The sequence below is a fragment of the Endomicrobiales bacterium genome (assembly GCA_023228045.1).
Classification (GTDB): domain Bacteria; phylum Elusimicrobiota; class Endomicrobiia; order Endomicrobiales; family JALOBY01; genus JALOBY01.
In genome coordinates this window covers 1-42463 of the sequence record JALOBY010000013.1, presented here as the reverse complement: position 1 = coordinate 42463, position 42463 = coordinate 1, and the positions used below count along the sequence as shown (strand labels likewise).

Sequence of the window (42463 nt, the reverse complement as noted above, 5' to 3'; positions counted from 1 at the left end):
CACCGACTCTTCAATCAAAATTTCATTTATCGGACTTGCATCTATTCCGGTTGCTGCCGCCTCTAAAAATTCATCGCTTGAGTAAACAGTGCCCGAACCAATGCCTCCAAGCGTAAATGATGGCCTGATAATTAATGGGAAACCAATTTTATCTGCCACTTTTAGAGCATCTTCTATATTGTAGGCATAGCCGCTTGCAGGAACCTCAAGGCCAATATCTTGCATTGTTTTTCTAAAAAGGCGCCTGTCTTCCGCTTTTTTTATTGCCGGAAGTTTTGCGCCAATTAGCTCAACTTTGTATTTTTCAAGTATACCGCGTTCGCTAAGAGCTACGGCAAGGTTCAACGCTGTTTGGCCGCCAAGAGTTGGCAATAGAGCTTCAGGCCTTTCTTTTTGAATTATTTTTTCTATGACTTCTGGAACAAGGGGTTCAATGTATGTGGCGTCGGCAAACTCCGGGTCGGTCATAATAGTTGCTGGGTTTGAGTTTACAAGTACCAGGCGATAGCCCTCTTTTTTCAGCGCTTTGATTGCCTGTGTGCCGGAGTAATCAAACTCGCATGCCTGGCCGATTACAATAGGGCCTGAACCGATAATAAGGATTGTTTTAATGTCTGTGCGTTTAGGCATTTTTATTAACTCTGTTATTTTTCATTAAATCTATAAATCTTTGAAAAAGGTATTTTGATTCGTGCGGGCCGGGGCTTGCCTCAGGATGATACTGCACCGCAAATATTGGCAAACTATTGTGTGCAAAACCCTCGGATGTTTTATCGTAAAGGTTAATGTGCGTAAAGCTGACATCTTTATCTTTTAAGCTCTCGGGCAACACACCAAAGCCATGGTTTTGCGAAGTTATTTCTATTTTGCCGGTGACAAGGTCTTTTACCGGATGGTTTGCGCCGCGATGGCCAAACTTTAACTTAAATGTTTTGCCGCCAAGCGCAAGGCAAAGCATTTGGTATCCAAGGCAAATGCCAAAAAGTGGAATTTTCGCATTGTTTTTTTCGTTATACGCAATTATCTGCCGAACAGTTTCTATTACAGAAGTTACAGCCGCTGGGTCACCCGGGCCATTTGAAAGAAATATGCCGTCGGGCTTTGAATCAATAATTTCATTTGCGCTTGTGCCTGACGGGTAAATAGTTACCTCGCATCCAAGAGCCACAAGTTCATAAATAATGTTAAGCTTGCATCCACAATCAATTACAGCAACCCGGTAGCTGCTTACCGCCGGTTTTTTGAAGAAAGGATATTTTTCTTTGCAGGTTACTTCTTTAACGAGGTCGCGGCCAACAAGCCCGCGTGATTTTTTTGCTTTTTCAACAAGTTTTTTTGGGTCAGTTTCTATGGTTGAAATAATTGCCTTTAGGGCACCTGCCTGCCTAATGTGTTTTGTAAGTGCTCTGGTATCTATGCCATCCATTGCAACAATGCCGTTTCTTACAAGAAAATTTTTAAGTGTTTCACTTGAGCGCCAGTTGGAAACTATCGGGCTTTCTTCACGAATTACAAAACCGCTAACCCACGGCTTTTCCGACTCCATATCTTGCAAATTTATTCCATAGTTACCAATGTGTGGGTATGTCATACAAACAATTTGTCCGCAGTAGGAAGGGTCCGTAAGTATCTCTTGGTAGCCAGACATACTTGTGTTAAAAACGGCCTCGCCTTCGCGCTCGCCGTCTGCACCAAAAGACCTGCCTACAAAGTATTTGCCCGACTCAAGAGCAAGTATTGCTTTTTTCATTTACCAACCCATTTATTAAAAAGAATGTTGTTTTTATCTATAACTATTGTCTCTTCGCGCTTTCTGCCAAGGGAAATTAAACTAATTTTTGTGCCGATAAGCGCTTCAAGGCGTTTTACATACTTACGCGCGTTTAACGGAAGATTTTTAAATTCGGTTACGCCTCGCACTTTTCCGCCAAAACACGGAAGCTCTTCGTACACCGGCTTGCATCCGGCTTGCAAAACCCTTGATGCTGGAAAATCATTTATAATTTTGCCTTTGTATTTATATGCCACGCAAATTTTTACCTTTTTGAGGTCTTCCATGCAATCAAGTTTTGTAAGTATAAGTTCATCTACACCGTTTAAGCGCATGCTGTGCCTTGCAAGAACCGCATCAAACCAACCGCAGCGCCTTGGCCTGCCGGTTGTAGCGCCAAATTCCTGCCCTTTCTCGCGCAAGTGCTCGCCGACAGAATCTTTTAACTCTGTAGGAAATGGGCCTTCCCCCACCCTTGTGGTGTAGGCCTTTATAACTCCTAAAACATTGTCTATTTTTGTTGGAGAAATACCCGAGCCGGCGCAGCAACCGCCTGAAATCGGGTTTGAAGATGTAACAAAAGGATAGGTACCAAAGTCAAGGTCTAAAAGTGTGCCCTGCGCGCTTTCAAATAAAATGTTTTTATTTTCTTTGAATGCTTTATCAAGTATAAGCGAAGTATCGGCAACAAAGTTCTTTAAAAATGCTCTTAGGCGAGGGTAATCGGCAAGAATTTTTTTTCTAAGTTCGTCTATTGAAATAAGCTTCCTTAGCAAAGGGGCTTTTTCTTTCAGGTTTTTTTCAAGCAGGTCAAGGAAAACATCTTTTTCAATATAATCAATAACCCTTATTCCAATGCGCGTAACTTTATCGGCGTATGCCGGCCCAATGCCCCTGCGGGTGGTGCCAATTCTTATTTTACCCTGCTCGCGTATTTCGTCTAAGTAACGGTGATAGGGCAAAATAATATGCGCTCTGTCGCTAATGAACAGCCGCCCTTTAATTTCAAGTTTTTTACTTTTTAGGAGTTTTGCTTCTTTTAAAAGATTTTCAGGGTCAACTACAACACCGTTGGTAATAAGGCAGATTTTATTTGGAAATAAAACACCGGAAGGAACTAAATGTAAAACAAAAGGCTTATTTTCAAAAATTATTGTATGGCCGGCATTGTTGCCGCCTTGGTATCGGACAATTATATCGGCTTTTTGGGAAAGATAGTGAACAACTTTGCCCTTGCCTTCATCGCCCCACTGTGTACCTACAACTACTAATGTTGACATTGCGTGCCTCGCCGAACCGGCCGCTACTGCTCAGTTCTATATAGGATAATAAATCTGAAAAAGTACCCCCAAGGGGAGTCGAACCCCTGCCGCATCCTTGAAAAGGATGTGTCCTAACCACTAGACGATGGGGGCATTAAACCCGGATTTTTATTTCAAGAAACAATTCTATCACTTATCAATGTGGCGTAGAAAATGAGCCCGGCGTGACTTGAACACGCGACACCCTCATTAAAAGTGAGGTGCTCTACCAACTGAGCTACGGGCCCAAACGAACCACTTATATCAATGACGCTTGCGCGCCGCATTATGACACAAAAAAAACACTGGCCGATGTTTAAAACTTCGGCCGGGCGAGTTTAGCAAATATTAAAACTTTTCGTCAACTTATTTATTATTATGCTTTGCCAACAATTTTAAAAACTTTTGTTGAACATTCGCCACAAACACCCGAAAGAGCTTTCATACCATTTTTCATAATAACTTCTTTTGAATCTTTAATCTCAACTTGCTTCTTACATTTCATACATCTGCCTTCTGCCATATTGAGCCCCCTTAATGTCGCGTACCCGCCGTTAGCGGGGTCAGACTTGGACTGACTAAACTATCAAAACCTTTTTAATCTATACGAGGATTGTAGCACTACCGTCAGCATTTGTCAATAAGCTTAGTATTTTCAATATGTCCCTTAACTGCATTTTTTATGCCCTCTTCAATGCTTACTGTTGGTTCCCAGACAAGTAATCTTTTTGCATTTGAACCAATAAATCCTGCCCCGCCTGCAACTATAATGTTATTCATAACTCCGGTTTTTTATGCTGAGGAAGGTTAAATGCAAATGGCCCACATGCTTTATAACATGTGGGCCATTTATTAAAACACAGCTTATTTTGTTACTGGTGCTACTGGAGCTTCTTGAACAACTTTTTTTTCTACTTTAACCTTTGCTGCTTTGACTTTTTTGACTTTTTTTACCTTTGCAGCTTTTGCTGGTGTAACTACAGTTGTAGTTGCAACTTTCACCGATGGAACAGTTGCAATTGGCTCCGCCGCATACATTATGCCAACTGAAGCGACAAAAGATACTAGGAATGACAACGCAATAAGTTTTTTCATGTTGATTCACCTCCTTTTTATACAGATTTATTTACATAAGATGAAAGGAAGAATGTTATAGAACTAGCGAGTCGCGGGATAGAGGAATGATTTTAGGCCTTGGAATACTTTCTGGTATGAAGAGATTGAGGGTGTAGAAGTTTGGAATTAATAAAAATCTTAAAATTTCTTTTGGGCTCAAATAAAAATATAATGATTCAGCATTTTGTCTTTTAAATTCGCTATAGTCATCTGTTAAATCATTCGCAATCTCGTCTATTATGGCAAGTGGAGGAAATTGATTTCCAGGGCAATACGATACATCCAAAGCGTCACCAGAGAACCCTGTCGCACAAAAGGTCACGCCGGAAAAAAGCGAAGTAAAAATTAAAATAATAAATGTAATGCGAATAAAAATTTTCATTTGAGTGTTTAACGTTGCGAGCATTCTAATAACTTTCATACTAAAAGTCAACAATATATATCATATTCTTAATTAAAAGTGATGATGCAAGACTTTATTTGAATGGTTTGTCATAAACCTTTACTTCGGGCAAAGTAAACTTATAAAATAGTAAAATGCCAGGTATGAATACTCAAAAACTTATACTCACTTGCCCGCTATGCCATAGCCAAAACTCCTTCAAAATTCAGGGGCTTGATAAAAGAACATTTTATAAATGCAACACTTGCTACCTCATATATGTTGACCCACTTCATCACCCAACCAAAGAGGTTGAAAAAAACCGCTACCTTGCGCATGAAAATGGGGTAGAATTCCCGGGGTATGTTGCATTTTTAAATAAGGCAATAGAACCCGCAATGCAATTTTTACGCCCTGATATGTTAGGCCTTGACTATGGTTGCGGCTCAAATCCAACTCTTTCAAAACTATTAAGTAAACGTGGGATAAAATGTGAAAATTACGACCCAATATTCTTTCCTAACACAAAAACAAAGCAACACTACAGTTTTATTTTTGCCACAGAGTGCTTTGAGCACTTTTTCTTTCCGTCAAAAGACATTGAACAGATAATTTCGCACATGCAAAAAGATAGTTATTTGATTGTAATGACAAATTTATGGAACAACATTGAAAATTTCAAAGGTTGGAGCTATGCGAAAGATTTTACACACGCTTCTTTTTATAACAAAAACACCATCAATTGGATTGCTACGCATTTTGGATTAAAAAAGGTTTACGATGATGAACAAAGAGTGATAATTTTTCGGCTTCAATTATAGTTTTAGTTTTTATCTGCCGCACAATTTACTTCATTAATTTCCAAGCTAAAAAATTTCTTTCTAAGCCAAAGGGCAACATTTACAAGACCAACTAAAACCGGAACCTCTACCATTGGGCCTATTACCGCGGCAAACGCGGCACCAGAGTTTATTCCAAACACAGATACCGCCACGGCAATTGACAGCTCAAAGTTGTTGCTTGCAGCGGTAAATGAAAGTGTTGCTGTTTTTGCATACCCTGCGCCGGCCTTCCAACTCATATAAAACGATACAAAAAACATTACAACAAAATAGATTAATAATGGTATTGCAATTCTTACAACATCAAGCGGTATTTTTACAATATACTCACCTTTTAGTGAGAACATTACGACAATTGTAAATAAAAGCGCTATAAGAGTTATCGGGCTAATTTTTGGTATAAATTTGGTGTTGTACCATAGCTTCCCTTTAACCTTAATAAGCGTAAACCTTGTGATAAAACCTGCTATTAGCGGTATACCCAAATAAATAAAAACACTTTTTGCAATTTCAACTATTGTTATATTTACAGCAAAACCCTGCAACCCGAAAAAACCTGGGAGAACTGTAATAAATACCCATGCGTATGCAGAATAAAATAACACCTGAAAAAGTGAGTTAAACGCAACAAGCCCCGCGCAGTACTCGCTGCAACCAAAAGCAAGCTCGTTCCATACGATAACCATTGCAATACAACGCGCAAGCCCTATCATAATCAAACCAATCATATATTGCGGATAATTATGTAAAAATACTATTGCCAAAACAAACATAAGTATTGGGCCAACTATCCAATTTTGAACTAACGATAATACAAGAATTTTTTTATCTGCAAATACATCTTTTAGCTCTTCATACTTAACCTTTGCTAATGGCGGATACATCATAAGTATTAAACCAATAGCAATTGGAATATTTGTTGTGCCTCTTTGAAATTTGCCCCAAAATACTGACACAAACGGGAATAGGTAGCCGATGCCTACACCAATAGCCATAGCTAAAAATATCCAAATGGTTAAGTACCTATCTAAAAACGAGAGTTTTTTTGTTACTTTTTCAGACATATTTATTCCCCAATATATTTATATGTTTTACCAATCAAAATGCCAAAAATATTACTTCTTAAACTCACTTATAAACTGCACTACTTTTTCTTTAATCATATCGCGAATTTTACGAATGTCTTGCAGTTTTTCTTCATAAGTTCCATTTAGCGCAGATGGGTCTGCAAAACTCCAGTGCAGTTTCTTGCTTACACCCGGGAAAATTGGGCAACTTTGGCCGCTGGTTTCATCACAGACAGTAACAACATAGCTAAACAACTCTCCCGTCTTAAAAAAATCAAACACGCTTTTTGTTTGATTGCCAGAAATATCTATTCCAACTTCTTTCATTGCCATAACAACAATCGGGTTTAGCTTGCCGGGTTCAAGACCAGCACTTTTTACATCAAACATTTCACCGCCAAACACTTTCAAAAATGCTTCTGCCATTTGGCTGCGAGCGCTGTTGTGAATACAAACAAACAAAACTTTTATTTTTTCCATAACATTTCCATTAAATTTATTTTATGAATAAATATAAGCCGCCAAACAGTACTAAAATTCCGCATATTTTTTTGAGCACAACAGCTCCTTTAGATCTCTCGCTCCAATTTAAATATTTCTGCACTATCTCTGTAAATGTTCCGGCTATTACAATAACTGAAATATGGCCAAGTGCATAGGCAACAATTAGCGCGATAGAAAAAACAATATTTGTTGAGGCAACCGAGAAAGACACCCCAAGAATAGGCGCCATATATGCAAATGTACATGGCCCAAGCGCAACACCAAACACAAGCCCCAAAATAAAAGCTGCAAATAATCCTTTTTCCCGATATGCTACTTGCCCCGATTTACCTATAAAAGGCAATGTAATTATTTCAAGCAAGTGAAACCCAACCAAAATAAATATAACAGCAACAAAATAATTGCTCCAATTGCCAATATCACCCATCATTCTTCCAAGCATTCCAGTAATTATGCCAATACCAGTTATGGTTATTAAAATTCCAAAAGCGAACAAAAATGAAAGCAAAAACGCGCGTTTAGTTGAAATGCGCCCTTGATCATCAATAAACCCAATAATTAAAGGTATGCTCGCCAAGTGACATGGGCTTAGCAATATGCTAAGTATGCCCCATATAAACGAACCCATTAGCGCAAATGTCGCTGATGCGTAAAGCGTTCCGTAAAGCCAGTTAAACAAAGTTAATATCATTCTTTCTCCAAAAGATTAAACACAATATTCTTATTTGCAAATTTCTCCTGATTGCATATTTGTTTCACTTGCGCTGTTTTTAGAAGAATTTTTATTTCCCGTTCTGATTTTCTTTATCCCCTGGCTATATAACACTTTAGCAATCTCTTCTTTCGGAAAAAATCCTAAATGACGGAAAAACTCACTCCCATTTTTATCTAAAAATACTTGTGTAGGAATTGCCTGTATTTTATACTCTGCGGCATAAGGTTTGCCTGCTTGAGACCAAACATCATAAAAAATAACCTTTACACTATCACCGTACTCTTTTTCAATATCTGCCATCACCGGTTGCATCATTTTACAAGGCATACAATTAATAGACCCAAGTTCAACAAATGTAACTTGAGTAGAATTCTTTAACTTATCCTTGCAAAAACCCGCAGAAGATAAAATAAATAACAACATTGCTACTACTAATTTAATTTTCATAAGTTTTCCTTTGTTTAGCTATTAGCAATCCATTTTTTTATTTCATCTTTTGATGGGATTCTTCCAGAAACTACAACTTTACCATCTACAGCAAGGGCTGGTGTGATCATCACTCCATAGTTTAAAATATCGTTAATTTGGTCTACTTTTGATATTTCTGCAACAATTCCGGTTTCATTTGTAACTTGCTCAACTAAGTCTGTTAATTTTTTACATTTTGCACAACCTGTGCCAAGCACTTCAAGCTTCATATATTCCTCCATTATTTTATTAACATGTTAAACAGATATCCTGTAAAAATTATCCCTGTTCCAACAATTGCGGCAAACAATACAATTAACCGTGTTTTCATAACAGTTTTTAATATCATAAATTCGGGCAATGAAAGGGCAGTTACCGCCATCATAAACGCAAGCGTAGTCCCAATAGATACACCTTTTTCACTCAACGCACTTACTAATGGGATTATACCTGCGGCATTTGAGTAAAGAGGAATACCTATTATGGTAGCAAGTGGCACGGCGTACCATTTATCGGCACCAGCATATTTAGCAAGGAAATCAGTTGGGGCATAACCATGTATCCACGCGCCAACACCTACCCCAATTAATATATAAGGCCATACTTTGTTCAGTATTTCAATTGTATATGACACTGCATAATTAATTCTATCTTTCCAACTCATATCTAAAGAAAACTGCTCAGTAGCGCCCTTGCCTTCAAACACAAAATCTTTTACCAATTTTTCAACTTTAAGTTTTCCTATAACAAGACCAGATAGTACGGCGATAATAAGACCTGAGATTACATATAATAATGCTATTTTCCAGCCAAACAAACCAAACAACAAAACCAAGGCTACTTCATTTATCATTGGCGATGAAACAAGAAAAGAAAATGTTACACCCAAAGGCACGCCTACCCTTAAAAACCCAAGAAACAACGGCACAGCACTGCAGGAGCAAAAAGGAGTGATGATACCCAAAAGTGCTGCAAGGATATTGCCGATAAACTTTTTTTTGTGTGATAATATATTTCTAATTCTTTCTGCAGGAAGAAATGACCTTATGATAGATATAACAAAAATTATTCCTATAAGAAGAAGGAATATTTTAATTGTGTCATAAATAAAGAAATTAACAACATTCGCCAATAGCGTTTTGGGTGCAATTAAAAAAATACTATAAGTTAACCAATCTGCAAAAGCTTTCAGCATAGAATCCTCTTTGTTTACTTACTCATACCAACAATACACTTACCCTCTTTTCTTATTGCAAGCCGTTTTTTTAACCTTATGGCATCTTCAGTAATAACTTTATCTTTTATGGTTTTAAGCAACTTAATTATATGTTTGCCAAAATCACTATCAGCTTTAGTAATTGAGTAAAAAACAAATTTTCCAGCTCTTTTTTCTAAAACAAGCCCTGCGGTTTTTAACTCTTTTACATGTCGCGATATGTTGTACTGCTTTAGTTTAAGTGTATCCATAAGCTCGCAAATACAAAGTGAGTCGTTTGCACAAATAAGCGCGCACATTATCCTTAACCTGGTTTTATCACTAAGAGCGCTAAAAACATTTGTGTAATTTGTGGGTTTGTTCATAAAAACTCCTTTTTTTGCATTTTTTATTATGTACATATGCGCTTTTGTGCATATGTTACAACTAAACTTTTTATTTGTCAATATAAAACAAAAAAGACCTCATTGGAAAATGAGATCTCTTTAAAAAAGTTGCGGGCGTTGATTTGAATCCCGCAAATTGCGGGATTATGAGCCATTAAGCAATTTTTTAAATGCCAAACCACCTTTATATGATTTTATTTCCCTCTCTTTTCTAACTGCTTGACTACGGGTGTCGTATTCTTGGCTGTATATCAATTCCCAACCACTATACTTTCTGCTCCACTTAGACAAACCATTTTTATGCTGTAACAAACGACGAACTAAATTGTTCGTTTGCCCAATGTAATATTTACCGCCCACAGAAACTAAAATGTATACCGTATATTTCATTGTAAATAAAAAAACGATAAGGTATTAAGCCTTATCGCCTATCAAAATATTATAGGGTGAAATCTAAATTCCACCTTTGTTTCAAGTCATTACTTGAACCGGATTTGAATCCCGCAACTTGCGGGATTATGAGCCACCCTCTTGCTACCAAATATCTATCACAGAAAAAAGTTGCGGGGGCAGGATTTGAACCTGCGACCTTCAGGTTATGAGCCTGACGAGCTACCGGGCTGCTCCACCCCGCGATTATGTATCACTTGTACGGTGATTTTATCTTATATCATCGATTGATGTCAAACAAATCCGTCGTATATGACACTTCTACTTTGCCGCCATCTATTTTAATAAATTTATGCCCATAAGTATTAAGCACTGTCGTGCTGCCCGAATGTGCAATTTGATTTTGGTACATATCTTGCAGGTGAATATGCCCATGAAGCCAAAGCGTTGGTGAAACATATTTCATAAAATCGTTAAAACATTTAAACCCTATGTGGGCCGGATCGCTTTGATCATTAATGCCAAATGGTGCGGCGTGAGAAATTACAACTACACCTTTAACTTTTTTTCTTAATAAAGCCATCTTAAATTGCTCTAAGCGCACCTTTATAATTGCTCTTGAGACAATTTTCTCCATTTCTTTTTCGCTAAACTGGTTTTTGCCGCCGTTATACAAAATTGAGCCGCCAAAGCCGACGAATATATAACCATTACGCTCTTCCACTCTTGCGTGCAAATCTGTCGCGCCGGCAATCCGTTTTACTGTTGCCACCTTTTTTTCAGATATTTCGGATTGTTTTTCATAACCAAAATAATCTTCTCTGTCCCAGCGATATTCGTGATTGCCAAAAACAAACAAAATATCTCTATCTATCCCGTCAACTAAAAACTCCAGGTACTCCTTTTCTAAATCTCCACAGGATATAATCAGGTCTATTTTTTTAAGTTCTTCCGGTGAGCGCAAAACAAGCGCTTCAAGAGCTCTGCTTGGAATGTCGGAAACCGATAGGATATTCATTTTAGAAAATTGCACTGCAACATATTAAACCTTGTTTTTTATTCCCTCAATTATGTCTTTTACTACATTGGGCAAAAGATCGAAAAATTTTGGTTTTTTAAAGCGGCTTACAAAATCTTCTTTTGTAAAATCAAAACCTACATCGTGGCCGGCTTTTTGGCTAAGGAAGTATTTATGCTGTTGTATCCACAAATACAAATCTGCAAAAGTTCTATTTGGGAAACCGTCAAGAATGCGTTCTTGTTCTATAATTTTTATCGCAGGCAAAAAGCGTTTTTCATACCAAAGAAAACTTGAATAAATAATGCCTCTTTTGGCAAGCTCTCCGGCACTATAGTTTTTTCTAAAATCTTTTATTTCTTCAAACAACTTGCCATAACTGGTAAGGTCGGTAACTTTTATTGGATAGGAGAGAATTTCATTTACAAGGAAAGTTTCTTTTTCAAACATTTCCTCTTCAAGTATTATTAAGAAATCCTTTGCCTGCTCTGTGTTATAGCTGTATTTTTTATCTACAGAGAGTTCCAAATCAAACTCTATTTTTATAACTTCCGCATCTATATCAATGGCTTTAAGCTCATTTTTTGCAACCGTAACGCGGTGATGCCCGTCTATAACAAAGTAGTTGTCAAGAATCTGGTACACCTTAATTGGCGGTAAAATTTTACCTTCCAGCATTACTTTTTTAACATATTCATATTTTGTGCTTATTTTTTCTTTATGAAAAAGGAAGCCCTCGTTAAAATCGGCATATCTGCCCAAACTGCCAACTATTTTATCTATTGGAATTTGCAGAACACCAAGGTTTACCTGATGAACATGCTGTAGATTCTTTTCTATTGAAGTAAAATCAATTAGTGTGTCTTTTTCTTCTGTCATTACAATCCCTCTCTTCATTTTTGCATATTATCTGCACTTCATAGCTTATTTCAATTATTACAAAAAATAAAATGGGCAGGGTGGGAATTTTGCTCCTTCGCCTGCTTTCGCACGCTCACCCGCAACCTGCCACCCTCGCTTTTTCGTCCTCTGGACGCGCTTCGGGTTGGCTTCAATTCCCAGTTTTGTTTTTACTTACATCTAACTTACTATCAAAAACAGTTTTCTCTATAAAAATAAAATGGGCAGGGTGGGAATTGAACCCACACGGCCCTTGCGGGCCTCAGGATTTTAAGTCCTGTGCGTCTGCCAGTTCCGCCACCTGCCCAAATTATACAACTATGAATGTACCATTGGTGTTGCAACTGCAAATACAACGCGTATATTATACATTTTTTTAGCACACAAATAAATTGAAATTTGCTTTTATTGTTCTTGTTCAATGTGAAATTTATGAAGCAGGCGGTGAATTATAGGGGCAAATATAATAGCCGCTATGGTAATAAGCGCAAGACCGCTATAAATTGCGTAAAAACCGGCAAATATTTTACCGTTTTGCGTATGCATTTGAGCAAGAGGCCCCATACCGGAAAGAATCATGGCTGCGTTTACAAAAGAATCAACCAATGAAAGATTTTCGTAATAATGATAACCGAACATTCCTATTAACAAAGATATGGCTATTAACACTATCCCTACTAAACCGCTAAAAAGCATGCGCATTACAAACTTTCTTTGCGAAACAAGCGGGTGATGGCGAGATTCAAACATAATTACACTCCATATCTTTACAAAATATCATATCCGGACAGAATCACTATTTAGCTGCGATTTATTCAAATATATAACTTTATAAAGTTTGTCAAAATTGGCATATGTTTATAAAGTTACTGTTTGGAAAATCTGTGGTTTTTAAAGCTTCTTTCAAAAAATTATTTAAAGCGAGGTCTTGCGCCACGGGGTGCAGGCCAAGATGGTCTGCCACTGTTGCCTTTTGCAAATTTGCTAAATGGTTTACTACCTCTTTCGCCAGAACTATGGGTGCCTGAAGGTTTTTCACCGCGAGGACTGTATTCTTTTCTTGCTGTATCTGATGACGGAAACCGCGAAGGTGCACCATCTCTTCTTTTCGGGTCAAATGGTTTACTAAAAGTTTTATAGGCTGGTCTTTCTCCGCGAGGCGCTGGCCAGGCAGGTCTGCTGCTATTATCGCGTTTTGCAAATTGACCATATGGTTTACTACTTCTCTCCCCAGAACTATGCTGACCAAAAGGTCTTTCACTGCGGGGTTTAAATTCCTGCCTACCTGCATCTCGTGACGGGAACTGTGAAGGAGCACTGTCTCTTCTTTTTGAATCGTATGATTTTCTTGCACCAACATTATGCGCTGATCTTTCCCCTAAAGGAGCTGGCCAAGCAGTCCTGCTGCTGCTATTATTACGATTTGTAAATTGTCCGTATGGTTTACTACTTCTTCTGGCTGAACTATGCTGGCCAGAAGGTCTTTCGCCGCGGGGACTGTATTCTTTTCTTGCCGAATCCTTTGGCGGGAACTTGGAATTAGCATTTGCACTTATTTGCCTACTGTGATGTTTAATATACCCGGGCTTAAACATCGGCCTTACTGCTTGTGTTGGCTGAGATGTTCCAGATTCTTGACGAATTGTGGGCTGTGCAGTTGTGGTTTGCGGTTTGTTATATTCCGGTGAATCGCCAGACCTAAGTTTTGCATTTGTTTTCTTTACCTTAATTTTATCTTTTAATATTCGTGTGCGATCCAGTGCCCTTATTGCAGCCTCTGCTTCGTGTTGGCCTGGCATCTCAACAAACCCAAATCCTTTTGATAGCCCTGTTAAATTATCCATTACAATTGTAACCGAAGTAACTACACCAAATGGGCGAAACTTCTCCATCAATTCTTCTTCAGTAACAATTTTTGATAAATTACGAACTAATATATTCATTTAAACATTTCCCCTATCCTATATTCATTTCAATTACTATTTTATTATTGTTTTAAAAACTAAATGTTGCTCCTAAAGCTATGTAGTGCAATAGTGCAAAATTATAAACAACATCATTATCTGCACCGCCCTCTAACACACGATACCCTAATTTAAATGCAAGAGTAGCATCGTACTTGTACTGCAAAGCCACTAAAACATCTTCTGCCCTGCCTTGAGGTGCGGCTAATGCATCACCTTGGCAAAGTACAGAAAAATCATTATCAAACGCATCCCATTGCACTTTAAAAGCTATTAACGGAACCAAACCAGTATTTTGTTTTTCAGTAATAGTTGCACCATCTGAAAGCTTTATTGAGGCATCTCGTATTTTTGCTGTCAAACCAAGCCAAGTTTTAACTTTTTTGCTTTCTTGCACAAGATACAAATAACGCAACCGATACGAATCAAACCTATATGTTCCATTTATTTGTGACCCAGTTGCAAATGTTTTATCTGTAAAGGTAATTGGAGTTTTGAGTGTGCCTTCGGTTTTTAGTGTTAATGGAGCAATAAGCAATTCAAATGAGCTTTTTGGTGATATTTCATCTATTATTGTTGTGCGCCAAAAAAAATCACTTTTAATAGAAAGGTCTTGGGTTGATAAAGAAAACCTTGTACCTGTGTTGCCAGGAATTTGAACATCATTATAACCGCTTTGCACTAAACCTGCTTCGTAATCTACCTTAAGGCCTGCATAAAGACACTGCGAAAAAAGTGCAACAATAAGTAAAGCTAAAATATTTTTCATTTGTGTAATCTCCTATGCTTTACAAGTCGGATGTTTTAACTTGTTAGCATTAACCATTACTGCTTGATTATACACCATCCCAAGGAACACTTCAACCTGGACTTTGCAATTTTGTATAATGACCATCACGGCAAATAAAATATCCTACTTGATACTGCCCGGAAGCAACCATATCAATTTGTAAATAAACGGAAAATAAACAAACATGTCATTAATTAGTTTACGCAATATTCGTGTGGCCTTTGACGGCCCATTAGTTTTAGAAGACCTTTCCATAGATATACATAAAGGTCAACGCATTTGTATTCTTGGGCGTAACGGCTCGGGCAAGTCCACCTTAATGCGTATAATAAATGGTGATTTAAAGCCCGATGCTGGTGAGATCATTATTTCACCTGGGCTAAAGGTAAGCTACCTCACGCAAGATGTACCAGATAATCCCGAACTTTGTAATAGGTTTGTGAACCGAGGCGAAAGAGACGGAGGCAGTTTTGACGCAAAAACTGCAGATAATGGTAATTCCATTAGCAAGGGTTTTGCGGATAAAAATGTCCCGTATCTTGCGACGAATTCCAAATCCTATTGCAAAATTCGGGATAGTATTACAGGCAGTGCGTTTGATATTGTCGCGCAAGGTGCAGGTAAAATTGGCGAAAGCTTGGCAGAGTATCACCGCCAGCTGGCTAATCCAACAGATGACGATTTGTTTCACAAACTTCAGCACGATTTAACCGAGCATAACGGGTGGCAAATAGAAGCAGTTATAAACCGCGTGCTTGACCAAGTACAGGTAAACCCCGATGTTGAATTTGCATCACTCTCTGGCGGAATTCGCAGGCGTGTATTTCTCGCCCGTGCGCTTGTAAACGAACCTGACATTTTATTGCTTGATGAGCCAACCAACCATTTAGATTTAGAGTCAATTAAATGGCTTGAAAATTTTTTATTAACCGCAAGGCTTACGGTACTTTTTGTAACCCATGACAGACGACTTTTAAAAAAATTGGCTACCCGAATTGTTGAAATAGATAGAGGAAAGATAATTGATTGGAGCTGTGACTACCTAACATTTTTAGTTAGAAAAGAGGCAGTACTAGAAAACGAAGAAAGAGCGAACTCTGAATTTGACAAAAAACTTGCTCAAGAAGAAATTTGGATACGCAAAGGCGTAAAAGCACGGAGCACACGAGCCGAGGGCCGTGTTAACGCGCTTAAAAAAATGCGCGAAGAACGCAAAAAGCGCCGAGAACGCACCGGCAATGTTGCTATGACTATTAGTGAAGGAGAACGCTCTGGCAACAAAGTGCTTGAAGCTAAAAATATTTCATTTGCTTATAACGATAAATTAATTATAAATAACTTTTCATTCTACCTTACCCGAGGAGACCGCATAGGTATAATAGGCCCAAATGGATGCGGCAAAACTACACTCTTAAACCTTTTGCTAGACAGAATTAAACCACAAACTGGGACAGTTGACCTTGGGGCAAATGTAACCCCTTTATATTTTGACCAGCTTCGTAAAGGCATAGACACCGAAAAAACCGTTTGGGAAAATGTTGCTACCGGCGGCGGTGACACCGTAATTGTTAATGGAAACTCCCGTCATATAATAAGTTATCTGCAGGATTTTTTGTTTACATCAGAGAGGGCAAGAACACGCGTAAAATGGCTTTCGGGCGGGGAACGCCACCGTTTACTGCTTGCGCGCTTATTTACAATACCGTCAAACCTGCTTGTTTTTGATGAACCAACTAACGACCTTGATACAGAAACATTGGAACTTTTAGAAGAGGTTTTGTTGCAGTACGAAGGAACTTTAATTGTGGTCAGTCATGACAGGGAGTTTTTAAACAATGTTGTAACATCGGCATTGATATTTAGAAAGGATTATAAGATTGACGAATATGTGGGCGGCTATGATGATTGGGAACGCCAAATAGAAAATAGCACCGAACCACCAAAACCACTACCTTTGGTCAAAAAGAAAAAGTTAGCATCTAAACCAATAATTAAAGTCCCACGAAATATATCCGTGAAAGAAAAACGAGAACTTGAAACTATTGCATCTATTATTGAAACATTGGAAAGTGAACAGCGCAATATCCACACACAACTTGCCGACTTTACACAATGCCAAAAACCTGGTTTTACAACTCAGTCAAAAGCCCGCCTTGCAGAAATTGAAGCAGAACTATCCAAAACATTTTCACGATGGGAAGAGTTGGAGACCTTAAATAAGAATTGATTTAAACCGCGGGGCTATCCTGCCCCTGCGCCCCTGTGATACTTTTCTTTGAATGCCCAAAGAAAAGTAACCAAAAGAAATGCACCCACGGTGGCTATTCACTCGCATTTTTTTGGCGTCTACGGAAACTCGCCTCGCCACTTTGTGGCGGGCTCAAACATCCTTGCCGAAAACTCCAAAAAAATGCTCTCCCATGGTCAGCCAAAGTGGGATTGAAAAACTATCAAGAAATGAATCAAACATACCACAATTGAAATTGTGGATACGATTCTTTGTCAGTGAAATCTAACAATCTGTCATCTTGCCATACAAGTTCAGTAAAATTTTCTAAATCTTCACCATATCCACGACACATTACTTTAAGTCGATTGAATGGATTTAATCGTAGAATGTTTTTTGCAAAAAATGGCGAGAGTTTAATTTCCATAATTTTATATTGACCGATAATTGCCTCTAGTAGTAAATTCGAGATATCGTTTATCTCGTAGAAACTGTAATTGCTGGCGAATTTTATCTTTAATATGGCTATTACCGGGATGTTTTTTTCTTAATTCGTTTTCAAATTCATAAACCTCATTAAGGGAAAAATCCTTACTTCCAATTTTATCAATGCATATCATAATATCCAATAACCAACCCTTTGCTTTTACTTCTTTTTCTTGTCGTAAAAACATTGTCTTTTGCCATTCAGCAAGCACTTTTTCTTTTGGCACAACCTGTTTATCTTTAATAAAATATATTTTTCCAGTTTGCGGAATGCTTTGTAGAAGAATATTGCAACCAATCCAACCTGCTCTTTTTGCAGTAACAGCCAATGGCTTTCTCTTTTCGACAATTTCTGGAATAAAATAGTGTTTTGGTACTACAAACAAGTTCTTTACCTGTAAACTAAAACTATCATAATTAAGAAGAAACAAGCTAGGATTATTATCACTTCCAAGCCTTTCCATCATTGTTCGATATGCCCCATCAACAATTTTAACCCCTACAGAAGCATTTTTACTTTTCAGTTCATACTCTTCTTTACATTTACTACAAAAAAAATCTGCAACGGGTCGATTGTTTTCATACTTTTCTATATTTGCACCGCAATTAGGACAATAAACTTCACTGTAAAACCATGCCTCAGTTTGGACTCTTATTTTCTGTGAAGCACTGTTATAACCATATGCAATATTTTTATCAAGAAGAATATTCACAAATAATTATCCTTATTTACAATCAACCTTCCCCCAACTATTCGTATTTTATAGCTTTACCTGCAATAAGTAAAGTGTAACTTTCTTTACTACCCTTATTTGACGGAAATGGGGGTTTATGGTAAAATTCACTCACTATGTTTAAAAAACTTATTAAAATTAAGGTAGCAGATGCATTAAAAGAGTTTATTGAAAAAAACTCTATTGATAATACTTTTGATTTTGCCGTTGAGCAAACCCCTAAAAACATACCAAGCGATTTTGCCATTAATGCGGCTATGTTACTTGCCAAAAAACTTAAAACTAACCCCCACCAATTAGCACAAGAGCTGTGCCCGCAAATTCAAGAAGCGTTAAAAGGCATCGCCTCTAAAGTTGAAGTTGCTGGTGCCGGGTTTATTAATGTTTACCTTTCAGATGAGTTTACACACTCCTGCCTAAAAGATATTTTAGACGAGAAAGGCATGTTTGGCAAAAGCAGTTCTGGCCATAACGAAAGTGTGCTTATTGAGTTCGTTTCTGCAAACCCAACCGGGCCATTACACATTGGGCATGGGCGTGGCGCTGCTATTGGCGATTCATTAGCAAGAATATTTTCACACGCTGGGTATAATGTAACAAAAGAGTATTATATTAACGATGCTGGTAACCAGATGGAAAACTTGGGTAAATCGGTGCAGGCACGCTACCTTGAGCTAAAGGGCGAGAAAACAGAGTTCCCCGAAGATGGCTACCACGGCCAATACATTAACGATATTGCAAAAAAACTTTTTGATGAAAACACGCAAAACATAAATTTTACGCAAGTTGCCATAAAAGAAATAATGCAGATGATTAAAAGCGACCTTTCGGCTTTTGATGTGGAGTTTGATACTTGGTTTTCTGAAAAGACACTTGCCTCAATTACTGATAGCGAAGGCAAAACTGAGGTTGATAAGGCATGTGAGTATTTGCAAAGAAAAGAGATGGCATACGAAAAAGATGGTGCGCTTTGGTTTGCATCGGAAAAATTTGGCGACGACAAAGATCGCGTTTTAAAACGCGACGACGGCCGCTACACATACATTGCATCGGACATTGCTTACCATAAAAATAAGCTTGAACGCGGATATACAAAACTTATTAACCTTTGGGGTGCAGACCACCACGGCTATGTTGCCCGATTAAAGGCGTCTATTGAGGCGTTGGGCTCAAACCCCGAGGCACTTACAATTATTCTTTACCAACTTGTTTCACTTATGCGTAATGGCAAGCCGGTTGTGATGTCTACCCGTTCAGGTGAGTTTATTGCGCTTCAAGAAGTTATTGACGAGGTTGGTAAAGACGCATGCCGTTTCTTTTTCTTGCTTAGGGCACCTGGCTCACAATTGGACTTTGACTTGGAACTTGCAAAGAAACAATCCAGCGAGAACCCTGTATTTTATATTCAGTATGTTTATGCACGGTGCGCGTCTATTTTAGCTCAAGCAAAGAAGAACAATTTGCCCAATAATGATACAAATTCAGACATTGACCTATCTGTACTTACCCAAAAAGACGAGTTAGCACTTATTAAACAACTTGCGTTGCTTCCTGATGTGGTTGATAACTGTATTAAAAACTTATCGCCCCATTTTTTAACAACTTACCTTATGGAAACTGCCGATAATTTTCACCGCTTTTACGAAAACTGCAAAGTTCTTTGTGAAGACGAGAAAGTTTCAAAAGCACGGTTGGCACTTGTTGAAGCGGTTATGACTATTGTTAGAAATACTATGTGGCTTTTGGGAGTTTCCACCCCGGATAAGATGTAACTTCGGTTCAATATTGAATATGCGTTTTCTCCTCTCCCTTGAATGGGAGAGGACTGAGGTGAGGGCGGGAAACGCAGTGAGGGATCTTGGTTTTTACTGTCATTGCGTCAGCCCAAGGGGCTAGATCTCGCCAAAGGCGGAAACCCATCAGGGGTGAAGCAACCTCGCTTTAACTATTAGATTGCCGCGCTTCGCTCGCAATGACTCAAGATTGCTTCGTTGCTACTGCTCCCGCAATGACACAGTACATAAAATATAAAAAAACGTTTCGGCATTTATACCTGAACGCTTTTTTACAAATAAACTTCCACCCAGATTTCTTGGTGGAATAACTAAGTTAAAATTATCAAACACTGTACGATATTTTTTATTTATCTATTTTCTCTATTTCTTTTTTCTTCCAGATGAAATACACGGCAGGGTAAACCAATAGTTCCAGTAAAAAGGATGTAAATATACCGCCAACCATAGGGGCTGCAATTCTTTTCATTACATCGGCTCCAATTTCATAAGATTGCGCCCACATTATCGGCAAAAGACCTATAAATAATACCGCCGCGGTCATCATTTTTGGCCTTATCCTTCTTACTGCGCCATTGTGAATTGCAACTTTGAGGTCGTTGATAGTTTTTAATAATCCCCTCTTTTTAGCATCGTCATGCGCGAGGTCAAGATAAAGCAGCATAAATATACCTGTTTCAGCATCAACACCAAGAAGTGCAATAATACCCGACCACACGCCTATTGAAAGGTTGTAACCAAGCAACACAAGTATCCACACCGCGCCTATTAGTGAGAATGGGACTGCAAGAAATATTATGGAAGTTTTAACATACGATTTTGTGCTGATGTAAATAAGTATAAATATTATAAACAGCGTTAATGGGAGCACCACTTTCATGCGGGCTTTTACCCTTTCCATAAACTCAAACTGACCACTGAATTGTATGGAATAACCCGGTGGCAGTGTTATTTCTTTATATATCATTGCCTTTGCATCATTTACATAACTCCCCAAATCCCTGCCTGTAACATCAACATAAACATATCCGGTTAGACGGCCGTTTTCGTCTCTTATCATGCCAGGGCCTGTTTCGGTTTTAATTTCCGCAACTTGATAAAGCGGTATCTGCTCCCCCGACGGTGTGGCAATATACATTCTTTTTATTTTTTCTATATCGTTTCTTAGTTCCCTTGGGTAACGGACATTTACAGGAAACCTTTCTCTGCCTTCTACCGTCTGCGTTACATTCTCGCCGCCTATCGCTGTCATTATACTGGTGCTTACATCTTCAACGGATAATCCATATCTCGCGATTGCTTCCCTGTTTAAATTGAAGTTGATAAAGTAACCACCGGCAGTGCGTTCGGCAAAAGCACTCCTAGTTCCTTTCACCATAGACAGATGCGACTCTATATCTTTCCCTATTTTTTCAATTGTAGCAAGGTCATCACCATAAATTTTTATGCCTACCGGCGTTCTAAAGCCCGTGGTAAGCATATCTATTCTGCCTTTTATTGGCATTGTCCATGCGTTAACCACACCGGGTAACTTTAGTTTAGCGTCCATTTCTGAGATTAGTTCATCCCAACTTATTTTGTCAGGCCAGATGATACGAAATGGACCTTCCGAAAAATTCGGCAAAAAGCTGTACCATCTATCTTTGTGACGCCATTCGTTTTGGGGTTTAAGCACTACGGTTGTTTCCATCATAGAAAGTGGAGCTGGGTCGGTAGATGTTTCGGCCCTGCCGGCTTTCCCAAATACGGTTAATACTTCCGGGAATGACTTTAACAATTTGTCCTGAGTGCTAAGCAGTTCCTGCGCCTGTGCTATGGATATACCCGGTAATGTGGTTGGCATATAAAGTATTGAGCCCTCATTAAGCGGCGGTATGAACTCTTTGCCGAGCATAAAAAATGCCGGTATAGTAAGTAAAAAAGCGAGCAAGGCGCCAATAATGATTTTGTACGGATGCTTTAATACGGCATCTACAACTGGGCCGTATATTTTGAAGAGGAAACTTGAAATTGGGTGTTTTTTCTCGGAATGAATTTTACCTACAAGCAGAGTGTTTACCACCGACGATAACCATTTAGGTTTAAAATTGTAATTCTCAAGGCGTGTGAACAACATTCTGATAGCCGGGTCTAAAGTTATGGCAAGCATTGCCGCGAAAAGCATTGCGAAATTTTTTGTGAACGCCAACGGTTTGAACAAGCGGCCTTCTATACCGGTAAGCGAAAAAATTGGAATAAACGCGACCGCAATAACTATAAGTGCGAAGAATGAAGGCCTGGCTACTTGTTTTATTGCGTTAAGAAGTACTGTGTGGTAATCGCCATTTTTTCCTTCGTCCTGCCATTTTGCAAGTGCTTTGTGGGCGTTTTCCACAACAACTATTGAAGCGTCTACCATAGCACCAATTGCTATGGCTATACCGCCAAGCGACATTACATTTGATGTTAGTTTCATATAATACATCGGTATGAATGCAAAAAGAACCGCTATTGGAAGCGTTACAATTGGAATTACAGCCGACGGGAAATGCAGCAGGAATATTAGGATGATTAACGATACTACAAGCATTTCTTCAATGAGTTTTTTTCTGAGCGTATTAACTGCCCTGTTTATTAATTCGGAACGGTCGTACGGAAACAACTTTTACACCGCTGGGCAATTGTATATGTGAGAGTTTTTCCTTAACGCTATTTATTGTGTTTAACGCGTTCTCGCTGTATCGCATTACAACAATGCCGCCGACAACCTCGCCATCGCCGTTCATTTCGGATACGCCTCTTCTTATGTCGGGGCCTAACTCAACTTTGGCAACATTACTAATTTTTATTGGCACGCCATTGCTTATTTTAAGCACGGCCTGCTCTATATCTTCCTTTTTAGTTATATAACCCTTAACCGTGAGCATATATTCCGTGCCGGAAAACTCAATTACTCTGGCGCCCGTTTCCTGGTTTGAACTCCTAACTGCATTGACCACAGCGGAAAGCGGTATGTTGTACTGCTGGAGTGCGAGCGGGTCTACAACAATTTGGTACTGTTTCACATAACCGCCGATAGAGGCAACTTCGGCAACACCTTTTACCGACTGAAGTTCGTATTTTAAATGCCAGTCCTGAAATGTTCGCAACTCATCAAGTGAATGTGTTCCGGACTCATCTTTAAGGGCATATTCGTATATCCAGCCAACTCCCGTGGCATCTGGCCCAAGCTCAACTTTTGCGTCTTGTGGCAACTGCTGATTAACCTTTGAAAGGTATTCCATAACACGCGAACGAGCCCAGTAAACATCTGTGCCATCTTCAAATATTACATAAATGTATGAGAAGCCGTAATCTGAGAAAGCGCGAACATCTTTTACTTTAGGGGCACCGAGAAGTGCTGAAATTACCGGATAAGTAACCTGGTCTTCTATAACCTGAGGAGGGCGGTCCCACTTTGTATAAACGATGACTTGCGTGTCGGTAAGGTCAGGTATTGCGTCTAACGGAATGTTTTTGATAGCCCATACTGACCAGGCGATCATTGCTATTACGCCGAGAAATACAAATACTTTATTTTTTGCCGACCAATCAATAATTTTTTCAATCATAAGTTGCCTGTGTCATTCCCGCGCCGTGGCGAGGGAATCCATATTGTTTGCAATGCCCGAGTAAATGCTTCGTTTAGACAAAATATAGAATATGATGCAATGTCCGTCGATGGTTATATACCAATATATAAAGTATGGTATTTCTGCTTATTTTACTCCGGAAACTGATTTAAAATTACTTCGGTCAATTGTTTGCTTTTCACTTCGATTAATTTTCCTATCACCCCACCTTCTGTAGGATAATAGTTTCCAACCGTCCAAGTAATTTTAGTACAAATATAATATTTCCCTGTCGGGAGATCTGTAAATTTAAATCTGCCGTCAGCGTCAGCGACAGTTGATCTCCGCGCTTTAAGGAAATTCGGGGAAGGTGGAGTTTGTAATCTCTGAACATATACTTTTCCTGCCTTGCCCCACCATTCATTGCCTACCGTAGTGGCCGGGTCTAACGTGACTGTGCGCCCAGCGGCTTTAACCACACCACCACCATTCTGAACAAGAAATGCTTGGCCAGTAATTGTTCCTGTGCCATTAATCAGATAGGGCTCATATTCTGCCTCGGTTGTATCTTGGATTGGATTCCATTGCGGTGGCGAATATAATGTGGCACATCCCGTAAGAAGCATTACTCCGAAAAGAATCACAATCATTCTACGCATCAAAATCCTCCTTATTTTGCCTTAAGCACTTATGGGAAGGAACTAAAATGACAATTTGTATCTATTGTCGATTTCAGGCGCACAATTGGATCCCCGATGCCCTAAAGGGCACTTCGAATAAGATTCAAAGGGAGGTCGTTAAACCTCGGGGAGGACAACTTTTTTGACTTTCCTGTACGCTAATTCCGCTATCCTATCCATTTATTTTATTTCTTCTATCATGTTGTCCTGTAATTCTTTCTCAGAAGGCAATACTTTTCTGAGTTCAGCTGGTAGTTTATTAGTCAATTGATACTCGGCTACTCCTACAGGATTTTTTGCGCTTCTGAGCGAATATTCTACCGTTATATTCTTTTTTTGAGCGCACAGGATGATGCCTATTGATGGGTTTTCGCCATTGAGTCGTGTCTGTTCATTAAGCAGATGCAAATAAAAATCCATTTTTCCGGCATATTCAGGCTGGAATTTTCCAGTTTTCAGTTCAACTGCAACCAGACACTTGAGCTTGCGATTGAAAAACAGCAAATCAATAAAATATTCCTCACCGTCAAGTTTAAGGCCGTACTGATTACCCATAAACGAAAAACCTGTGCCGAGCTCAAGAATGAATTGCTTTATCTTTTCAACAAGCCTTCTTTCCAGTTCCCTTTCAAGAATGGGTTTTGTAATGCCCAGAAAATCAAGGTTGTAAACACTTTTCAGAGATTCTTCTGCTTGTTCGGCAAGATGAGCAGGCAATACTTTTACATAGTTATGGCTTTTCTCTCTTAAGCTTAATTGATATGCGCCGGCTTTTATCTGGTTAAGAAGCACATTTCTTGACCAGCCAAATTCTCTGCATGATTTTATATAATACTTTCTTTCTTTGACATCAGATATTTTCTCCAAAATTAATAAATTTTGTCCCCAGGGAATTTCTGCAACAAGCTGTTGCAGAATTGAGGTGTGCTTGTACTCTATATAAAATCTGCGCATATTCCAGACATTCCGTTCAGAAAAACCATTCATCCCTGGAAATTCTCTCTGTAAATCACGCGAAAGCATTTCAACAACGCTGTTGCCCCAACCATAAAGCTTCTGCTTGTCATGAATTTGTTTTCCTACAAACCAGTACATTGAAATAAGGTCTTTGTTTATTAAACGGGCAGCATGGGTACGAGATGTAATGACCCGTGACTTTATTTCCTGCAGAAATTTTTCATACTCTGTGCCTCGCGGAAGTATTTCGACAGGTTTTACTGATTTTTCGAGTTCTACTGTTTCGGATTTTTTAATTTTCACTAAATATCACCTTCTACATTTTTGAGTTGTTGATTTTTTTACCTGTTTTGAAATACATCGGCAAACACAAGCGAATTGTAAATCTGTAATATATAATATTTTTCACTACTTTTTGTTCCCCATATCCATTCCCTGCATTCCGCTATCTTGTCCGGAAGAACTACGCAGTTGGCTTTCGGAATCTAACATAAAATTGCCATTTGTAACAACAAGGTTACCGGCTTTAAGCCCACTTTTTATTTCTATATATTCGTCACCAACAAACCCAGTTTTTACATCAATTGGTTCATATTCACCATTACCATAATCTATGTACACAATATTTCTCATGCCAGTATTTATTAGCGCTGTTTTTGGAACAGCAAGCAACTGACCACCTGATATTTCTACATCAATGTTTGCATACATTCCAAGTTTAAGAAGATTTTTTTTATCATCAACAACTATTCTTGCCTTCGCAGAGTGCGTTTCGGAGTTTATGGCAGGTTCAACAAATATTACTTTGCCGTAAAATTTTACAGATGGGTATGTATCTGTTACAGCAATAACATTTTTACCAGGTTTAATGATTTGTAAATCGCCCGAATAAATGTCTGCAAACATCCACACCTTATCGCCCGGGTAAAGAAGTGTTTTATCGGGCTGAGTTTGTTTTTCAAGTTCTTTTATATCGTTATCTGTATATCCAAGAAGTGTAAGATGAAATTTTGCAGCATCTAATATGTCGCTTTGACCTTTTGATTGAGCATTAAAATTTTTGTAGCTCAAAATATATTCCTGCTGCGCAATAAAAAGATCATTATCAAAAGCCACTGACGCAGGTAAGCGTAACTTTTTGCTTACTTCCATTACGCGTGCAGCCTCGCTCTTTAGACCAAGAAGTTTTCCTTTCTCTATATCAACACCAATTCTGTTACCTTCTTTTTTATAAACTGGAACAAGGTCCATGCCACAGATTGGGCACTGACCAGAATTCTTCTCTTTTATTTGTGGGTGCATTGGGCATGTCCAATACATTATTACTTTTTCATTTGATGGAGCGGGTTGCGTATCTTTAGCTGCATCCATTCCCTTCATACCACTCATTTTTTTGCTGTCATTACTCATAACTATCCCAAGCTTCTTTTGAAAATCAGCTGAACAATCTGGGCAACATAGAAAATATGTTTTTCCTTTATAATCCACCGCCTTCGTTTCTTTGCTTACATTAAATACATTGCTCGTTACAGGACATATTGCCTGCATACCTATTTCTGAGGTTTTGGCAGGGCGTAATTTGTATTCTCCGGTTTTTGCGCAAGAAGTAAAAATAATTACCACCGATAATAATAATGATACAGTTAAAACAAATTTCTTCATTTAATATCCCCCGTAACCTTACTTTTTATAAACCGGCTCAAGATCCATGCCACAGATTGGGCACTGACCAGAATTCTTCTCTTTTACTTGCGGGTGCATTGGGCAAGTCCAGTATATTATTACTTTTTCATCCGAGGAAGCTGTTTTAATATCTTTCATTGTTTCCACGCTCTTAATATCTTGACCTTTTTTATTCATGGTGATTCCAAGTTTTTTTTGGAAAGAAACCACACAATCTGGACAGCATAGAAAATATGTTTTGCCTTTGTACTCCATTACCTTAGTTCCTTTGTTTACATCAAATACATTTTTCGTTACAGGGCATATTGCCTGCGTGCCTATTTCGGAACTTTTTGCAAAGCGTAATTTGTATTCCCCTGTTTTTGTACTGGCAATAACAATAATTGCCCCTAAAAATAATAAAGATACCACTAAAATAAATTGTTTCACTTGAAAATACCTCTCATATTTTATTTGAAAACCTTGCAATACTTTGATTACTCTAACAATTACTGCATGCATGCAAACTTCAAGTGATCCACCAAAACTGTGGCATCAATGCGGCGAATAGCCGCGATTATTGATGACACGATTAGCGTAGGTGGGTCATTTTATGTCTCCTCCAGCTATCATTTCAAGCTCGGCGTAATACATCCTGCTTTCGGCGGTTAACTTATTGTATTCTATTTCAAAATCAAGATTCTTTTTCTGAAGGTCAAGCAGATACTGAAAATCAACTTTGCCAGTGCGATAAGCTGATTGTGCTATTTGAACCGCCTGATTGGCAGAAGGCAGAATATCGGACTCGTATATTTTTATCAGTTCCATGTTCCTATTATATTGAAGATACATATCTTTAAGCGCTAAGCGTACGGAATTCTTTTCCGATTCAAGGGTTTGCCTTACAGCTTCTGCCTGCGAATTTTTAGACCTTACTTCCGACACCCTGTTCCAGAAATAAAGCGGCACCTGCGCTGCCGCCATATATGTGGTTTTCTCAGGCATATCACTTATTCTTGCCTCCGCCATTAGGTCAGGGAACCATTCCATCGTTGAAAACTTTGAGTCCGCTAAACTACCCTGATACATATATTTCTTTTCTGCCAACCCAAAATTATCATTTAAAGTTTTTTTCTCAAGCTGAGCGTAATCAATATTAAAATCGCTTATCTCAAATTTTTCAGGTGTTCCCAAAGATTCATCAGGGCTTTTGTTCATAAGCGCGTTAAGCTGGGCACACATTGCATCCATTTCGTATTGTGCAATAACAAGCATCCCCTGCATCCTGCCAAGTTCCGCAGTTGCTGATAAAACATCTGCTTCCGTAACTTTGCCTACGATATATCTTGATTTAGCCATTTCAAGAGATTCTTTCATAAGAACTATATTCTCGTTATATTTATCTATGTTCATATAGGCGAGCCAATAACCCCAAAAAGTTTTTTTAATTTTTGTATCTAATTCCAAAATTTTCTGCTTGAGCTGTTGGTTTAAAGCTTTTGCCATATTAGAAGCGGAGGTTTTTTTATATGAAAGTTTGCAGGGAAAAGAGAACATTTGCGAAATATATAATCTGTTATCGTCTTTCATAAATTCATAACCAACCAATGGATTGCTCCATGCCGACATTGAGGTTATGCCATAATCTGCCGATTGGTATGTTTTTTCAGCTGATTTTATTTCAGGGTTATTTTGTCTTGCGGTATTAATAAGGGCTTGAAGCGACACATTTTCATCGGCGTGGAGTGGGAAGGAAAGAAGAAACAATAATGACATGGTAAAAAGAGTTTTTTTCATTTTATTTCTCTTTTGAGTTTTATCTTGGGGTTTTGCGGCGATCCCAGAAGGCATCCTCAGGGAAAAGTTGTACTGTGTTTTTTTCTATTTTGGCATAGCCCCTGCCTATTGTCAACAACCTATCTTTAATTTTTACTACACCACGCGCAAAAACAGCTATACACGGCGCATGATTAGCAAGCACTTCCATTTGCCCATCAAGAACCGGTAAAACCACCGACTCAAGTTCACCAGAAAAAATCGTTTCTTCCGGGGTGGTTATGTTTATACTAAATTGCTTCACGCTTTAATCTTCCTCTTCTTCGTTTTCAATTACATCTTCAATTGGGCCGCACATAAAAAATGATTGTTCTGATGCTTCGTCATACTTGCCGTTTAATATTTCTTTAAAACCGCGGATAGTTTCTTTTAATGGCACATATTTACCTTTTCTACCTGTGTAACCCTCGGCAACAAAAAACGGCTGCGAAAGGAAGCGTTGAATTTTTCTCGCACGCGATACTATTAGCTTATCTTCGTCGGAAAGCTCTTCAACGCCCAAAATGGCTATTATGTCTTGCAATTCGCGATAACGTTGCAGTACTTTTTGCACGCCACGGGCAACAGCGTAGTGATCTTCGCCAACAATAGACGGCTGAAGAATTGTTGAGGTTGACTCAAGGGGGTCAACCGCTGGATATATACCAAGCTCAGATATCTGCCTTGAAAGAACTACTGAGGCATCTAAATGGCTAAACACGGTTGCAACACCGGGGTCTGTAAGGTCATCCGCCGGCACATAAACTGCCTGCACCGAAGTTATTGAACCTGAGTGCGTTGAGGTTATTCTCTCTTCAAGGGCACCCATATCTGTGGAAAGTGTCGGCTGGTAACCTACCGCCGATGGCATTCTGCCTAATAGCGTTGACACCTCGGCACCGGCAAGCACATACCTAAAAACATTGTCTATAAAAAGCAACACATCCTGCTTTTCTTCATCTCTAAAATACTCGGCCATTGTTATTGCGGTAAAACCTACACGCAGGCGCGACCCGGGCGGCTCGTTCATTTGGCCATAAACAAGCACTGTTTTATCTAACACTCCGGATTGCTTCATTTCAAGATATAAATCGTTGCCTTCACGCGTGCGCTCACCAATACCGCCAAACACCGAAATACCGCCGTGTTGTGTTGCGATGTTTCTTATAAGTTCCATAACAACGACTGTTTTACCGACGCCGGCACCGCCAAATAAACCAACCTTACCGCCTTTTGGAAACGGCGCAAGCAAGTCAATAGCTTTTATGCCTGTTTCAAATATTTTTGTTTCAACTTCTTGAGCCACAAAACCAGGCGATGGTTTATGAATAGGGGAATATTTTTTAGATTTTATTGGGCCGCCATTATCCATTGGTTCGCCTAAAACATTCATTAAACGGCCAAGGGTTTCTTTACCAACTTTTACTTTTATTGGGCCGCCGGTATCTTCTACCTCAAGATTTCTTGAAAGGCCTTCTGTTGGGCCAAGCGCTATGGCGCGCACAACACCCTCGCCAATATGTGCCATAACCTCAAGGGTAATTCCGGCAACCTTAAGCTCGTTATAAAGTTGAGGTATCTCCGCCATTTTAAATTCAACATCTACTACCGGGCCGATAATTTGAACTACTTTTCCTGTTGCCATTTTTTTACCTTTTTTAGTACGCAAAAGCGCGTACTATATTAAATTTATTTTAACGCCTCTGAAGTTCCAACTATTTCTGTAAGTTCTTTTGTAATTATTGATTGACGCAGTTTATTTGAATCAAGCACAAGTGTATCTATCATACGGCTGGCATTTACCGATGCCTGTTCCATCATTATCATTCTTGCGGAATGCTCACCTATTGACGACTCTAATATAACGCTCCAAATAAAAGCTCTAACGCGCGCGCTTAGCAATTCGCCAAAAAGCACCTGCGCCGACGGCTCATAAATATAGTTTGACGCTTGTAGGCTTGCCTTTGGCACATCTAATGGTAAGAGTTTGGTTATTGCAGACACTTGCTTGTATGAGGATATAAATTTGTTATATGCCACATATACGCCTGCAAACTCTTTTTTTGTGTAGCGTTCAATTAACTCATCGGCGATTGTTGAAATATACGGAAACTTTGGAAACACTGGAGTGTTTTGATATTCAAGTAAAAGTTTTTGCTTATTTCTCTTAAAATGGTCCACTGCCTTTTTACCAAAGCATACCAGCGAAACCTCACCACCTTGCGTATTTTTTTCTTTTAAAAAATTATCTACTTTTCGCAAAAGTGAAGAGTTAAAAGCACCACATAGCCCCTTATCAGCGGATATTACAAAAAGTAAATATTGATTGCCCGTGTTTGTTTCAAGCAACGAATGGACGGAAACATCACCGCATTCAGCCATTACCGATGAGAGCATTTCTAAAATAACTCCGGCGTATGGCTTTGCATTTAAAAAGCGTTTTTTTGCGCGCATAAGACGGCTTGCGGAAATTTTTTGCATAGCGCTTGTTATGTGCTTTATGCTTTTTACGCTTTTTATTCTTCTTCGTAGCTCGCGCAGGTTAGACATTTATTAAATTTTCCCGTTTGCGTTTGATAGAAACTCTTGCTTGCACTCACCTATAAGAGCATTTAGCTCGGTTGCTGCTTTTTCACTTACACCTTCTGCTTTTAGCACAGATGTTAGGTGTGATAATTTTTTGTCGTAAGCAGCAAAAAGTTTTGTTTCAAAAGCTCGTATTTTCTCCGTTGGAATATCGTCAACAAAGCCATTTACGCCGGCATATACAATAATTGTTTCTTTTTCTACCGTAAGCGGTACGGCTTCATCTTGTTTTAATATCTCAATAAGTTTTTCACCTCGCAAAAGTGAGTTTTTACTTTTTTGGTCTAAGTCGGCACCAAACTGCGCAAAAGCACTTAGCGCCCTGTGTTGCGCAAGGTCAATTCTTAAACGGCCTGAAACCTGACGCATTGCCTTTATTTGCGCAACGCCGCCAACACGCGACACGGAAAGACCGGCATTAACAGCAGGCCTTACGCCGCCATAAAACAAGTTTGCTTCCAAGTATATTTGACCGTCGGTAATTGAAATAACATTTGTTGGTATGTAAGCGGAGATGTCGCCCGCCTGAGTTTCAATAATTGGTAAAGCCGTTATTGACCCGCCACCTTTTTCGTCGCTTAGTTTAACCGCTCTTTCAAGCAACCTTGAATGCAGATAAAACACATCGCCCGGGTATGCCTCGCGGCCCGGCGGACGGCGAAGCAACAAAGACATTTGACGGTAAGCAACAGCATGCTTTGAAAGATCGTCGTATACAATTAAAACATCTTTACCGGCGTAAAGAAATTCCTCAGCCATGGCAATGCCGGAGTATGGAGCAATGTATTGCAATGGAGCAGGGTCATTGGCTGTGGCTGACACCACAATGGTGTATTGCATTGCGTCGTGGGCGCGTAATTTTTCTACTATTCTTGCCACTACGGATTGTTTTTGACCAATCGCAACATATATACAGAGAACATTTTCATTTTTTTGATTTATTATGGCATCAAGCGCTATTGCCGTTTTGCCGGTTTGGCGGTCGCCAATTATAAGCTCTCTTTGGCCGCGGCCTATTGGAATCATAGAATCAATTGCTTTTATGCCCGTCTGCAATGGCTGGCGCACCGGTTGCCTGTCTATAACACCTGAGGCAATAACTTCAATTGGGCGAGTTGCTTTTGTGTTTATTGCCCCTTTGCCGTCTATTGCCTGACCAAGCGGGTTAACAACTCTGCCAATTAATCCTGCACCCACCGGCACCGAGAAAACTTTGCCAGTGCGACGAACTTCGTCGCCTTCTTTTATAACGTTATCTTCGCCTAAAATAGCGGCTCCAACGGTTTCACGGTCTAAGTTTAACACCAAGCCGTAAATACCGCTGGGGAAAAGCAAAAGTTCGCTAACCATTGCTTTTTCAAGCCCGTAAATTTTTGCAATTCCGTCGCCAACCTGAATTACCGAGCCGACCTCGTCAATTTGCATTGAACTGGAATGCTCGTCTAAATGTTTTTTGATAAAGCCAATAATTTCATCAGTTTTCATTCTAGTAACAACCTCTCTTTAAGAAGTTCCATTTGCCTTTTTATTGAACCGTCATAAACTTTGTTGTCTATTTTTACCACAACACCGCCAAGAAGTTTTGGGTCTTGTAAAAACTCTATGTCTGCCTTTGTACCGGCAACTTTACGCACAGCAGAAACGAATTTTTCCATTGTTTGTGGAGCTAAAGTATTTGCAGTTTTTACGCTTGCCCGGCTTATGCCGCCTTTTGCGCAAGTGATATTTTTATATGCTTTAAATATATTCGGTAAATAGCCGAAGAGCCGTTTTTCTATTAACTGTCCAAAAAATTTTATAAGCATTTGAGAACTTATTATTTTACGCAAAAACCCCAGCTTTTGAGCCTGGCTAACAAACGGGTGAGAGAAATATGCGTTAAACCTGCCCTCCAAGGCAAAAACTTCATCTAAAACAGCAAGCTCTTTTTGCGTTTGTTCAACTTCATTTTTTTTTGCCGCCTGCTGATAAAGCGCGGAGGCAATATAGTATGCCGCAACCTCATCCATTAACTGTGCCCCTCAAGCTTGCCTATAAACTCTGCTTCAAATTTCTGACGCATTGCTGTGTCAATTTTTTCTTTTAAAACTTTTTCAGCTATTTGAAAAGAAATTTCTACAGTATCGCGCTTTATTTGAACCATTGCCGCTTCCTGCTCATCTTTTATTTGCCTTGAGGCGTTTTCTAAAATTTTCTTTGCCTCTATGTGCGCCTGACGAATTATCTCTTCTGTGGTTTTTTTGCCGTCTTTCGCGCTTTGCCTGAGTATTTCTGTCGCCTGTTTTTCTAACTCTTCAAGTTTTTGCGCGTAAACGGCTTTTACGGCAGAAGCCTCATCAAGCTTTTTCTTTTCTTGCTCTATGGTATTTTTTATTTGCTGGGCGCGGTCTTGCATCATTTTTGTTAATGGCCCCCACGCAAACTTCCATAAAACAAAAACAGCCAAAAGGAAAGTTCCGCTTTGTACAAGAAGTATTTGCCAGTTTATATCAACCATATATTATCCCGCGAAGTACACTTTAAACGGATTTGCGTAAATTAAAATTAGCGCAATAACCAGCGCGTAAATTGTAAGCGACTCTATAATTGCAAGGCCAATAAGCATAAGTGTTTGAATTTTACCCGACTCTTGTGGCTGACGGGCAACACCCTCTACAGCTTTACCAACCGCAATACCCTGAGCTATACCGCAACCTGCGGCAGCAATCCCTAGCCCTAAAGCGGCGGCTAACTGGGCACCCGTAAAAAACATCGCCTTACCCAAGTTGTTTGCGGCACTGATACCTGCGCTAGCCGGCTCTTCACTTGCAACGCACATACCAACACCGGCAACAATTAACGACACAACAAATAAACTCAACAACAATGCCTTCTTCATACTTACTCCCTCCAATATCGCGTCTCGCCTTCGGCGGACTTAGTATTTTTAACCATAGAACTTGCAATAGATTGCTGGATTCGACGGACGATGACGGTCTTTTCCTTCCTCAAAAAGCTCGCCCGATGTTCATACATCACTCTCGCTTTTTGAGTTGTAAAACCCACGACCTCGCCCGTCTCGCTCCTAACACCTATTGCAAGGTCTATGGTTGCTTCGTTCATACTTGGTTTGGCTAATATGATTTCGCCAAACCGCTAACAATGGAAAACCTATGGTTTTCCCGTTTCGTCGTCGCTCACTCTGCTCGCTGAACCCTTTCTTAAGTTATGGTACCAATGGTTGACCACTTCATCAACCACTTCGAGTGCCTACGGCACTCTCGAAAGAACATTTATCGCGTCCCGCCTTGGCGGGACTTAGTATTTAAACCATAGAACTTGCAATAGATTGCTGGATTCGACGGACGATGACGGTCTTTTCCTTCCTCAAAAAGCTCGCCCGATGTCTATAACATCGCTCTTGCTTTTTGAGTTGTAAAACCCACGACCTCGCTCGTCTCGTTCCTAACACCTATTGCAAGGTCTATGGTTGCTTCACATTAATGATCTTCAGCAACAGCGCCGCCAATGTAAAATATGGAAAGCACTGTAAATATAAACGCCTGTATAAAAGCTACAAATAAACCAAATAATAACATTAAAGGCTGCAATACAAGCGGCACCACACTAAGCGCTTTTTGCAACATCCCATGCGATTGGAATAATACAATTATTAACAATGCGAGAATAGCCAAAAGTAGTTCTTTTGCCATCATATTGCCAAATAAACGAAACGATAAAGATACGGGCCTTGCAAGCTCACTAATTATTTCTATAACAAACATCATTGGTTTTAACCAAATAGGCACACCATGGCAAAGCCCGTCTAAGTACTTAAGCAGCCCCTTTTTTCTTATGCCAAAAAAATGGGTGCTAAAAAAGATTATTAAAGCTAAAGCAAGCGTGGTGTTTATGTTTGAGGTGGGTGATACCATGCCGGGAATTACACCCATTAGATTTGATGTAAGTATATAAAGGAAAAGCCCAATAAAAAGCGGATAGTATTTTTTTGACTGCACGCCAATAATAGAATCAGCCAGATCAAATACAAAACTAAAAAGTACTTCAAAAACATTTTGCATTCCGCTTGGCACAACAGACATACGACGAGTAGCAAGAAAAGAAAGCAATGCGAGAATAGCTATTGCTACAAAATTCATAAATACTATTGTGGGTATGCCTATATGGTAGCCAATTGCCTCTGGAACGCCATGCATAAAAACTAACTCTCCAAAATGCCCTATTTATTTTTAGTTTTAGAAAATTTATTAGTTAATACAAAAATTACCCCACCGGCAAATACACCGCTAAGCATACCAATTGGGCTGCCTAAATTGTATTTTAAAAAGGCAAGAATCAGAGCGGCAAAAACAATTAATCGCGCCACATAAAATAAAACATAAGCCATTTTGCGCTTTTGCTCTTTGAGGGAAAATATTTTAGCGACACTTAAACGCAAAAGAAAAAAATAGATACTAGATGCTACAAGTCCGAATATAAGTCCTTTGGTAAACATTAATCCTCTTTTTGATCGTTATTATTTTTTTTTGAATCTATTTTGTTTTTAAAAGCCAGTGAAAAATATACTCGCAAAAAACCCAAAGCAACACCACTAAGCATAAAAACTATCATAAAAAGCGGAGCTGTGTTTAACTTACTGTCTAACCAAGAACCTAAAAAAAATCCAAGTGCCGCAAGTGCCGCAAGTGTAATACCAATCCAGGAAAAGGCAACAAAATCATTTAATTCACTAAACTTTTTCATTAATAATCCTCTCCCGCGCTACATTTTAACCCATGTTTTGCTAATGATTATTCAATTTGTAAGGCTTTATGTCCGCTTCGCTCTTATGAGCGGGCAAATTCCCGCCCAAGGCGGGCTGCCATAGGGGCATGCCAAATTAAGTTGCAAAATCCAGGTTTAATTAACGCGCCAAGAGCAATATTTTTTATTAGTGCAAACACTCAAATTAAACAATATTTTCAAGCAAATACATATTATTTGCTCGAAAATATTGTCAAAATGCCATTTTTTGCAAGAAGTTCTACATTACTTATCTTTTGAATAATACGCCTTACCGGGCTTGATGGCAAGAACTGTACCAATACGCAGAGAGGATGAACGCTTTATGCCATTAAGCTCTTCTATTGAGGATACAGATGTAGAAAACTTGATTGCTATTTTTTCTAGAAAATCGTCACTTTTTACTTTATACTTTATGTATCCGCTTGTTAGGTTTAATTCTTTTATACCTGATATTTTATCCAAAAATTCTCTGGCTTTGCCTGCCGGAATTTTTAACTTAAAGTCAGGATAGTTTGGCGGCGTGCACCACAACTTTAACGCCGGGTTAAGCTTTTTTATGGTTTCCTTGTCTGTTCCTGCACATTTTGCCGCGATATTCAAATCTACAACTGAGTTTATTGTCACTTCGTCATATTTTATTGGGTTGTCATAATTTATTTCAAGGCCATATTGACCGGCATAATCTGCAAGAATTGTTACAGCCATAAACTTTGGTACAAAGTGTTCGGTTTCTTTTGGAATAGCTTTTTGTTTACTTACATCGTTTATGTTAGTGGTTTTTGAGTACTTTAAATCGCGCTCTAAACCATACTCACCACGATTATAAGCTGCAATAGCCAAGCTCCAATTATTAAACATAACATAAAGATCTTTTAGATACTGTGCGGCCGCGCGAGTTGCTTTTTGTGGGTCTTTGCGCTCATCTATCCATATATTTACCTGCAAATTCAGAGCCCGCGCGCGCTTGGGCATTATCTGCCACAAACCAAGTGCCCCTGCTTTTGAAAGTGTATCATTTTTATACAAACTTTCAACTACTGGCAAGTAAACCAACTCTTCTGGCAAGTCGTACTCTTTTAAAATGTTTAATATCATTTGACGGTACGCGCCAGATGCCTCAAGCGCATTTTTCGTTTCTTCTTTTAGGCGACCCTGTGAGTATAACTTAAGATATATTTCAAAGAGCCGATTTTTTTCAGGCGAATCAAATGTAGCATATCTTTTGCAGGTAAGGTCTTCTTTGTTTTCCGTATAAAGTGATTGGTTAAGTTTCGAGAAAACCTTTTCAAATTCTTCTTTGGCACCGTAGTAATCTGACGGATAAAACTCTATTGAATAAAAAGACTCCATTGATTTGTTGTACAGCTCTTGCGCCTTGTCTTCGTTGCCACTGGCGAAACTTTTGCTTGCCTGCCTAAATAGTAACTCCGCTTCTTTCATGGTGCGCTGTACATCGTTATCGTCACAAACTACGCCACCATCTTGGTTTGTATCAACTATAAGTTTGCAGCTTGCCTGCGATGCAAAAAATAACAAAACGGCAAAACTTATAAACCAGGCCAACTTTATCATTTATCCTCATCTTTTGCTTTGCCTTTGCCAAAGTAATACTGAATTTCCCCGTCAGATATAAGCTCAAGGTCCCTGCGAGCCAAAAACTCCTGATAGTCGCTGTCCTTACTTGCAACTTCCAGCTCATCACGCAAAAGTTGGTTTTCTGTTTTTAAACGTTCTATGTCACTACGCAAACGCGAGCTTTCGGCATAAATACTTACTATTCTTATCGCTCTTGCATTAAATAAGAAAAATGCTAAAGCAAGAATGCCACCAACAATCAGGAACACTTTTGTACCTTTTTTGAGTGGCATTTCGTTTAACCAACCTTAAATGCATTTTTACCGGGGTACTTTGCCAATGCACCAAGCTCTTCTTCAATTCTAAGAAGCTGGTTGTATTTGCAAATTCTGTCTGTACGAGAAGCAGAACCGGTTTTTATCTGGCCTGTGTTAAGCGCTACAGCAAGGTCTGCTATAAATGAATCTTCTGTTTCACCTGAGCGGTGAGAAACAACTGCCGTATAGCCTGCATTATATGCCATTTGTATTGCGGCAATAGTTTCTGTTAATGATCCTATTTGGTTTACTTTAATTAATATAGAGTTGCCGAGGCCTTTTTTTATGCCTTCAGAAAATATTTTTGTGTTGGTTACAAAAATATCGTCGCCAACGAGCTGAACTTTTTTGCCAAGTGAGTCGGTAAGCTTTTTCCAACCGTCCCAGTCCTTTTCGCTAAGGCCATCTTCAATTGATATTATTGGGTACTTGCTTACAAGGTTTTGGTAAAAAGCAATCATTTGCTCTGATGTTTTTTTATTGCCTGTTTTTTCGCCTTCAAGGGTGTATATGCTGCCATCATAAAGCTCGCTTGCGGCAACATCTAATGCAAGGAGTACATCGGAACCGAGCTTGTAACCTGCGGCCTCAACTGCGGTGGCAATTACTTCAAGAGCTTCTTCGTTTGAGCCGAGGTTTGGGGCAAAACCGCCTTCATCGCCTACGCTTGTCGCATAGTTTTTTTTGCTAAGCACTTTTTTTAAGCTATGAAAAACTTCCGCGCCCATACGAAGTGCTTCCCTAAAAGATGGAGCGCCTACCGGGGCAATCATAAACTCTTGCAAGTCAACATTGTTGTCGGCATGAGCGCCGCCATTTATGATGTTCATAAGCGGCACTGGAAGGATATATGTGTCGTATCTTATTGAGAAAGCATTGCGGATATATTTATAAAGCGGCATTTTTTGGTCATTTGCGCCTGCGCGGGCACAAGCAAGCGAAACACCCAAAATCGCGTTTGCGCCAAGTTTTGATTTAAACTCAGTGCCATCGGAGGCAAGCATAATGCCGTCTATTTTTTTCTGGTCTGTTATTTCACTTCCAACAATTGCCGGGCCAAGAATTTTATTTATGTTTTCAACCGCTTTAAGAACGCCTTTGCCAAAAAACCTTTTTTTGTCGCCATCGCGAAGTTCAAGAGCTTCTCTTTCACCAGTTGATGCTCCAGAGGGAACTGCCGCTCTGCCCATTACACCATTATCTAGCATTATATCTGCTTCAACTGTTGGGTTGCCACGAGAATCAATTATCTCTCTTCCAATTACATGCTTAACTTTTGCCATTTTACTGCCTCCGAATTTATCCCGAATTTTGCAAACCTATTGCACAATGCTGGATTATTATTTTTATTTTTTAGGTCCGTTTAATATACCATTTTACTGACGGTTTTAGCAAACTTTTTAGCTCACATATTTTCGTTATTTTTTACTATAACTCCACCGCCAAGCACATATTCGCCATAGTAAAATACAGCTGACTGACCAGGTGTTATTGCCATTTGCGGCTCGCAAAAGATTATTTGCGCGCAGTTGTTCTCTTTTGATTTTACTTGGGCACGCGCAGCTGTGTGCAGGTACCTTATTTTAACATCAGCAATAAAATTATTTTCCGGTTTTGCATTTACCCACGACACATCTTTTACAAAGCAGACCTTTGAATATGTATCTTCTTTTTTACCAACAACAAGAGTATTGTTTTCGGAGTTTATAGATAAAACATACCTCGGCTCAGGCGTTGATAAACCAAGCCCGCTGCGTTGTCCGACAGTGTAATAGGCAAGGCCTTTGTGCACACCAAGTTTTTTGCCATTTTTGTCTAATATGTCGCCTTTTTCTATTTTGGTAAGCGGGTCGTAGTTTTTTAGAAATGTGCCATAATCGTTATTATCTATAAAACAAATTTCTTGGCTGTCGGGTTTTTGTGCAACCGGTAAGTTCGCGTTTTGCGCTATTTGGCGAACCTCTTTTTTTGATAATTCGCCGAGCGGGAACAATATTCTTTCTAATTTCCTTTCATCAAGGCGAAATAGAGCGTACGACTGATCTTTTGTTTTGTCTGTAGATTTTTTTAGGCGCAAATGTTGCGCGTGTTCAACATTTGCATAGTGCCCCGTGGCTATATAATCAAAACCCATAGCAATGGCTCGTTGTAGAAAAATTTCAAACTTCATTTTTTGATTGCAGATTATACAGGGATTTGGTGTTCTTGCGCAGAAGTACTCTTTTACAAAATTATCAACTACAAACTTTTTAAACTCACTTTCAAAGTTAAAAACATAGTGAGCAATGTTTAATACATTGCAAACGCGTTTTGCATCTGATATATCTTCAATGGAGCAACACCCACCAGGGCGTTTTTTATCGTCATTTGCGTGCCAAAGGCGCATTGTCGCGCCAACTACCTCATAGCCCTGTTCTTTTAGCAGCATTGCCGCAACAGATGAATCTACACCGCCAGACATTGCCACTAGAACCTTTTTCATTTCTAGCTTTTCCACATAGGTGACATTGCACGCAATTTTGCCACAAATTCGGGGAGCGTTTTTAATACATATTCTATTTGTTCCTGCGTGTTTTGCGCACCCAACGAAAAGCGCACTGTGCCCCTTGCAAGTGCCGGGTCAACACCCATTGCGCGTAACACATGCGATGCATCTTGTGAGCCTGAAGCACAGGCAGAACCTGTGGAAACCGCAATGCCTGCCATATCTAACATTACAAGCAACGCTTCAGCTTCTATTGCCTCAAAACTTATACTTGTTACATTACCTAAACGCGGGCATTTGTTTGCATTTACATAGGCCTTTTTTATGTTTGATAATACACCGTTTTCAAGCCGATCGCGTAGCTGGGCTAACCTTAAGCTTTCAGTTTGCATATTTTGAACACAAAGCTTAAGCGCGGCGCTAAGGCCAACTATACTCGGTATGTTTTCTGTTCCCGGCCTTATATTTCTCTCTTGATGGCCGCCTTGCATTAAAGGAATTATTTTTGTGCCACTTTTAACATAAAGCACGCCAATGCCTTTTGGGCCGTAAAACTTATGCGCTGAAAGCGAAAGCATATTAACTTTTAATTTTTGCACATCAAGCGTTATCTTTCCGGCAGATTGTACCGCATCGGTATGAATATATATTTGCGGCAAAGCACTGTTTTGGCGCAAAATGTTTTTTTGCTCAAGCACATTTGCAATTTCTTCTACCGGCTCTAACGCACCGGTTTCATTGTTTGCGTGCATTACGCTTACTAATATTGTGTCGGGGCGAATTGCGTTTATTACACTTTGAGCGCTTACGCAGCCGTCTTTTTGTGGCGCTACAAAGGTTATGCTAAAACCCTCTTTCTCTAATTGTTCACAAACAGATAAAATGGCATGATGCTCAATTTGTGTTGTAATTATATGCCTGCCTTCATTTTTGCGGGCATAAGCAACACCTTTTAGCGCCATATTGTCCGACTCTGTGCCACCACTTGTAAAAATTATCTCTTCTTCTCTTTGAGCATTTAGTATGCCTGCAACTTCTGCTCTTGCTTTTGCAAGGACATTTAAAGCTTCTTGGCCAAAACCGTGTGCGCTTGATGGGTTTCCAAAACTGTTGGAAAAATACGGAAGCATTGCTTCAAGCACTTGTGATTTTAGCGGCGTTGTTGCGCTGTGATCAAGGTAAATTTTATTCATAATGGCATTATTTTTACAAATTTCATTACATAAAACAACCAAGCCCACATATATCTATTGGCGGCCTTAGCTGTTTTTGGTTTAAGTTATTTTTTCAAAGCCGGGGATTAAAAATTAAATTTAAAAATCAGATACGAACTTTTATTTATCTTTTGCAGAACACTTTCCATTACAGCCGCATGAACAACCTGTACTGCAGTTGCCCTTATCGCAACATTCGCATTTGATAGTCTGATTAACCGAGCGCATTTTGTAATCTTTGGAGGTGCATTTTTTGCAATTTTTGCAGCACTCGCAAGAACAACAGCTACTTTTTTTTACTTCTACCCCAGATGTGGCCAACGCTGTTCCAACACCAACTGTGTGATCTATGTATTTCTTACCATCGGGGCCGGAGACAACTTTCCCGCCTTCCATTGACTCTACAACTGTATTTTCAGTAGAAACTACAACAGGACATTTACTTTTATCCATACTCTGAGCATCATCTGATTTCACACCCTCACACGCGCCAACAATCCCGAAATTGTTTTCTGCCGGTGTTTTTTTTGCCTCTAAAACTACAACTACACAAAACAGCAACACTACTGTTAAAACAAAACTTAACTTTTTCATTTCTCCCTCCTAATATCGCGTCCCGCCTGTCGGCGGACTTAGTATTCACTTCGTTCATACTTGGTTTGGCTAATATGATTTCGCCAAACCGCTCTACAAGGGAAAACCTATGGTTTTCCCGTTTCGTCGTCGC

The 42463-nt window shown here is 39.3% G+C and carries 48 protein-coding genes and 4 tRNA genes; 3 read left to right on the top strand and 49 right to left on the bottom strand.

What is annotated here, in order from left to right; genetic code table 11:
• The 9 genes from M0Q46_04255 to M0Q46_04215 all read right to left on the bottom strand — a co-directional run.
• The coding region (locus M0Q46_04255; GenBank protein MCK9582814.1) for a hypothetical protein at positions 1-630 on the bottom strand (630 nt) is incomplete at its 3' end.
• On the bottom strand, positions 623-1750 hold the full coding sequence (carA, locus tag M0Q46_04250; protein ID MCK9582813.1) for a glutamine-hydrolyzing carbamoyl-phosphate synthase small subunit: 1128 nt from the start codon (positions 1748-1750) through the stop codon (positions 623-625). The genes carA and M0Q46_04255, both read right to left, overlap by 8 nt.
• A complete protein-coding gene (locus tag M0Q46_04245; GenBank protein MCK9582812.1) occupies positions 1747-3051 on the bottom strand; it encodes an adenylosuccinate synthase in 1305 nt (434 codons plus the stop codon). The genes carA and M0Q46_04245 overlap by 4 nt, the downstream gene beginning before the upstream one ends.
• Before the next feature lie 63 nt (positions 3052-3114).
• A tRNA-Glu gene (locus M0Q46_04240) sits at positions 3115-3186 on the bottom strand.
• A gap of 61 nt (positions 3187-3247) precedes the next feature.
• Positions 3248-3320 (bottom strand) — tRNA-Lys (locus M0Q46_04235).
• A 128-nt stretch (positions 3321-3448) separates the two neighbouring features.
• A complete protein-coding gene (locus tag M0Q46_04230; protein MCK9582811.1) occupies positions 3449-3595 on the bottom strand; it encodes a DUF5679 domain-containing protein in 147 nt (48 codons plus the stop codon).
• A gap of 104 nt (positions 3596-3699) precedes the next feature.
• A complete protein-coding gene (locus M0Q46_04225) occupies positions 3700-3852 on the bottom strand; it encodes a hypothetical protein (protein ID MCK9582810.1) in 153 nt (50 codons plus the stop codon).
• Between the two features lie 84 nt (positions 3853-3936).
• Entirely contained in the window at positions 3937-4167 is a 231-nt protein-coding gene (locus tag M0Q46_04220) for a hypothetical protein (GenBank protein ID MCK9582809.1), read from the bottom strand.
• A gap of 55 nt (positions 4168-4222) precedes the next feature.
• Positions 4223-4609, bottom strand: coding sequence for a hypothetical protein (locus M0Q46_04215; protein ID MCK9582808.1), 387 nt, complete (start codon positions 4607-4609; stop codon positions 4223-4225).
• 125 nt (positions 4610-4734) lie between these two features.
• On the opposite strand from M0Q46_04215, the gene M0Q46_04210 reads away from it, so the two are divergent.
• The gene (locus M0Q46_04210) at positions 4735-5391 is read left to right on the top strand and encodes a class I SAM-dependent methyltransferase (GenBank protein ID MCK9582807.1); all 657 of its coding nucleotides are present in this window, start codon (positions 4735-4737) and stop codon (positions 5389-5391) included.
• Between the two features lie 2 nt (positions 5392-5393).
• Here M0Q46_04210 and arsB read toward each other — a convergent pair whose 3' ends face one another.
• The 15 genes from arsB to M0Q46_04135 form a co-directional block, all read right to left on the bottom strand.
• Entirely contained in the window at positions 5394-6476 is a 1083-nt protein-coding gene (gene arsB / locus M0Q46_04205; protein MCK9582806.1) for an ACR3 family arsenite efflux transporter, read from the bottom strand.
• Positions 6477-6527: 51 nt separating this feature from the next.
• Positions 6528-6959 carry an arsenate reductase ArsC gene (locus M0Q46_04200; GenBank protein MCK9582805.1) on the bottom strand — a complete coding sequence of 144 codons (432 nt, stop codon included), beginning with the start codon at positions 6957-6959 and terminating at the stop codon, positions 6528-6530.
• A 16-nt stretch (positions 6960-6975) separates the two neighbouring features.
• The gene (locus M0Q46_04195; GenBank protein ID MCK9582804.1) at positions 6976-7674 is read right to left on the bottom strand and encodes a cytochrome c biogenesis protein CcdA; all 699 of its coding nucleotides are present in this window, start codon (positions 7672-7674) and stop codon (positions 6976-6978) included.
• A gap of 30 nt (positions 7675-7704) precedes the next feature.
• Positions 7705-8145: a thioredoxin family protein gene (locus M0Q46_04190; protein MCK9582803.1), complete on the bottom strand. Its 441-nt coding sequence runs from the start codon at positions 8143-8145 to the stop codon at positions 7705-7707.
• A 14-nt stretch (positions 8146-8159) separates the two neighbouring features.
• A complete protein-coding gene (locus M0Q46_04185; GenBank protein MCK9582802.1) occupies positions 8160-8396 on the bottom strand; it encodes a thioredoxin family protein in 237 nt (78 codons plus the stop codon).
• An 11-nt stretch (positions 8397-8407) separates the two neighbouring features.
• Positions 8408-9361, bottom strand: a complete 954-nt coding sequence (locus M0Q46_04180) for a permease (GenBank protein ID MCK9582801.1) — start codon at positions 9359-9361, stop codon at positions 8408-8410.
• Positions 9362-9375: 14 nt separating this feature from the next.
• Positions 9376-9747, bottom strand: a complete 372-nt coding sequence (locus tag M0Q46_04175) for a metalloregulator ArsR/SmtB family transcription factor (protein MCK9582800.1) — start codon at positions 9745-9747, stop codon at positions 9376-9378.
• A 165-nt stretch (positions 9748-9912) separates the two neighbouring features.
• Entirely contained in the window at positions 9913-10158 is a 246-nt protein-coding gene (locus tag M0Q46_04170; GenBank protein ID MCK9582799.1) for a GIY-YIG nuclease family protein, read from the bottom strand.
• Positions 10159-10329: 171 nt separating this feature from the next.
• Positions 10330-10403: transfer RNA gene (locus M0Q46_04165), tRNA-Met, on the bottom strand.
• A 35-nt stretch (positions 10404-10438) separates the two neighbouring features.
• A complete protein-coding gene (locus tag M0Q46_04160) occupies positions 10439-11176 on the bottom strand; it encodes a metallophosphoesterase (protein MCK9582798.1) in 738 nt (245 codons plus the stop codon).
• Positions 11177-11200: 24 nt separating this feature from the next.
• Complete coding sequence (locus M0Q46_04155) at positions 11201-12055, bottom strand: DUF4032 domain-containing protein (GenBank protein MCK9582797.1); 855 nt, start codon at positions 12053-12055, stop codon at positions 11201-11203.
• Between the two features lie 242 nt (positions 12056-12297).
• Positions 12298-12383: transfer RNA gene (locus M0Q46_04150), tRNA-Leu, on the bottom strand.
• A gap of 98 nt (positions 12384-12481) precedes the next feature.
• Positions 12482-12826, bottom strand: coding sequence for a hypothetical protein (locus M0Q46_04145; protein MCK9582796.1), 345 nt, complete (start codon positions 12824-12826; stop codon positions 12482-12484).
• Positions 12827-12987: 161 nt separating this feature from the next.
• Positions 12988-14019, bottom strand: a complete 1032-nt coding sequence (locus M0Q46_04140; protein MCK9582795.1) for a hypothetical protein — start codon at positions 14017-14019, stop codon at positions 12988-12990.
• Between the two features lie 52 nt (positions 14020-14071).
• Positions 14072-14809, bottom strand: coding sequence for a hypothetical protein (locus M0Q46_04135; GenBank protein ID MCK9582794.1), 738 nt, complete (start codon positions 14807-14809; stop codon positions 14072-14074).
• 205 nt (positions 14810-15014) lie between these two features.
• On the opposite strand from M0Q46_04135, the gene M0Q46_04130 reads away from it, so the two are divergent.
• Positions 15015-17057 (top strand): ATP-binding cassette domain-containing protein, encoded by a 2043-nt coding sequence (locus M0Q46_04130; GenBank protein MCK9582793.1) that lies wholly within the window; start codon positions 15015-15017, stop codon positions 17055-17057.
• A 431-nt stretch (positions 17058-17488) separates the two neighbouring features.
• Here the strand turns inward: M0Q46_04130 and M0Q46_04125 are convergent, their stop codons facing one another.
• Positions 17489-18256, bottom strand: coding sequence for a hypothetical protein (locus M0Q46_04125; protein MCK9582792.1), 768 nt, complete (start codon positions 18254-18256; stop codon positions 17489-17491).
• Between the two features lie 137 nt (positions 18257-18393).
• Between M0Q46_04125 and argS the strand changes: the two genes are divergently transcribed.
• A complete protein-coding gene (gene argS / locus M0Q46_04120) occupies positions 18394-20049 on the top strand; it encodes an arginine--tRNA ligase (protein MCK9582791.1) in 1656 nt (551 codons plus the stop codon).
• Positions 20050-20416: 367 nt separating this feature from the next.
• On the opposite strand, the gene M0Q46_04115 is transcribed toward argS, so the two are convergent.
• The 24 genes from M0Q46_04115 to M0Q46_04000 form a co-directional block, all read right to left on the bottom strand.
• On the bottom strand, positions 20417-22711 hold the full coding sequence (locus tag M0Q46_04115) for an efflux RND transporter permease subunit (protein ID MCK9582790.1): 2295 nt from the start codon (positions 22709-22711) through the stop codon (positions 20417-20419).
• The gene (locus M0Q46_04110) at positions 22668-23660 is read right to left on the bottom strand and encodes an efflux RND transporter permease subunit (GenBank protein MCK9582789.1); all 993 of its coding nucleotides are present in this window, start codon (positions 23658-23660) and stop codon (positions 22668-22670) included. Before M0Q46_04110 ends, M0Q46_04115 begins: the two co-directional genes overlap by 44 nt.
• Positions 23661-23812: 152 nt before the next feature.
• Complete coding sequence (locus M0Q46_04105; protein MCK9582788.1) at positions 23813-24319, bottom strand: hypothetical protein; 507 nt, start codon at positions 24317-24319, stop codon at positions 23813-23815.
• Between the two features lie 201 nt (positions 24320-24520).
• Positions 24521-25600, bottom strand: coding sequence for a PDDEXK nuclease domain-containing protein (locus M0Q46_04100; GenBank protein ID MCK9582787.1), 1080 nt, complete (start codon positions 25598-25600; stop codon positions 24521-24523).
• A gap of 105 nt (positions 25601-25705) precedes the next feature.
• On the bottom strand, positions 25706-26959 hold the full coding sequence (locus tag M0Q46_04095; GenBank protein ID MCK9582786.1) for an efflux RND transporter periplasmic adaptor subunit: 1254 nt from the start codon (positions 26957-26959) through the stop codon (positions 25706-25708).
• A gap of 18 nt (positions 26960-26977) precedes the next feature.
• Positions 26978-27481, bottom strand: coding sequence for a hypothetical protein (locus tag M0Q46_04090; protein MCK9582785.1), 504 nt, complete (start codon positions 27479-27481; stop codon positions 26978-26980).
• A gap of 84 nt (positions 27482-27565) precedes the next feature.
• Positions 27566-28756: a TolC family protein gene (locus tag M0Q46_04085; GenBank protein ID MCK9582784.1), complete on the bottom strand. Its 1191-nt coding sequence runs from the start codon at positions 28754-28756 to the stop codon at positions 27566-27568.
• A 19-nt stretch (positions 28757-28775) separates the two neighbouring features.
• Complete coding sequence (locus tag M0Q46_04080) at positions 28776-29039, bottom strand: F0F1 ATP synthase subunit epsilon (GenBank protein MCK9582783.1); 264 nt, start codon at positions 29037-29039, stop codon at positions 28776-28778.
• Positions 29040-29042: 3 nt separating this feature from the next.
• Entirely contained in the window at positions 29043-30419 is a 1377-nt protein-coding gene (atpD, locus tag M0Q46_04075) for a F0F1 ATP synthase subunit beta (protein ID MCK9582782.1), read from the bottom strand.
• A 44-nt stretch (positions 30420-30463) separates the two neighbouring features.
• The gene (atpG, locus tag M0Q46_04070) at positions 30464-31324 is read right to left on the bottom strand and encodes an ATP synthase F1 subunit gamma (GenBank protein ID MCK9582781.1); all 861 of its coding nucleotides are present in this window, start codon (positions 31322-31324) and stop codon (positions 30464-30466) included.
• 3 nt (positions 31325-31327) lie between these two features.
• The gene (gene atpA, locus M0Q46_04065; protein MCK9582780.1) at positions 31328-32845 is read right to left on the bottom strand and encodes a F0F1 ATP synthase subunit alpha; all 1518 of its coding nucleotides are present in this window, start codon (positions 32843-32845) and stop codon (positions 31328-31330) included.
• The gene (atpH, locus tag M0Q46_04060; GenBank protein MCK9582779.1) at positions 32842-33369 is read right to left on the bottom strand and encodes an ATP synthase F1 subunit delta; all 528 of its coding nucleotides are present in this window, start codon (positions 33367-33369) and stop codon (positions 32842-32844) included. The genes atpA and atpH overlap by 4 nt, the downstream gene beginning before the upstream one ends.
• A complete protein-coding gene (gene atpF, locus M0Q46_04055) occupies positions 33369-33857 on the bottom strand; it encodes a F0F1 ATP synthase subunit B (GenBank protein ID MCK9582778.1) in 489 nt (162 codons plus the stop codon). Before atpF ends, atpH begins: the two co-directional genes overlap by 1 nt.
• Positions 33858-33860: 3 nt before the next feature.
• Entirely contained in the window at positions 33861-34238 is a 378-nt protein-coding gene (gene atpE / locus M0Q46_04050) for an ATP synthase F0 subunit C (protein ID MCK9582777.1), read from the bottom strand.
• 2 nt (positions 34239-34240) lie between these two features.
• On the bottom strand, positions 34241-34462 hold the full coding sequence (locus tag M0Q46_04045) for a hypothetical protein (GenBank protein ID MCK9582776.1): 222 nt from the start codon (positions 34460-34462) through the stop codon (positions 34241-34243).
• Between the two features lie 377 nt (positions 34463-34839).
• Positions 34840-35556: a F0F1 ATP synthase subunit A gene (gene atpB / locus M0Q46_04040; GenBank protein ID MCK9582775.1), complete on the bottom strand. Its 717-nt coding sequence runs from the start codon at positions 35554-35556 to the stop codon at positions 34840-34842.
• Positions 35557-35579: 23 nt separating this feature from the next.
• Positions 35580-35855, bottom strand: coding sequence for a hypothetical protein (locus M0Q46_04035; GenBank protein MCK9582774.1), 276 nt, complete (start codon positions 35853-35855; stop codon positions 35580-35582).
• The gene (locus M0Q46_04030; protein ID MCK9582773.1) at positions 35855-36103 is read right to left on the bottom strand and encodes an AtpZ/AtpI family protein; all 249 of its coding nucleotides are present in this window, start codon (positions 36101-36103) and stop codon (positions 35855-35857) included. The genes M0Q46_04035 and M0Q46_04030 overlap by 1 nt, the downstream gene beginning before the upstream one ends.
• Positions 36104-36388: 285 nt before the next feature.
• Positions 36389-37717 carry a transglycosylase SLT domain-containing protein gene (locus M0Q46_04025; protein MCK9582772.1) on the bottom strand — a complete coding sequence of 443 codons (1329 nt, stop codon included), beginning with the start codon at positions 37715-37717 and terminating at the stop codon, positions 36389-36391.
• Complete coding sequence (locus M0Q46_04020; protein ID MCK9582771.1) at positions 37714-38013, bottom strand: septum formation initiator family protein; 300 nt, start codon at positions 38011-38013, stop codon at positions 37714-37716. Before M0Q46_04020 ends, M0Q46_04025 begins: the two co-directional genes overlap by 4 nt.
• Before the next feature lie 5 nt (positions 38014-38018).
• Positions 38019-39320 carry a phosphopyruvate hydratase gene (eno, locus tag M0Q46_04015; protein MCK9582770.1) on the bottom strand — a complete coding sequence of 434 codons (1302 nt, stop codon included), beginning with the start codon at positions 39318-39320 and terminating at the stop codon, positions 38019-38021.
• A gap of 122 nt (positions 39321-39442) precedes the next feature.
• Positions 39443-40519 carry a tRNA 2-thiouridine(34) synthase MnmA gene (gene mnmA / locus M0Q46_04010; GenBank protein ID MCK9582769.1) on the bottom strand — a complete coding sequence of 359 codons (1077 nt, stop codon included), beginning with the start codon at positions 40517-40519 and terminating at the stop codon, positions 39443-39445.
• A gap of 2 nt (positions 40520-40521) precedes the next feature.
• Entirely contained in the window at positions 40522-41715 is a 1194-nt protein-coding gene (locus M0Q46_04005) for an IscS subfamily cysteine desulfurase (protein ID MCK9582768.1), read from the bottom strand.
• Positions 41716-41856: 141 nt separating this feature from the next.
• Complete coding sequence (locus M0Q46_04000; GenBank protein ID MCK9582767.1) at positions 41857-42330, bottom strand: hypothetical protein; 474 nt, start codon at positions 42328-42330, stop codon at positions 41857-41859.
• Positions 42331-42463: the final 133 nt, after the last annotated feature.

Bases quoted from the DNA above. Each gene is read 5' to 3' on its own strand.
- M0Q46_04175 (MCK9582800.1), bottom strand. From the start codon at position 9,747: ATGAACAAACCCACAAATTACACAAATGTTTTTAGCGCTCTTAGTGAT.
- M0Q46_04245 (MCK9582812.1), bottom strand. From the start codon at position 3,051: ATGTCAACATTAGTAGTTGTAGGTACACAGTGGGGCGATGAAGGCAAG.
- M0Q46_04180 (MCK9582801.1), bottom strand. From the start codon at position 9,361: ATGCTGAAAGCTTTTGCAGATTGGTTAACTTATAGTATTTTTTTAATT.
- M0Q46_04095 (MCK9582786.1), bottom strand. From the start codon at position 26,959: ATGAAGAAATTTGTTTTAACTGTATCATTATTATTATCGGTGGTAATT.
- M0Q46_04085 (MCK9582784.1), bottom strand. From the start codon at position 28,756: ATGAAAAAAACTCTTTTTACCATGTCATTATTGTTTCTTCTTTCCTTC.
- atpB (MCK9582775.1), bottom strand. From the start codon at position 35,556: ATGCATGGCGTTCCAGAGGCAATTGGCTACCATATAGGCATACCCACA.
- M0Q46_04130 (MCK9582793.1), top strand. From the start codon at position 15,015: ATGTCATTAATTAGTTTACGCAATATTCGTGTGGCCTTTGACGGCCCA.
- M0Q46_04170 (MCK9582799.1), bottom strand. From the start codon at position 10,158: ATGAAATATACGGTATACATTTTAGTTTCTGTGGGCGGTAAATATTAC.
- M0Q46_04090 (MCK9582785.1), bottom strand. From the start codon at position 27,481: ATGCATGCAGTAATTGTTAGAGTAATCAAAGTATTGCAAGGTTTTCAA.
- M0Q46_04030 (MCK9582773.1), bottom strand. From the start codon at position 36,103: ATGAAAAAGTTTAGTGAATTAAATGATTTTGTTGCCTTTTCCTGGATT.
- M0Q46_04110 (MCK9582789.1), bottom strand. From the start codon at position 23,660: ATGATTGAAAAAATTATTGATTGGTCGGCAAAAAATAAAGTATTTGTA.
- M0Q46_04105 (MCK9582788.1), bottom strand. From the start codon at position 24,319: ATGCGTAGAATGATTGTGATTCTTTTCGGAGTAATGCTTCTTACGGGA.
- M0Q46_04155 (MCK9582797.1), bottom strand. From the start codon at position 12,055: ATGACAGAAGAAAAAGACACACTAATTGATTTTACTTCAATAGAAAAG.
- M0Q46_04025 (MCK9582772.1), bottom strand. From the start codon at position 37,717: ATGATAAAGTTGGCCTGGTTTATAAGTTTTGCCGTTTTGTTATTTTTT.
- M0Q46_04135 (MCK9582794.1), bottom strand. From the start codon at position 14,809: ATGAAAAATATTTTAGCTTTACTTATTGTTGCACTTTTTTCGCAGTGT.
- M0Q46_04045 (MCK9582776.1), bottom strand. From the start codon at position 34,462: ATGAACGAAGCAACCATAGACCTTGCAATAGGTGTTAGGAGCGAGACG.
- arsB (MCK9582806.1), bottom strand. From the start codon at position 6,476: ATGTCTGAAAAAGTAACAAAAAAACTCTCGTTTTTAGATAGGTACTTA.
- argS (MCK9582791.1), top strand. From the start codon at position 18,394: ATGTTTAAAAAACTTATTAAAATTAAGGTAGCAGATGCATTAAAAGAG.
- atpF (MCK9582778.1), bottom strand. From the start codon at position 33,857: ATGGTTGATATAAACTGGCAAATACTTCTTGTACAAAGCGGAACTTTC.
- M0Q46_04210 (MCK9582807.1), top strand. From the start codon at position 4,735: ATGAATACTCAAAAACTTATACTCACTTGCCCGCTATGCCATAGCCAA.
- mnmA (MCK9582769.1), bottom strand. From the start codon at position 40,519: ATGAAAAAGGTTCTAGTGGCAATGTCTGGCGGTGTAGATTCATCTGTT.
- M0Q46_04190 (MCK9582803.1), bottom strand. From the start codon at position 8,145: ATGAAAATTAAATTAGTAGTAGCAATGTTGTTATTTATTTTATCTTCT.
- M0Q46_04225 (MCK9582810.1), bottom strand. From the start codon at position 3,852: ATGAATAACATTATAGTTGCAGGCGGGGCAGGATTTATTGGTTCAAAT.
- M0Q46_04220 (MCK9582809.1), bottom strand. From the start codon at position 4,167: ATGAAAAAACTTATTGCGTTGTCATTCCTAGTATCTTTTGTCGCTTCA.
- atpH (MCK9582779.1), bottom strand. From the start codon at position 33,369: ATGGATGAGGTTGCGGCATACTATATTGCCTCCGCGCTTTATCAGCAG.
- M0Q46_04215 (MCK9582808.1), bottom strand. From the start codon at position 4,609: ATGAAAGTTATTAGAATGCTCGCAACGTTAAACACTCAAATGAAAATT.
- M0Q46_04195 (MCK9582804.1), bottom strand. From the start codon at position 7,674: ATGATATTAACTTTGTTTAACTGGCTTTACGGAACGCTTTACGCATCA.
- M0Q46_04005 (MCK9582768.1), bottom strand. From the start codon at position 41,715: ATGAATAAAATTTACCTTGATCACAGCGCAACAACGCCGCTAAAATCA.
- M0Q46_04035 (MCK9582774.1), bottom strand. From the start codon at position 35,855: ATGTTTACCAAAGGACTTATATTCGGACTTGTAGCATCTAGTATCTAT.
- M0Q46_04000 (MCK9582767.1), bottom strand. From the start codon at position 42,330: ATGAAAAAGTTAAGTTTTGTTTTAACAGTAGTGTTGCTGTTTTGTGTA.
- eno (MCK9582770.1), bottom strand. From the start codon at position 39,320: ATGGCAAAAGTTAAGCATGTAATTGGAAGAGAGATAATTGATTCTCGT.
- atpD (MCK9582782.1), bottom strand. From the start codon at position 30,419: ATGGCAACAGGAAAAGTAGTTCAAATTATCGGCCCGGTAGTAGATGTT.
- M0Q46_04230 (MCK9582811.1), bottom strand. From the start codon at position 3,595: ATGGCAGAAGGCAGATGTATGAAATGTAAGAAGCAAGTTGAGATTAAA.
- atpG (MCK9582781.1), bottom strand. From the start codon at position 31,324: ATGTCTAACCTGCGCGAGCTACGAAGAAGAATAAAAAGCGTAAAAAGC.
- M0Q46_04140 (MCK9582795.1), bottom strand. From the start codon at position 14,019: ATGAATATATTAGTTCGTAATTTATCAAAAATTGTTACTGAAGAAGAA.
- atpE (MCK9582777.1), bottom strand. From the start codon at position 34,238: ATGAAGAAGGCATTGTTGTTGAGTTTATTTGTTGTGTCGTTAATTGTT.
- M0Q46_04020 (MCK9582771.1), bottom strand. From the start codon at position 38,013: ATGCCACTCAAAAAAGGTACAAAAGTGTTCCTGATTGTTGGTGGCATT.
- M0Q46_04200 (MCK9582805.1), bottom strand. From the start codon at position 6,959: ATGGAAAAAATAAAAGTTTTGTTTGTTTGTATTCACAACAGCGCTCGC.
- carA (MCK9582813.1), bottom strand. From the start codon at position 1,750: ATGAAAAAAGCAATACTTGCTCTTGAGTCGGGCAAATACTTTGTAGGC.
- M0Q46_04160 (MCK9582798.1), bottom strand. From the start codon at position 11,176: ATGAATATCCTATCGGTTTCCGACATTCCAAGCAGAGCTCTTGAAGCG.
- M0Q46_04145 (MCK9582796.1), bottom strand. From the start codon at position 12,826: ATGTTTGAATCTCGCCATCACCCGCTTGTTTCGCAAAGAAAGTTTGTA.
- M0Q46_04185 (MCK9582802.1), bottom strand. From the start codon at position 8,396: ATGAAGCTTGAAGTGCTTGGCACAGGTTGTGCAAAATGTAAAAAATTA.
- atpA (MCK9582780.1), bottom strand. From the start codon at position 32,845: ATGAAAACTGATGAAATTATTGGCTTTATCAAAAAACATTTAGACGAG.